The sequence below is a fragment of the Myxococcus sp. AB036A genome (assembly GCF_006547355.1).
Taxonomy (GTDB): domain Bacteria; phylum Myxococcota; class Myxococcia; order Myxococcales; family Myxococcaceae; genus Myxococcus; species Myxococcus virescens.
Genome location: NZ_VHLC01000013.1, coordinates 57,672 through 115,342, shown reverse-complemented (window position 1 = coordinate 115,342; position 57,671 = coordinate 57,672). Strand labels below are relative to the sequence as shown.

Sequence of the window (57,671 nt, the reverse complement as noted above, 5' to 3'; positions counted from 1 at the left end):
TCGGGTGCTGAACTGCATGCGGCGGCCGCCCATGGGGGGCATGACCGGCGGCGGAGCCTCGAGCCCGAACTGCCACCACGTGGGCTCGTACGGCTTCATCTTCAGGCGCTTGTCGTTCTGGAGCTGGGCGAGGCTGCCCTTGAGCTTCTCGTCCTTGGGGTTCTGCTCGACGCCCCGGGCGAGCACGCGCAGCGCGCCGTCCTTGTCCTTGTTCTGCATCAGGCACCAGGCATAGGCCGCCCAGACAATGGACTCCTTCTTGCCGCTCTTCGTAGCGGACTCGAACGCCTTCTTCATGGCGTCGAAGTCCTTGCGCTGGAAGTACAGGGCGCCTTCCATGGCCTTGGCCATGTAGTTGCGGCCGCTGCCCTTGGCGAAGGCGGCCTTGGCGCCCTCATGGTCCTTCACCATGTACTTCAGCATGCCAATCTGGGAGTGCAGCTCCGGACCGACCAGGAACTGCCACTTGTCGTAGACGAGCCCCTGTTCCAGCGTCTTCACCGCCCGGTCCACCCGCGCCTGGGCGTCCTTCTGGCTGGTGGGCTGGGACTGGAGGTCCTTCTGGACCACCGTCATCAGCGACTGGACGCGGCTGGCCACCCGGCGAGCGAGCACGATGTAGGTGCCGACGAGGGCCAGGATTCCGGGGACGAGCCCCGCCCAGATGGAGAAGCCGGCCACCTTCACCAGGAGCGCGACGGCAATTCCCACACCGAGGGAGATGAGAAGGTTGTACATGGGGGGCCCCTCTTAGCGATGTGCGTGGAGCACCGCAATCTTCGGATGCACTTGGTTTCAAGTCGCGGTATACGTCTGCTCGTCGCGACAGCAGGGGGCCCTCTGTCGAAATTGGTAGACGAGGCGGACTCAAAATCCGCTGCGGCTGACCCCGCGTCCCGGTTCGAGTCCGGGGAGGGCCATCATCCGAAGGGCAGGACCGGCGAGGTGGTCTTCCGCTGGAAGCGCCCGGTCCTGATAAAGGACAGGCTCCAGCAGGTAGGGGCGGCGGAGGTCCCCCGTTAATGAGGGTGTTGCTGGTCGAGGATGACGCGAGCCTGCGGGAAGGCATGGGCGAGCTCATCTCGGAGCTCGCGCAGGTCCACGCGGTCAGCACCGGGGAGGAAGCGGTCGCGGCCATCGAGGCCGAGCGCTTCGTCCTGGTCATCAGTGATCTGCGCATCTCCGGAGGCGAGCTGGGCGGCCGGACGGTCGTCGAGGCCGCCCGGAAGCGTCATCAGGCGGTGGCCATTGTCAGCGCCGCGACGCCGGACGAGGTGATCCAGGCCGTCCAGCCCCAGGTGGCGGACGCCATGCTCCTCAAGCCGTTTCAGATTGACGACATCTATGCCCTGGTGGAGCGCTTCATCGCGCTGCGTCAGGACGTGGAGCAACTGGCCACCCAGGGGCAGCGGCCTGCCGCAAGCGCCTGGTCGCCTTGGGGCGCCCACGTTCAGATCTCGCGGGAAGACGCGCTCAGGGCAATGTGGGTGTCCGTGACGGCCGGCGGCGACTTCGGCTGGACGTTCCACCCGACGCCCTCGGGCGTGGGGGTTCAGGTGGTCGAAGGTGTCCTCGAAGTGGATGACGTGTCGTACTCGGCGCCCGGGTATTTCTTCCTGGGGGCCGGGCAGGCGCCTCGGATGCGCAGCTCGGAAGGCTGCCTGGTTGTGGCTGTGGGACTGAAAGGGCAGGGCTGAGGCACGTGGATTCCGTCTGGCCGGCAACGCCCGTAGACCCGGACCGCCTGGGTCGTCCTTCCCGTCGTGGTGCGACGGCGGCACTCGAAGCGCACATCGCGGTGCTTCGCGGCGAACCTTTGAAGGCCGCGCTCGCCAACGCCTTGCGAGAGGCCAATGGCCTGGGCGGCCAGGAGCGGCGCTTCGCCGCCATGGCCGTGCGCGAGCTGTCCCGGCACCAGCGCTTGCTGGACCTGGCGGCCCGGTTGCTGGGCCACACCATGGGCAAAGTGGGGCTGACGGAGGACCAGGCGCTGGTGCGCTACGCCCTCTGGCGCCGCATCTTCTGTGGAGAGGGCTGGGCCCGCATCGGTCCCGAGGTCCGGCTGCCGGGGCCCGTGCGTCCGCGCACCATCAAGGACGACCTGCTCCAGCGCGTGGTGGAACAGCCGCTGCCGGAGGCGCCGCTCCCGGAGTCCCAGATGGAGCGGCTGGCCATTCGCTACTCGTTCCCCAACTGGTTGGTGCAGCGCCTGGCCCAGGTGTACCCGGAGGATGTGCTGGAAGGGCTGCTGGCGTCGCTCGATGAGGAGCCGTCGCTGCACTTCCGCGCGCGGCCCCCGGGGACCCGGGACGCGGTGTTGGCGGCGCTGAAGGAAGAGGGCGTCAACGCCGAACCCGTGGCGGCGGCGCCGGATGCCGTGCGGGTGACGGACTCCAGCCACCGCGTCTTCGAGACTCGGATGATGAAGTCCGGCCGGCTTCAGGTGCAGGACGTGGGCAGCCAGCTCATCTCCGAGCTGTGCCGTCCCCGGGAGGGTTCGCTGGAGGGCTTCACCGTGGCGGACGTGTGCGCCGGCGCGGGCGGCAAGACGCTGGCGTTGGCGGATTTCGTCGGGCCCCGGGGCAAGGTGCTGGCCGGGGACCGTTCGCGGCGTCGGCTGGCCGAGGCGCGTGAGCGCGTGCGCCACTTCTCGCTCCGGCAGGTCGCCTTTCCGCATCCGCTTCCGCTGTCCGACGCGGACGTCCTTCTGATCGATGCGCCGTGCAGCGGCACGGGCTCCCTGGCGCGCGAGCCGGATCAGAAGTGGAAGCTCACTGCTCAGGAAATCGCCAAGTACCAGGCCACGCAGTCTGAGTTGCTGGATGAGGTGTCACGCCAGGCGAAGCCGGGTGCACTCATCGTCTATGCGACTTGCTCGGTGATGCCAGAGGAGGACGAGGCGGTGGTGGAGGCCTTCCTCGCGAAGCATCCGGACTTCACGCTGGAGCCGGTCGAGGACGTACTCGGCGCGGAACGGGCGGCGCTCGCCGCGCAGGGGCCCTATCTGAAGGCGTTGCCTCCCAAGGTTCCCGGGGGAGGATTCTTCGCGGCCCGGCTGCGGAGGACAGGGGCGGGGCCGGGTTGACAGGCTCCGAGAACGCACGCTACGCAATCGTTGATTTCTCAAGGAGTGTGACTGACTTGGCGGCCGACTCGAAGCAGTCCGAGGTGGTGAAGCAGATCAACGAGGCCTTCCAGGCGGCGCAGGACCGGTTGGCCCAGCTTCGCGAGGCCGTGGAGCGCAACACGGACCTGGCCCGGGCGAACGCTCGCACCACCGTGTTGAAGGATCAGAAGGAGAAGGCGCTCAAGGAGCTGGGCGAAGCCGTCTGGCGTCAGGTCCAGAAGGGTCGGCTGGACCTTCCGGCGGGTTTCGGCGTCGCGCTCAAGGCGGTGGAAGCAGCGGAGCAGGCGGTCGAAGCCCACGCGCGTGAACTCACCGACCTCCTCCGGGAAGGGGAGGAAGTGGCGCAGCGGTTGAACGAACAAAAAAACGCACCGCGGCCTCAAAGAGTTCTGGTGCCTGGAGCGAAGAAACGGTAGAAGGCACCCACTTCGCCGGTCGGGCCGCTCCCCAAAGCGGCTCAGCAGCAAAAGACGGGGCTATAGCTCAGCTGGGAGAGCGCTTGAATGGCATTCAAGAGGTCATCGGTTCGATCCCGATTAGCTCCACTCTGAAGTGAAAGGCCCGCCAGGGAAACCTGGTGGGCCTTTTGTTTTGAAGCGGTAGGTTGCACCCACAGCATAAGACGGGGCTATAGCTCAGCTGGGAGAGCGCTTGAATGGCATTCAAGAGGTCATCGGTTCGATCCCGATTAGCTCCACTCTGAAATGAAAAGGCCCGCCAGGGAAACTTGGCGGGCCTTGTTGTTTTCCGCCGAGCGGACTACGCCTTGCCGGCGAAGATGGCCATCACGTCCTTGAGGAGCTTGATGGACTCGCCGTGCGGACGCTGGAAGGCGTTGCGGCCCATGATGGAGCCGAAGCCGCCGCCGGCGTTGATCTGCTTGATCTCCTCCAGCAGGGCGTCGGTGCCCTTGGCCTCGCCGCCGGAGAAGATGACGATGCGCTTGCCGTTGAAGGCGGAGCGGACGACCTCGCGGACGCGGTCCGCCAGCGTCTTGGTGGGGATGCCGGCCTTCTCGAAGGCCTTCTTCGCCTCGGCCTGCTCGATGTGGTCCTGCGGCGGCTTCACCTTGATGACGTGGGCGCCGAGCTGCGCGCTGATCTGCGCCGCGTACGCCACCACGTCGATGCCCGTCTCACCCTCCTTGGACAGGTTGCCGCGGGGGTAGGCCCAGAGAACGGTGGGCAGGCCGTAGGACTTGGCCTCGGCGATGATGTCGCGGAGGTCCTCGTACTGCTCGTTGCGCGCCCCGGAGCCCGGGTAGATGGTGTAGCCGACGGCGGTGCAGCCCAGGCGGACGGCGTCCTTCACGGAGCTCGTCACCGCGGACATGGGGTTGGCCACCTTGGCCAGGGTGTCGGAGTTGTTGACCTTGAGGATGAGGGGAATCTCACCCGCGTACCTGCCGGCCACCGCCTCCAGGAAGCCCAGCGGCGCTGCGTAGGCGTTGCAGCCCGACTCGATGGCCAGGTTGATGTGGTAGTCCGGGTCATAGCCGGCCGGGTTCGGACCGAAGGAGCGGGCCGGGCCGTGCTCGAAGCCCTGATCCACCGGGAGGATGACGAGCTTGCCCGTGCCGGCCAGCGTGCCGGAGTTCAGCAGCCGGGCCAGGTTGGTCAGCGTGCCGGGGTTGTCAGACGGGTACCACGACAGGATCTGCTTGACGCGATCGGTATGGGGCATGTGTGGGGATCCTCTGTCTCGGGAACAGGCGCAATCTGCTGCATGCGCCACGTCCTACCAACTCCTTTTCGTGCGCGAGTGTCACGGGTTCCACGACAGTGCACATCCCCGGTGCCTTTCGGCGCGGCCGTCCACAATCTCCGGCCGGTGCCGTGGGACGAACAACACCGGTGACGGCCCGCTGCCGAACGGCCATGCTGCGCCGCCGTGAGGTTCTCGGCTATGGGGAGCTACACAAGGCGGGTTGATGCGCAGACACCTGGATCATGGCGTGACAGTGGCGCTGATGCTCGCGGCGGGCGTTGCCGGAGCGCAGCTCACCCCCGGCTCGGTCGGGACGGGGAGCAGCCCTTCAACCGGCACCGGAAGCACGCCGGCCCCCTCCACGCCCGGCGCTACGCCAGCGCCAGAGGCGCCGGACGTGGGGACGCCGAGCTCTGACGCGCCGACGACGGTGCCTGGCACTGGAGCGCCAGGAGGGACGCGGCCCACGCCGCGCGTGGGGACCGGGGGGCGGGACCTGCCGCCGAGTCCGCCGGGCATCGCGCCCAGCTCGATTGAGGAGACGCCGGGTTCCTCCCAGCGGAGGCAGGCCATTTCACCCGCGCCAGCCCTGGAGCCCTCCTCCGAGGCGGAGCAGGTGAAGGAGGGCGTGACGGGCGCGCCGGACTCGGAGGAGACACCCGCGCGGCGGGCTCCGCTGACGCTGGCGCAGCTGGTGGCGCGGGCTCGCGAGGCGGACTCCCGGGTGGAGGAGGCGACGGCGGAGCTGCGCAAGTTCCAGGCGCTCTATCAACAGGCGCGGTGGGCCTGGTTCCCCAAGTTCGAAATCACCGTGGGCGCGGGAGGCCCCACGCCCGAGGCCCGCAACGACGGCCTGGGTGGACCGCCCACCACGGAGGCCACCTATAAGGGAGACCTGAACTTCGGCCGCGTCGGCGTGACGATGTTCTCCACCGGCAACGCGGTGCTGCCGCTCTACACCTTCGGCAAGCTGACGGCGCTGGAGAAGGCGGGCGCGCAAGGGCCCGTGGTGGGGGCCGCGCTCCGCGAGCGCACGCGCAACGAGGTCGGCTTCCAGGCCGCGCAGGCGTACTTCGGCTACCAGCTGGCGCGGAACGGGCTTCAGCAGATTGAAGAGGTCTCGAAGCGGTTGGAGGACGCTGGCCAGCGCATCGAACGGCTGCTCAAGGAGGACTCGGCCCAGGTGTCCGCGGTGGACTCGTACAAGGTCCGCTTCTTCCGGCAGATTGTCGAAGCGCGCAGGGCGGAGGCCCTGCAGGGGCGCCAGTTCGCGCTCGCCGCCATCGGCCTGCTGGCGAACGTGGGGCCCGAAGACGCCGTGACGGTGGTGGAAGAAGACCTGGAGCTCGAAGAGGACGTGCCGGTGCCCAGCCTGGAGCAGGCCCTGGTGCGCGCGGAGCAGTCCCGTCCGGAATTGACGGCCGTCGCCGCCGGCATCGCCGCTCGCGAGCAGGAGGTCTTCATCCGCGAGCGCAGCTACTACCCGGACCTGGGTCTGGCTGGCTTCTATGATGTGCGCTTCACTACCAGCACCACGCGGCAGCGCACGCCCTTCGCGTTTGATCCGTACAACGACCGCACCGGGGGCGTGGGCCTGGTGATGCGGGGGACGTTCGACATTCCCATCAAGGACGCGCAGCTCGAGCAGGCCCGCGCGGAGCTGGACAAGCTGCGCGCGCAGGAGAAGCAGATTCGCGCGGGCATCCGCCTGGAGGTCTCCAAGGTGCACGGCGAGCTGGTGGCCGCCTGGAGTCGCGCCCGGGCCTTTGGCGAGGCGGAGCGGAGCGCCCGCCGGTGGGTAACGGCCGCCTTCACCGCGTTCGACCTGGGGACCGGTGACACACGTGACCTGGTGGACGCTTTCACGGCCTATGCCCAGGCTTCAGGTGACAAAGGCAAGAGCTGGCACGACGTTCGGGTAGGTATGGCCGCGCTCGCGCGGGTAACCGGGGCGCCGCTGGCTCCGGGTGAATAACCATGCGCTCACCACAGTCTTCCCTGTCGTCCTTTCATCACTCGGAGCCCATTGAATGATTGCGTCCCTGCTTGCCGCCACCCTGCTTGCCGCCGCGCCCGGCCCACTGACGGTCGTCCAATCCGGGAATGCGGACGTGCAGAAGGCCGCCAACGCGCCCGGTGCCACCGCGCAGTCGCTGGCCAGCGTCGTGGAGAAGTTCGTCGACTTCGAGGAGCTGGCGAAGCGTGCGCTGGGTGACAAGACCTGGGCCGGCCTCCAGCCCGCCCAGCGCAAGGAGTTCACCGAGACGATGACGGGCCTGCTGCGCGCGTCCTATGCCCAGAAGGCCCTGGGGCAGGCGCAAGCCCAGGTGAAGTACGGCGAGGAGGGCATCGACGGGAACGAGGCCTCCGTGGGCACCACGGTGACGGTGAAGAAGGACGCCATCCCCGTCGAGTACCGCCTGTACCGCACGTCGGCGACCGGCGCGTGGCGCATCTACGACGTCATCACCGACGAAGTGTCCCTGGTGGACACGTACAAGGGGCAGTTCCGCAAGCTGCTCGCCGACAAGGGCTTCGACGGCCTGCTGTCCACGCTGAAGAGCAAGCGGACGCAGTTGGAGAAGGAGAACGCGGCGTCGGCGCAGAAGAGCGCGGGGCAGACCGCGGTCCCCTGACGCCCAGCGCAGTCCACGTCACGTGTCCAGGCCGAGGTGCCCTGCAGGGTGCCTCGGCCTTCGTCTTTTCAGCGCCCGCCCGCCTCGCGGTATGCCGCCAGGGTGCCGGCCAGGCCCTGGGCCAGGGGGATGGTGGGCAGGAAGCCCAGCTCCCGATTCGCGCGCTCGGTGGAGCATGTCCACGCGGGGCACCGCATCTCCCGCACCTTGTCCCGGTTGAGGATGGGCACCGTGCCGCGCAGGCGGGCCACGGCTTCCGAGCCCAGCCCCACCACGTAGCTGACCGTCTGAGGCACGGGCAGCACGGCGGGCCGGCCCTTGCCGAGCGCCCCGGCCATGGCCGTGCAGACGTCCTCCCAGGAGTGCTCCACGCCGTCGGACACGGCGTACACGCCGCGCGCCGGGTCTTCCTTCGACACCGTGGGGCCGCGATCCGCGGCCGCGAGCAGGGCGGTGCAGAGGTCATCCACGTGGATGAGCGAGTAGCGCTTGGGCCCGAAGCCGCTCTTCAGCGCCAGCCCCAGCTTCGCCATGGGCAGCAGCGACGGGAGGAACTCCACGTCACCGGGCCCGTAGACGATGGGCGGCCGGACGATGACGGACGGAACCCGGTCCGCGAACGCCCGTACCGCCTCTTCGCCGCCCAGCTTGCTGCGGCCGTAGATGGACACGGGCGCGGGCGGGTCCTCCTCGCGGCGCGGGCGCTCCGGCGTGGACGGGCCGGCCGCGGCCAGCGACGAGCAGTACACCAGCCGGGGAGGGTGGGGCAGGGCGGCCATGGCCTCCACCAGGCGGCGGGTCCCCTTCGCGTTGCCCTCGATGTAGCCCTCGGGCTCGCGGGACTTGGTGACACCCGCCAGGTGCAGCACGCAGTCCACGTCGCGCACGGCTTCGGCCAGTCCCGCGCCCGTTGTCAGGTCCGCCACCACGAAGCGGGCGCCCAGCCCCTCCAGGGGCCCACGGCGCGAGCTGGCGCGCACCATGAGGGTCAGCGTGTCGCCACGCTCGACGATGCGGCGCGCGAGCCGCTGGCCAATGAACCCGGTGCCGCCAGTGAGCAGGAATCGCAAGGAAGACTCCTCGGAGTCGGGCTGTGGTCAGAGCGCGCGCGTGTAGACGCGGTACGTCTTGGAGCGCTGGGCGCCCATGGATTCAATGGCGCGGTTGACCAGGTGGTTGTCCTCGAGCGTCCAGGAGATCTCCCCGCCCACGTAGCCCAGCCGCTTCGCCGTGCGCAGGGTGTCCAGGTACAGGATGGCGTCCAGGCCGCGGCGCCGGTAGCCCTCCTTGATGCCGAGGATGATGAGGCGCAGCCGGTTGATGCGGCGCGAGGCCAGCGCCAGCTTCACCAGGCCGATGGGCAGGCCGAACGAGGTGAGCCGCCCGTTGGCCGCGCGGATGGCCTGGTTGGCATCCGGCACCGTCAGGGAGAAGGCCACCGGCTCGCCCTGGACCTCCGCCATGAGCGCGAGCTCCGGCCGGACGACCGTCTTCAGCTCCTTGGCCAGGTGGTCGAACTCCGCGTCGGTGAAGGGCACGAAGCCCCAGTTCTTCTCCCACGCCGAGTTGTAGATGTCGCGGATGCGCTTCACCTCGGCGTCCAGGTCCTTCATGTTGACCGGACGCACGACGACGCCGTCGCGCACGCGAATCTTCTCCGCGATGCGCACCACCTTCTCCGGCGGCTGCGCGGACGATGACAGCTCGTAGGCGTACAGGTCCTTGGCCTTCGTCAGGCCGCAGGCCTCCAGCAGCGCCGCGTAGTAGGGCGGGTTGTGCGGCATCATCACCGCGGGCGGCGTATCGAAGCCGTCGATGAGCAGGCCCCAGTCCTGGTTGGAGGACAGGTTGGCCGGCCCCAGCATGGCGTCCATGCCCCGCAGGCGCAGCCAGGTCGCGGCGGACTCCAGCAGGGTCCGGGCGACGCCCGCGTCATTCACGCACTCGAAGAGACCGAAGAAGCCTTCCTTCGTGCCGTGAATCTCCATGTGCCGCGGATTGCGGATGGCGGCGATGCGGCCCACGACGTCCGGGCCGCGCCGGGCGAGGAACAGCTCCAGCTCGCCGTACTCGAAGAAGGGGTTCTTCTTCGGGTCCAGGAAGTCCCGGCGCTCCATCTCCAGCGGAGGAACCCAGTGCGGGTCGCTCCTGTACAGGGCGTAGGGGAGGCGGATGAACTGCATCCGCTCCGCCTCGCCGCGGACAGGGGTCACCTGCACGTCCGAGGGCATGGACGAAGGCGCGGGGGTTGGCTCGGCGTGGAGGGCCATGGGCGGTTCAGTTCCGGTCGGAGTGGGCGCCGTTGCGCATGAAGAAGTGAGCGCCCTTCTCCAGCAACAAGCCCGGCAGCTCGCCGCGCTTCTCCCACAGCTTCATCGGCGCATTGCCCAGTTTCCGCAGGTCCTCCGGCTGGAGGTTGGCCGCGCGCCACGTGAGCTGCTCCACCGCGTCGAACAGGCGTCCAGCCACCTCGCGCGACGACATGCGCGACAGCTGGTCCAGGGTGATGCCGCCCTTGTCCGCCAGCAGGCCGTTCGAGCCCGCGGCCCACTTCTCGCTCGCGCGGTTGGACAGGATGCGAGTGCCCGGGCGGGCAATCTGCACCGGCTCGTAGACGGAGGGGCGCGTCTCCGGAATCACGCCCAGCTTCCGGCCAATGGTCTCGAAGGTGTCGAGCACGCGGTCCAGTTGCGCGTCCGTGTGCGTGGCCATGTACGAGGTGCGGATGAGCGCGTGGCCCGGCTCCACCGCTGGCGGAATCACCGGGTTGGCGAAGACGCCGGCCTCATGCAGCGCGCGCCAGAATCGGAAGCACTTCACCTGGTCGCCGATGTGCACCGGCACCACCGGCGTCACCGACACGCCCGTGTCGAAGCCCATGGCGCGGAAGCCGTTGTGCATCTTCTCCGCGATGTCCAGCAGGCGGGCGCGGCGCTCCGGCTCCGCTTCGATGATCTCCAGCGCCTTGAGCGCCGCGGCGATGGAGCCCGGCGTCATGGACGCGGAGAAGATGACCGAGCGCGCCTTGTGGCGGATGTAGTTGATGACCTCGAAGGGACCGGCCAGCACGCCGCCCAGCGACGCGAAGCTCTTGGAGAAGGTCCCCATGACGAGGTCCGTCTCCGTCTCCAGGTCGAAGTACTCGGAGGTGCCCCGGCCCAGCGTGCCCAGCACGCCCATGGCGTGCGCGTCATCCGTCATCACCCGCGCGTTGAAGTGCTTCGCCAGCTCCACGATGCGGGGCAGGTTGCAGATGTCGCCCTCCATGGAGAAGACGCCGTCGGTGACGATGATCTTGCCCGCGTCCGGATCCGCCTGGGACAGCAGTTGCTCCAGGTGGTCCATGTCGTTGTGGCGGAACTTGCGCTCGGTGGCGAAGGACAGGCGGATGCCGTCCACCAGCGACGCGTGGTTCTGCCGGTCGCTGAAGACGATGTCGTGCCGGCCCAGGATGGACGCCAGCGCCAGGTTCGTCTGGAAGCCCGTGGAGATGACGATGGCGGACTCGCGGTTGAGGAACTTCGCCAACCGCGCTTCCAGTTCCTCGTGCAGCGCCAGTGTGCCGTTGAGCAGTCGCGAGCCGGAGCTGGTGGTGCCGAACTTTTCCGTCGCCTTGATGGCCGCTTCCTTCACGCGCGGATCGGCGGACAGGCCCAGGTAATTGTTGGACCCGACCATGATGACGCGCTTGCCTTCGATTTCCACCTCGGTGGCGCCGTGCGACGCTTCGATGGCACGGAAGTACGGATAGAGACCCGTAGCCTTCGCGATACGGTAGTCCTTCCAGTTACGGCACTTGTCGAAGACGTCGCTCATGGGTGATCGGTCTTTCTCTCAGGCTGCGTCGGGAGGCATGGACCGGCCCGGGAGCCTGGGGCTCTCCAGTCGCGACTCCCCCGATTGAAGGAACGTTCCACTTCGGGGATTTCTGCGTCCGGCGGCCTCCCACGGGGGACGCGGGGCCGTGAATAAAGAGGGAGCGCGGCAGTGTCAAGGCAAGCGCCGCGCCATCCATCCCACTGTCGCCACCCGTATCCGGGCTCGCCTTGACAGCACTGAGACTTTGATGGCACCCCGCCGTCTGACACACGGTGTTCTCCAGTCGATATTGGAGCGCAAGGTGTGCATCGCGCTGCACACCTGCCGTGGGCGTGACGCGCCTGGAAGCCCTCCGCTTCACCCGCTGTTCAAGGACGCCGCTGACTGGCCGGGAATTTGCTCGGTCGCCGGTCCCCGAGGAGTCGACGTTGGCCAGGTCACAACGGTGGTTCGAAGGCTTCATCCAGGCCGCGGTTTCGCGCCCCTGGCAGGTGTTGCTGGTGTTCTCACTGCTCGCGCTGGGCGGTATGGCGCTGGCGTCGCGCTTGGAATTCCGCGGGTCGTTCGTGGAGTTGCTCCCGCAGGGATCCCAAGAAGTGCGGGATCTGACACGCGTGTCAGAGAAGGCAGGCGGGGACGGCTACCTGGTCCTCGTGGCAAAGGGAGACACGCCGGAGCGCCTGGAGGCATACGCGGCCGAATTGCAGACGCAATTGGAAGCGATGCCCGAGGTCCGCTACGTCGAGCACCGCTATGACGTGGACTTCTTCCGCCGAAATGCGCTGCTGTTATTGCCCATCGAGCAACTCGCCGCGCTGCGCCAGGACCTGACGGCGCGTGTGCGTTACGAGCGGCAACGCGCCAACCCGTTCTTCTTCGATTTGGGGGGCACCCCGGAGCCGCCGGACTTCGAGGCCATCGCGAAGAAGTACGCGCCGGACGCGCCCATGCGCGCGACGTTGGCCAGCGCGGACGGCACCGAAGTCTATTTGATGATCAAGCCGTCCGGGACGGCCGGGGACTTGGCGTTCGCGCGGCGCTTCGTGGACCAGGCCATGGGCACCGGACGCACGCTCGCGGCGCAGCGCTATCCGGGCGTGACGTTGCAGGCCACGGGCAACTTCCAGGGGCGCATCGAAGAGGACGAAGTGATGCGCGGCGACCTGTCGCGCGCCGGCACGCTGTCGGCGCTCATCGCGGTGGGCCTCATCCTGCTCGCCACGCGGCGTGTCGCGGCGCTGGCCGTGGTCGGCATCCCCGTCATGGTGGGCGTGGTGTTGACGTTCGCGGCGGCGCAGCTCGCCATTGGCCACCTCAACATCGTGACGGGGTTCCTCGTCGCCATCTTGATTGGCCTGGGCATCGAGTACGGCGTCCACCTGTGCATGCGGTACTGGGAGGAGCGGCGCGCGCGTCCGGCCCGCGAGGCCATTGTCACGGCGGTGCGCGGCACCTTCAGCGGCGCGGTGACGTCCGCGGTGACGAACGCCGCGGCGTTCTTCGTGCTGCTGCTGGCCCAGTTCCAGGCCTTCAACCAGTTCGGCCTGCTGGCGGGCCTGGGCGTGCTGCTGGCCGTGCTGGCGACGTATGCGATGGCGCCCTCGCTGCTGGCCATCGCGGAGCGGCTGCGTCCGGCCCGCGTGGACGTGGCGGCCGAAGCCAGCGCGTCCCAGGTGTCCCAGCCGGAGCGCGCGTGGCGGCGCTGGCCCACGGGCGCCATCGCCGCGCTGGCGCTCGCGGTGGTGGGCTTCGCCGCATTCTCCGTCTCCGTGGCGCCCCAGCTGGGCTTCGAGACGGACATGCGCAAGCTCAAGGGCGAGTCTCCGGCATCGCGCCTGGATGACCGCGTCACCGAGCAACTGGGCCAGCCCCTCAACCCGGCCATCTTCCTGGTGGATGACGTGGCGCAGGCGGCGCAGGTGGAGGCCGTCATCGCGGAGGTGAAGCAGCGCAACGGCGCGGACTCCGCCATCCTCGACTCCGCGTCCCTCAATGACTTGCTTCCGTCCGATATCGAGCGCCGGGAGGCGGAGCTGGCCGCTTTGCGCGAGGCCTTCCAAGGTCTGGAGGACCTGCCCGCGGAGCTTCGCGAGGACGCGCGGCTCCAGGAGTTCCAGCGGATGCTGGAGGCGAAGCCCTACGGTCTGGAGGCGTTGCCGGTGGAGGTGCGCCGGCGCTTCGAGGCCACGGACGGGAAGGGCACCTTCCTGCTCCTGTTCCCCTCCGTCTCCAACTCCGACACCGAGGAGCTGCGGCGCTGGGCCACGCAGATCGACCATGTGGTAGAGGGCGTGAAGGCGCGTGGCATCGACCTGGCCGTGCTGGACAGCAACCGCATCGCCGCGCGCATCTTCGCGCTGGTGAGCGCGGACGGGCCGCTCATCCTGTGGTCCGCCGCCGCGGTGGTGTTCGTCGTCATCCTGGTGAGCCTGCGCAGCTTCAAGCGCGCGTTGCTCGTTACCGGACCGCTGTTCCTGGGCATGACGTGCCTGGCGGGGGGCATGTACCTCTTCGACGTCCAGCTCAACTTCATCAACGCGGTGGTCCTGCCGAACCTGCTGGCCATCGCCGTGGACAATTCGGTGCATCTCTTCCACCGGTACGAGGAAGAGGGGCCCGGCTCGCTCGGCAAGGTGGTGCGCCACACAGGGCTGGCGGCCGTGGTGGCCACGCTGTCCAATGCGGCCGGGTATGGCGCGCTACTGGTCGCCAACCACCAGGGCCTGCGGAGTATCGGTCAGATTGCGCTGCTGGGGGTCATGTGCACCTTCTTGGGGACCACGGTCTTCTTCCCCGCGCTGCTCGCCTTGTTGGAGCGGTGGAAGGGGCGCGAGAATGTGGTGGCGGGGAAGGGAGCGGTCGTTCAGAGCCTCGAACTCGGCGATTCTGGTGCGCAAGCCGCGCCGCCGGGGGAGCGTAAGTCGGCGTGAGTTCCTGGGTTTCCCAAAGCGTTCGCGGTGAGGCGGTGCGCGTCCAGCTCACCACCGTGGACCTCATCATCGTCGTGTCCTGCGCGTTGGCCTCGCTACTCCTGCTGGGGCCGGGCCGGTGGGCGCCGGATGCGCTGCGCTGCGCGGGTTTGTTCGCGGTGGTGGGCGTGGGGCCGCTCGTCCTCCGGACGCTGGCCGCGTCGTTCCCGGGGCACCGGTGGATCCATGTCTTCGCAGATTGGTGGCTGCTGCCCACGGCGGTGATGACGCACGGCTGGCTGGCTCCCGTGGTGGACACGGTGAACCCCTTCCTCAAGGACGCGCAGTTGGTGGCGGCCGACCAGCGGCTCTTCGGCGTGCAGGCGGCGGTGGTGCTGTCGCGCGTCGTCCCGGCCTGGCTCAACGACATCCTGATGGTCTGCTACTACGGCCACTTCGTCTGGGCGCTGGTGATGGGACTGGTGCTCTACCGGCGCCCGGGCGGCGCGGAGTACGACGAGTACCTCACCGCGTTGGGGCTGCTCTTCTTCCTCAACTACGCGGCCTATGCGCTGGTGCCCGCGGTGGGGCCTCGCTACTTCCTGGTCGACGCGTTCGATGGGCCACTCCAGGGCACGCTGACGCCGCTGCTGGATTCACTCATGCGCAAGCCGCTGTTCGCGCGTGACTGCTTTCCGTCGGGACACACCGGCGCCACGCTGCTGGTGCTGTATTACGCGTGGCGGTTCTCCCGCCGCGTCTTCTGGGTGATGTTGCTGCCGGGCCTGGGGCTCATCGCGGCCACGCTGGTGGGCCGTTTCCACTACGCCACCGACCTGCTCTGCGCGGTGCCCATGGTCATGGTGGTGACGGGGCTGGCGCTGGGCGTCTCCCGGGCGGCCCGACAGCGCGAAGTGGCGAAGGACGCGCGTTCCGTGCCGGTGGACGCTATCGTCAGGCCCTGAGCGCCCGGACGTTGGCGGCGCGAGGAGCCGACGTCCATGTCCAGGCCCGTAGCCGCGCAGCGAGTCACCCGGTTCGCCACTACTGTCTTCTCCGAGTTCAGCGCCCTGGCCGCCCGCCACGGCGCGGTGAACCTGGGGCAGGGGTTCCCTGACTTCGACGGCCCGGCGGCCATCAAGGAAGCGGCGCAGCGCGCCATCCGCGACGGGGGCAACCAGTACGCCATGGGCGCGGGCACTCGGGAGTTGCGCGTGGCCATCGCCGAGCACTCGGCGCGCTTCTACGGCCAGACGGTGGACCCGGACACCATGGTGACGGTGACGAGCGGCGCCACCGAGGCCATCCTCGACACGCTGCTGGGGTTGGTGGACCCGGGCGACGAGGTGGTGGCCTTCGAGCCCTTCTACGACTCCTACGACGCCAACATCACCTTCGTGGGGGCCACCGCGCGCTTCGTGCCGCTGCGCCCGCCGGACGCGGACCACGCGCAGTGGTGGTTCGACCGGGACGAGGTCCGCGCCGCCTTCAGCCCGCGCACCCGGTTGCTCATCCTCAACACGCCGCATAACCCGACGGGAAAGGTGTTCACCCGCGATGAGCTGACGTTCCTGGGCGAGCTGTGCGCCGAGTTCGACGTGAAGGTCCTCTCCGACGAGGTGTACGAGCACCTTGTCTTCGAGCCCGCGCGCCACCTGCGTCCGGCCACGCTGCCCGGGCTGGCCGAGCGCACGGTGACGGTGAGCAGCGGCGGGAAGACGTTCAGCCTCACCGGCTGGAAGGTGGGCTGGGTCATCGCGCCGCCGCCGCTGCGGGACGCGGTGCAGCGGGCCCACCAGTTCGTGACCTTCGCCACCGCCGCGCCGCTACAGGCCGCCATGGCGGAGGCGCTGCGGTTGCCGGACGCGTACTTCACGGAGCTGACGGCGTCCTACGCGGCGAAGCGGGAGCGGCTGCTCACCGGGCTGCGCGAGGCCGGACTGACGGCGTTCGCCCCGGAGGGCAGCTACTTCATCCTCGCGGACATCTCGCGCCAGGGCTTCGCCGATGACGTGGCCTTCTGCCGCCACCTGGTGTCCGAGGTGGGCGTGGCGGCCATTCCGCCCAGCGTCTTCTATGGCCCGGCGCACCGGCACCTGGGGCAGGGGCTGGCCCGCTTCGCCTTCTGCAAGACGGACGCGGTGCTGGACGAAGCCGTGCGCCGCCTGCGCGCGGGCCTGTCGTCGCGATGAGCTTCTTCGGAGAGCTCTACCTTCGCAGCACGCTGCCGTTCCTGTCGGAGGCCGTCACCACGCGTGAGGTGGACTACCTGGCCCGAGCCTTCGCGGACGTGGCGGGGCCGGCGCCGGTGGTGGACCTGGGATGCGGCCACGGCCGCCACGCGGCGCGGCTGAACGCGGTGGGGCCTCTGGCGGGGCGCGTCATCGGGCTGGAGTTGGACGCACTGTCGTTGGCCATGCGGCGCCCGGGCTTCCCGGCGATCCAAGGGGACCTGCGGGCCCTGCCGTTTCGCGAGGCGTCCCTGGCGGGGGCCTACGCGTGGTACTCGACGCTGGCTGCCTTCACGGATGGCGAGCACATGCACATCCTCCGCGAGGTCGCGCGCGTGCTGCGGCCAGGAGGACGGTGGGTGTTCCAGACGGTGCCGTTCGAGCGACTGGCGGCGTCCCCCCGGGCGGCCTTCCGCGAGACGCTGCCGGATGGAAGCGTCCTGGAGGAGGAGAGCTGCTTCGACGCCTCGACGGGGCGGGACGAGGGACGTCGGACGCTGACCTCCCCGGAGGGTCGATGCCTGCGCGCATCCTATTCCCTTCGTTACTATCCCCTTGCGGATTGGGTGCGGCTGTTGGAAAGCACGGGATTTTCCGTCGTCTGGGTGCACGGTGGCCTGGCGGGTGGGCCGCTGGACGCGCAGTCAACCGACCTGATCGTGGGAGCGGAGCGGCGCCATGGCTGAGATGCAGGAACACTCCAGGGCGAGGTTGGGCTGGCTGGGCCAGTTGCCCAAGCAGGTCGACGTCTACGAAGTCGGTCCCCGGGACGGCTTGCAGAACGAGCTGCGCACGCTGCCCACGCGGGACAAGGCGCGCCTCATCAACGCATTGGTGGCCGCGGGGGAGAAGCGCATCGAAGTGACGTCGTTCGTGTCACCCAAGTGGATTCCCCAGCTCGCGGACGCCGAGGAGCTGCTGCGACTGGTGGGCCGTCGCGACGGCGTCGTGTTCTCCGCGCTGGTGCCCAACCTCAAGGGCCTGGAGCGCGCGAAGGACGCGGGCCTGGAGGAGGCCGCCGTCTTCATCTCCGCCTCCGAGGCGCACTCGAAGAAGAACATCAACAAGAGCATCGCCGAGGCCGTGGTGGGCGCGCGCGAGGTGACGTCCTCCGCGCTCCAGGCGGGCATGCGCGTGCGCGGCTACCTGTCCACCGTGTGGGGCTGCCCCTACGAGGGCGACGTTCCGGTGGAGCGCGTGGTGGACATCTGCCGGCAGCTCGTGGACGCGGGCATCTACCAGCTCAGCCTGGGAGACACGATTGGCATCGGCACGCCGCGCCAGACGGAGGTCCTGCTGGAGGCGCTGCTGAAGCACATCCCCGTGGAGAAGCTGGCGCTGCACCTGCACGACACGCGCGGTACCGCGCTGGCGAACGCGTTGGTGGGCCTGTCCGCGGGCGTGACGACCTTCGACGCCAGCATTGGCGGCCTGGGCGGGTGCCCCTACGCCCCGGGAGCGGCGGGGAACCTGGCCACCGAGGACGCCGTCTTCATGCTCCACGGCATGGGCGTGGACACCGGCATCAACCTGGACCGGCTGGTGGAGGCCGGGGAGATTGCCCAGGAGCTGATCGGCCGGAAGCTGGCGGGCAAGTACCTCCAGGCCGCGCTGGGTGAGCGTGAGAAGAAGGCCGCTCGCCGCGCCCAGACGTGAGCGGGCCATACCCAGCCCCGAGGTCACGAAGTACCCGGCAATCCTAAAATCCGGGCATCATTGAAAAATTCTGTTGGGACTTACGTTTCGAGGTGGTGAGCGGGTAGGGTCAGGGTCGTTTTGACCCCACCTGCTGCCTCAACGGGAAGTGCCGGATGAACGTCTCGCTCGATGCCGACGTCCTCGCGAGACGTTCGCAATCCCTGTTCGACGCCCACCAGGTGGCGCTGAGCCGCCGCACGGACCGGATGTTCGCCGTGCTGATGGGGCTCCAGTGGGTCGGCGGGCTGGTGGTGGCCCTGGCGCTGTCCCCCCGCACGTGGAGTGGGACGTCCAGTCAGGTCCATCCACACGTCTGGGCGGCGGCCGGCCTGGGCGCCCTCCTGGCGAGCCTGCCGGTGGCCATGGCGTGGGCGTTGCCGGGGCGGGCGGCCACGCGGTTCGTCATCGCCACGGCGCAGGCGTTGGTGTCCGGGCTGCTCATCCATCTGACGGACGGGCGCATCGAGACGCACTTCCACATCTTCGGGTCCCTGGCGCTGCTGGCCATGTACCGGGACGCGCGGGTGCTGTTCCTTTACTCGGCGCTGGTGGCGGTGGACCACCTGCTTCGCGGCCTGTACTGGCCCCTGTCCATCTTCGGCGTGGAGTCCGCCAGTGCCTGGCGCGCGTGGGAGCACATCGGCTGGGTGGTGTTCGAGAACGTGTTCCTCCTGATTGGCGGGCGAGGCACGGTGAAGGATGCCCGGGCGCTGGCGGCGCGACAGGCCTGGTTGGAGTTGTCTCAAGGAGCGGTTCGCACGCGCGTGGTGGAGCCGCTGGTGGACTCGGCGCGGGCGCTGACGGAGGCGACCCATTCGCTCGTGTCGAGCACGGATGACCAGCGCGCGATGCTGTCGCGCCAGTCCGCGGCGCTCTCGGATACGCAGATGGCGACGAACGAGATGCAGCGGGCGTCTTCCACGGCCTCTCGTCAGGCGGATGCCATTCTCGCCTCCACGCTCCAGGCGGGGGACGTGGGGGCTGACGCCGAGGCCATGCTGGGCCAGAGCATGGAGGGACTGGAGGCCATCCGCACACAGGTGATGGAGATGGCCGGGCTCCTGCGTGGATTGGACGGCCAGGCGCGGCAGCTCTCGAGCGTCACCCTGGCGGTGAAGGACCTGGCGGACCAGTCCCACATGGTGGCGGTGAACGCGGCCATCGAGGCGGCGCGCGCGGGGGCGCACGGCAAGGGCTTCGCGGTGGTGGCCACGGAGATGCGGCGGCTCGCGCAGCAGTCCGTCCGGGCGGCGGGGCAGGTGAGCGGCATCCTGGACGCCGTACACCAGTCGCTCCAGCACGTCGTGGAGCTCTCCCTGAAGGGGGCGGATCGGATGGCGCGGGACATCGAGGTGGTGCGCGCGTCGGGAGAGCGCCTGCGGGGCCTGTCCACCGTGCTGCGCACCAGCACGGAGGGCGTGCAGCAGATTTCAGTGGCGGTGGCGAGCCAGGCCGCGGGCGTGGCGCGAATCTCCAGCGCGGTGGATGAGCTGTCCGCGATGATGAAGCAGACGCTGGGGCGTGTCGAACAGACGACCACCGCCGCCCAGACGCTTCGCGGGGTGACGGGCCGTGTCCACGGTGTCATCGACACCTATCAGGGCACCAGGACGGATGAGGCGCCGCCAGCGAACGATGCGGGCCGGGTGATTGCGTTCAGACGGGACGCCTAAGCGGGCGTCCGCCGCGTGTGAGGTTGCCGGCCGGGGCGCGCGGTGTCGCCGCGCCCCGGGGCCCGCCCCTTCGCCTCAGCGTCCGCCGAGCATGGACTCCAGCCGGTCCTGAAGTCCGAGGTGGGCGGCTGCGCTCACCAGCATCCGCCGCTCCTTGCGGTCGATGCGGCCGTCCACCAGCGCCATCTCCACGATGTTGCGCAGGAACACCTCCGCTTCGGGGCTGCCCTTCTCCACGAGGCGGTCGAAGAGCTGTGGACCCATGCTCAGCGCCAGCTCCACGTTGTCCCACACCACGCCCCAGCGCTCCGAGCACAGCTTCAGCAGCTTGCGCTCCGCGGACGTCACCTCGCCGTCGGCGGCGGCGATGGCGGCCATCATGTAGAGCAGGCGCTGCCGCTCCTGGACGTCCATCACCGCGTCCTCGGGCCGCGGCGTGTGGCCATGGTCACCCATGCGCTGTTGCGGCGCGGCCTGGCGCGGAGGGAGGGCCCGGAACCGCGCGTCCTCGTCCGCGTTCCACGCCTCGAACGTGCGCGCCGCCGCGAGCACCCAATCCCGCTCACCGGTGGCCAGCGGCGTGCCGCAGTAGTCGCAGTCCGTGGCGGCGCTGTTCGTCAGCGGCGCGTTGCATTGCGGGCACCGGTTCGTGGACATGCCGTTGGCGGTGTTCGTCTGCGCGCCGTGCTTGCGCGTCAGCGTGAAGATGTAGCGCTGGGGCACGGTGGGCAGGGAGCGGGGCCGCTCGCTGGCGGGCCCCACGCCCATGCGCGCGCTCCAGCGAATCTCCACGTGCGCCACGTCCTGGCCCTGCGGGTCCACCTGGAACGCGCGCACGTCTGCGGAGCCCACGGCGCACTCCAGGAACACGCGGCGGGCCCCCTGGCGGCGCAGGCCCTCCAGCTCCGTCTCCAGCCGCTGCACGGTGTCCGTCCGGGCCACCTTGGCCAGCGGCTTCGTGTCGCCGCGGCTCTGCGCGTCAATCCACTTCCAGAACAGCAGCGACGCGCGGTCCTCCAGCATCTCCAGGTTGAGCGCCGGGTCCGACTCGCGTGCCTGCATCAGCCCGTCCACCGTCTTGTGGTATGGCGCGTGTTCGATGCCCTGCGTGATTTCGGACAGCGTCCAGTCGTAGTTACCCGAGTTCACCACCGCGCCGCAGAACTCGCAGCTGTTGGCCGCGCCACCGTTGAACGGCGCGCCGCAGTTGGGGCACTTGCCCTGGAACAGGTCCGCGCCGATGCGCGTCTGCGCCCCCGGCTTGCGCACGAAGGTCCAGACCTCCGTGAAGGCCTCGCTGGGGACCTTGCGCGCGGCCTCGGTGGCCTGCGCGTCGCTGAAGGACACGGGCACGTCGGTGTCGCGCATCCGCGCGTGCACACGGACGTGGATGCTGTCGAACCACTGGCTCTGGTCCAGACCGATGAGCTGGAGGTCCAGCACCTCGAAGTCGGTGATGGCGTCCCGCACGCCCTGCGCGCGCATGAGCTCCAGTTGCACGCCGAAGCGCTGGAAGGTGGCGTCCGACAGGAAGGGCCGCACCGGCGTCATGTCCCGGAGGAACCACGCCTGCTGCAGCTCCATGAACAGCCACTTCGTCTTGTCGAGCATCGGCTCCAGCTCGAAGGCAGGGTCCTTCAGCTTCAGGGCGTTCACCCAGCCTTGCACGTCACGCTGGGACACCTGGGTGCGCTGATACGCCTCGCGCTGCTCCAGGGCCTTCCTCGTGGTGGCGTCCGGGTGCAGGTTGCGGCGGTACAGCCAGTACACGATGCCGCCAATGCAGAGCAGCGGCAGCATGACCTTGGGGTAACGGAAGACCAGGCTGAAGAGCTGGTAGACGACCCAGAACGCGACGCCGTCCCCATCGCCGCCGCCGCGGCCACCGCCGTTGCCGGACGAGGGGCGGGAGTAGTGCTCGCCGCCACCTCCGCGCCCCAAGGCTTCGAGCGGAAGCAGGAGCGCCACGTAGGCGATGGCGGGCAGCCAGGGGGCCCACCGGGAGAGTCGGTGCGAGATGGAGCGCAGAGGCGTGGCCATGTCCCCCATGCTAACCGTTTCCGTCTTGCCAGACCCGGCTTATGGCCGCACTCTGCCGCGGCCCAGAGCAGCCCGCCTGCCAGGCCGGGAAAAGGGGAGCGAACATGTCGGAATTCAAGGTCGACGCACGTGGTCCCATCGAAATCTGGACCATCGACGGCGAGAGCCGCCGCAATGCCATCAGCCGCGCCATGTTGAAGGAGCTGGGCGAGCTGGTGACCCGCGTGTCTTCCAGCCGTGACGTGCGCGCCGTCGTCATCACCGGCGCGGGCGACAAGGCCTTCTGCGCCGGCGCCGACCTGAAGGAGCGCGCCACCATGGCCGAGGACGAGGTCCGCGCCTTCCTGGACGGGCTGCGCCGCACCTTCCGCGCGATCGAGAAGAGCGACTGCGTCTTCATCGCCGCCATCAACGGCGCGGCCCTGGGCGGTGGCACGGAGCTGGCGCTCGCGTGTGACTTGCGCGTGGCCGCTCCGGCCGCGGAGCTGGGGCTCACCGAGGTGAAGCTGGGCATCATCCCCGGCGGCGGAGGCACGCAGCGCCTGGCGCGCCTGGTGGGCCCGGGCCGCGCGAAGGACCTCATCCTCACCGCTCGCCGCATCAACGCCGCCGAGGCCTTCAGCGTGGGCCTGGCGAATCGATTGGCGCCGGAGGGCCACCTGCTGGCCGTGGCGTACGGGCTGGCGGAGTCGGTGGTGGAGAACGCGCCCATCGCCGTGGCCACGGCCAAGCACGCCATTGACGAGGGCACGGGCCTGGAGCTGGACGATGCGCTGGCGCTGGAGCTGCGCAAGTACGAGGAGATTCTCAAGACGGAGGACCGCCTGGAGGGCCTGCGCGCCTTCGCGGAGAAGCGCGCGCCCGTCTACAAGGGCCGCTAGCCCGCACGGACGAAATCGGGGACGGAAGGCCCGGTACCCACCGGTGCCCCGTCCCCGAAGTGCGTCACGTCACATGGCGCGAAGGCCGCGCGCGCCGGTCAGGCGTTCGCGGTGCGCTCCTGGCCCAGGTTGACGTTCTGTTTGTTCATGTAGGCGGTGGCCTTGTCCTTGACGGTGGTCCGCAGCTCGGTGCCCGTCTTCGGGGCCAGCAGCAGGGCCGCCACGCCACCCGCGGCCACGCCGAGGAGGAAGATGCCCAGGCCGCCCAGGCCGGTGCGCGCCGGCTTGTAGGTGGTCAATCCGACATGCCGCAGCACGTCATCCGGCTCGAAGTCATCCCAGCGGTTCCGCGCCACGCGCGGCAGGTCATTGATGAGCTTATGGGCCAGCCACTTGCGGTACAGCTCGCTCCGGGCGATTCCCTTGGCCATCCACTTGCCTTTCTTCGCTGCGAACATGCGTCCCTCCTGGGCCCAATGGTTGCCGGGTGCGCATCCATCGCGAGCACGCCCCCGTTGAGCACCAAGGTAGGCAGGGGAGCCTGGAGCGGCATCCCCTGCGGGGACCGTTCTGCGCGGTGCGTCGTCTGCCTGTCACGCCGCGCCGGTTCCCCAGCGAGAAGGCAGCCAGCCGTAGCCCTTTCTGCTATGTGCCACGGGCCATGTCCCAAGACTCGAGACTGCTGGAGAAGATCGCCCAGGTGGAGAAGGGTGGCGCGCAGAAGTACCACGCCAAGAACGCGGAGGCGGGCAAGCTCTTCGCCCGCGAGCGCATCCGTCTGCTGGTGGATGAAGGCTCCTTCGTGGAGGACGCGAAGCTCGCCAACAACCTGGACCCGGACCTGCCCTCGGATGGTGTCGTCATCGGCGTGGGCAAGGTGGCCGGGCGCACCGTGGCCATCATGGCCAACGACTCCACGGTGAAGGCCGGGAGCTGGGGCGCCCGCACGGTGGAGAAGATCCTCCGCATCCAGGAGACGGCCCGCGACCTGCGCTGCCCGCTGTTCTACCTGGTGGACTCCGCCGGTGCCCGCATCACCGACCAGGTGGAGATGTTCCCCGGGCGCCGCGGCGCCGGCCGCATCTTCTACAACGAGGTGCACATGTCCGGCTTCGTGCCGCAGGTGTGCCTGCTCTTCGGTCCGTCCGCCGCCGGTGGCGCGTACATCCCCGCGTTCTGCGACCTGGTCATCATGGTGGAAGGCAATGCCTCCATGTACCTGGGCAGCCCGCGCATGGCGGAGATGGTCATCGGCGAGAAGGTCACCCTGGAGGAGATGGGGGGCGCGAAGATGCACTGCTCCATCTCCGGCGTCGGCGACGTGCTGGTGAAGACGGAGCAGGAGGCCATCGAGGCGGCCAAGAAGTATATCGGCTACTTCCCGGAGAACTTCTCCCAGGCGCCGCCGCGCGCCGAGCCCAAGGCCCCCAAGGCCGGCGGCAAGAAGGTGGAGGAGATCGTCCCCGTCGACCAGAACAAGCCCTTCAACATGCATGAGCTCATCAACGAGCTCATCGACGAGGGGAGCTGGTTCGAGGTGAAGAAGCTCTTCGCCCAGGAGCTCGTCACGGGCCTGGCCCGCATCGACGGCCGCCCGGTGGGCATCGTCGCCAACCAGCCCAAGTACAAGGGCGGCGTGCTGTTCGTGGACAGCGCGGACAAGGCGGCCCGCTTCATCTGGCTGTGTGATGCCTTCAACATCCCGTTGCTCTATCTGGCGGACGTGCCGGGCTTCATGATTGGCACCAAGGTGGAGCGCGCGGGCATCATCCGCGCCGGCGCGAAGATGATCTCCGCCGTGTCCGAGGCCAGCGTGCCGCGCATCTGTGTGGTGGTCCGCAAGGCCTACGGCGCCGGCCTCTACGCCATGAGCGGCCCCGGCTTCGCCCCGGACGCCACCATCGCGCTGCCCGGAGCGATGATCGCCGTCATGGGCCCGGAGGCGGCGGTGAACGCCGTCTACTACAACAAGATCCAGGAGCTGCCGGAGGCCGACCGGCCAGCCTACGTCCAGAAGCTGCGCGACGAGTACAAGCAGGACGTGGACATCTACAAGCTGGCCAGCGAGCTGGTCATCGACGACATCGTCCCGGGTGACCGGCTGCGTCAAGAACTCACCCAGCGCTACGGCGTCTACTCCCAGCGGCATCAGCCCCGTGCGGAAAAGAAACACGGTGTCTATCCGGTTTGAGTAGGTAGCGTTACCCCACCTCCAAGGCCCGGGCTGCGCTTGGGCCGTCTGCTATAGATCCTGCTGACACCATGGATTTTGACCTTCCAGAAAGCCATCGAGCCCTCCAGTCCTCCATCCGTGACTTCTGCGAACGGCGGGTGAAGCCGTATGCCCGTGAGTGGGACAAGGACGAGACGTTCCCCATGGAAGTCGTCCGGGAGCTGGGGCAGCTCGGGGTGATGGGCATGCTCGTCGCCGAGGAGTTCGGCGGAGCGGCCATGGACTCGCTCGCCGTCGCGGTGGCGGTGGAGGAGATCGCCCGCTACGACGGCTCGCTGGCGCTGACGGTGGCCAGCCACAACGGCCTGGGCACCAGCCACCTGCGCGTCTTCGGTTCGGACGCGCAGCGCCAGAAGTACCTGCCGAAGCTGGCCACGGGTGAGTACCTGGGCGCGTGGGGCCTGACGGAGCCGGGGTCCGGCTCGGACGCGTCGAGCATGAAGACCACGGCCGTGCGCAAGGGCGACGGCTGGGTGCTCAACGGCGCCAAGATGTTCATCACCCAGGGCACGGTGGGTGACGTGTTCGTGGTGCTGGCCGTCACCTCGCCGCAGAAGCGGCAGAAGGGCATCACCGCCTTCCTGCTGGAGAAGGGCCTGCCGGGCTTCAGCCAGCGCGCCATCCACGGGAAGCTGGGCATGCGCTCGTCGGACACGGCCGAGCTCGTCCTAGAGAACGTGGAGGTGCCGGACTCGGCGCGCGTGGGTGAGCTGGACCACGGCTTCATCGACACGATGAAGATCCTGGACCGCGGCCGAATCACCATCGGCGCGCTGGCGGTGGGCCTGGGCCGGGGCGCCCTGGAGGAGTCCATTGGCTACTCGCGCGAGCGCACCGCGTTCGGCCAGCCCATCAGCGAGTTCCAGGGGCTGCGCTGGATGATGGCGGACATGAAGACGGAGCTGGACGCCGCCCGGCTCCTGGTCCACCGCGCCGCCAAGCTGGCTGACGAAGGCAAGCCGTACTCGCGCGAGGCCTCCATGGGGAAGCTGTTCGCCTCCGAGGCCGCCATGCGGGCTTGCAACAAGGCCGTGCAGATCCACGGTGGGTACGGTTACACCCGCGAGTTCCCGGTCGAGCGCTACCTGCGCGACGCCAAGCTGTGTGAGATCGGCGAGGGAACCAGCGAGATCCAGCGTACAATCATCGCCCGGGAAACCTTCAAAGGGGCTTGATGGACACCGCGCGGCTGGAAGGTCTCGGGCTGCAGTTGCGGGAGGACGCGGCCGGCACCGAGGCGGTGCTGGACCTTGAGTCGTCCCCGCTGGTCAATCCCGTCACCCGGGCCTTCATCCCCGAGGTGACCTTCCAGGTGATGGGGGACCGTCTCATCCCCATCGCGCCGCCCGCCGTGGTGGGGCTGGCCCCCATCCTGGTGGGCGCGCTCAGCGACGTCGCCGACATCGAGGCGCTGCTCGCGGACGCATTCAACGAGCACATCTTCCACGTCCAGCGCCGCTCCGCGGAGCTCCAGGTGCTGGGGCTGACGCCGCGCGTGGAGCCGGAGACGCTGGAGCTGTCCACGGAGGTGGTGGACGGTGAGCTGGCCGTCACGCTGGTGTCGGACCGGCTGGGCAACTTCCGCGTGGCCCGCGTGGCCCGGGGGAAGGAAGACCTGGCCACCGGCGGCGGCCACACGCTGGAGCTGTCGGAGTTCCGCGAGCGGGCGGCGCTGACGGGCTACCTGGTCGCGCTCTTTGGCGAGCCGGCGGCCCGTCCCCAGGCCGCGCCGGTGGGCGCCGGGCTGGTGCGCTTCTCCGACATCGTGGAGAAGTTCGGCGCGGAGGCGCTCTTGCCTCCCCGCAGCAGCCTGGAGCTGCTGGCGCAGTTGCAGGTGGAGGGCCGCCCGTACCGCTTCGCCGCCGCCAGGGTGGCGGGCCGCACCTTCCGGGGGCTGCTGGCGGGTCCGCAGGGCAAGGAGTGGGCGGGGCGGTTCGAGCTGGATGAGTTCCCAGGCATCGTGCGGATGGTGGCGGACCTGTTGAAGGTCCCTCCCGCGGCCGTGAGGCTGGTGGGCCCGGACGCACCTCAGGAGTGATGCGTTTGAGTGGTGCGGACAAGATGAGCCCGTCCGAGCGGGTGCAGTTGTTGGAGTCGCGGTTGGGGTTGAGCTTCTCCCGGATGGAGACGGCGCTGGAGGCCCTGACGCACAAGACGTACGTCAACGAGACCCGGGACAAGGAGCTGAAGGACAACCAGCGCCTGGAGTTCCTGGGCGACTCGGTGGTCAACCTGGCCGTCAGCCACCGGTTGATGGCGCGCTGCCCGGGGCTGCCCGAAGGCGACCTGACGAAGATGCGCGCCCGCGTCGTCAACGAGGACGGCCTGGCCCGCGTGGCCCGGACCATCCCGCTGGGCGACCTGCTGTTGCTGGGGCGGGGCGAGCTCATGTCCGGCGGCCGGGAGAAGAACTCCGTCCTGGCGGACGCGCTGGAGGCCGTCTTCGGCGCGGTGTTCCTCACCAGCGGCCTGGACGCCGCGGTGGCGCTGGTGGACCGGTATTTCGCGGACCTGCTGGACGAGGTCTCCAGCGGCCAGGGGCGGCTCGACTACAAGACGCTGCTCCAGGAGCTGGCCCACGAGCGGCTCAAGCTCCAGCCCCGCTACCGCGTCGTCTCGGAGTCCGGTCCGGAACACTCCAAGGTGTTCGAGGTGGAGCTGATGCTGGGGGAGACGGCCTTCGCCCGGGCCACCGGCCGGAGCAAGAAGGAGGCGGAGCAGTCCGCCGCGCAAGCGACGCTGGAGAAGCTGCGGGAAGACGCCGCGTGTCCCACCTCCCCCCCGCCCGGAACGCCGCGACACGACACCCCGGCGTGAAACCCCTTGGATGGGGCAGGGGGCGGCGCGTAAGGTGCCGCGCCGACATGCCCCCCGCCTCCCTCCGAAAGACGCTCGCGCTGGTGACCTGCCTGCTGGCGGGCTCCGTCCTCGCCGCTGACTCCGGCAAGTGGACCCGGAAGGCCGCGGCCGGCAAGGACCTCTACGCCACGCTCCAGACGAGCGAGGGAACCATCGTCGTCCGGCTCTTCGCCAAGGACGCGCCCAAGACGGTGGCCAACTTCGTGGGCCTGGCCGCCGGTGAGAAGGAATGGCGGGACCCGAAGACGGGGAAGATGTCGAAGAAGCCGCTGTATGACGGCACGGTGTTCCACCGCGTGATTCCGGGCTTCATGATTCAGGGCGGGGACCCCACGGGCACCGGCTTCGGCGACCCGGGCTACCGCTTCGCGGACGAGTTCCAGAGCGGCCGCACGTTCGACAAGGTGGGCCTGCTGGCCATGGCCAACGCGGGGCCCAACACCAACGGCAGCCAGTTCTTCATCACCACCTCCACGCCCGGACACCTCGCCGGCAGGCACACCATCTTCGGTGAGGTGCTCCGCGGCTATGACGTGGTGGAGAAGATCAGCAACCTGCCTCGGGACAACCGGGACCGCCCGCGCACCGCGGTGGTGCTCACCCGCGTGGTGCTGGGCGACAAGGCTCCCGCGGGCGTGACGGCCCCCGCGGCGAGCAAGGAAGCGGCGCCCCAGAAGGACGCGGGCGCGAAGTCGGTTTCACCAAGGCCGTGACACATGACCGGGTTCGTCCTCGGACGGACCCCCACACGGGAGGGTAGCATGGGAATGTTGGACGAGGCCCGCGCGGGCAATGACCTTTACGCCACCTTCGACACCACGCAGGGGCAGATCGTGGTGAAGCTGTTCGCGAAGGACGCGCCGAAGACGGTGAGCAGCTTCGTGGGCCTGGCGACGGGCGAGCTGCCCTTCCAGGACCCGAAGACGGGTGAGAAGACGCAGCGTCCGTACTACGACGGCATCATCTTCCACCGCGTGATTCCGGGCTTCATGATTCAGGGCGGTGACCCCACGGGCACCGGCCGCGGCGGCCCGGGCTTCAACGTGGACGACGAGTACCAGAGCGGCCGGACCTTCGACAAAGTGGGTCTGCTGGCCACGGCGAACATCGGCCGCCCCAACACCAACGGCAGCCAGTTCTTCATCACCACGTCCAAGCCGACCTACCTCAACAACAAGCACACCATCTTCGGTGAGGTGCTCAGCGGCTACGACGTGGTGGAGAAGATCGCCGGCGTGCCGCGCGACGGGGATGACCGCCCCCGCCAGCCCGTGGTCATCAACAAGCTGACCATTTCGACGACCCAGCCGTAGCCTGTCCGCTCGCCGCCCGTCCTGGCATGACCGGGCGGGCGGTGGGGTGTGATAGGCGCTGTCCAGACGTTTCCTTTTCGGGCCTCCGCGGTACGCGGCGTCCCAGATCACCTCCGAAGCAATGGCCCCCCCCAAGACACACCGCAGCGGCTTCGCCGCCCTCATCGGGCGCCCCAACGTGGGCAAGAGCACGCTGCTCAATGCACTGACGGGCGAAAAAATCGCCATCGTCTCCCCCAAGCCCCAGACGACGCGCAACCGCATCCTCGGCGTCGTCACCCGTCCGGAAGGGCAGGTGGCGTTCATCGACACGCCGGGCATCCACCAGGCCAAGGGCGAGCTGAACCGCTACATGGTCGAGGTGGCGCTCCAGGCGGCGGAGGAGGTGGACCTGGTCCTCTTCCTCATCGAGCCGCCAGCGAGCGAGAAGCCCGAGGTGAGCCCGGGCAACCGCGCCATCCTCGACCGGCTGCAGAAGATCGGCAAGCCGACCTTCCTGGTCATCAACAAAATCGACAGTGTCCCCAAGGCGCAGCTCCTGCCGCTCATCGACCTGTACCGTCAGGAGTTCCCCTTCGCGGAGGTGGTCCCCATCTCCGCTCGGGAGAAGGACGGCGTGGAGCGGCTGTTCCACACCGTCCTGGGACACCTGCCGGAAGGCGAGAACGTCTTCGACGAGGACATGCTCACCGACCAGCAGGAGCGCGCGCTGGTGGCCGAGTACATCCGCGAGCAGGTGCTGCGGCACTGCCGCCAGGAGATTCCGTACTCCACGGCCGTGGTGGTGGACATCTTCGACGAATCCGAGCGTGAGCCCCGGCCGGGCACGCCGCCGAACCAACTGGGCGGGCTCATCCGCATCGCCGCGTCCATCTTCGTGGAGCGCGACAGCCAGAAGGCCATCATCATCGGCAAGCAGGGGCAGATGCTGAAGACCATTGGCACCGACGCGCGCAAGTCCGTGCAGCGGTTGCTGGGCGCGCATGTGTACCTGGATCTGCGCGTCCGCGTGGAACCGCGTTGGAGCGAGCGCCCCGAAGGCCTCAAGAAGCTGGGATACGACTGAAATGAAGCCCCTGGTCGCAATTGTCGGACGCCCCAACGTGGGCAAGAGCACGCTGTTCAATCGGCTCGTGGGCCGGCGCATCGCGCTGGTCCAGGACGAGCCCGGCGTGACGCGGGATCGCCACTACGCGGACGCGGAGTGGGAAGGCCGCCAGTTCACCTTCATCGACACCGGCGGCTTCGTGCCAGGTGACGAGGACCAACTCCTCCAGCAGGTGCGGGAGCAGGCGCAGCTGGCCGTGGACGAGTGTGACGTCATCGTCTTCGTCACCGACGCCCGGGCGGGCCTCACCGCCGCGGACGAGGCCGTGGCCAACTACCTGCGCAAGAGCGGCAAGCCGGTGGTGCTGGCCGCCAACAAGCTGGACAACACGTCCGGGCAGATGCAGGCGCTGGCCGGTGAGTTCTACCGCCTGGGCCTGGGCGACGTGCAGGCCCTGTCCGCCGAGCACGGCCTGGGCATGCAGGAGCTGTTCGACTCGGTCGTCGCCAGGCTGCCGCCCAAGGAAGAGGGCGAGGACGCGGAGGCGCCGCCCGACGACGGCATCATCCGCCTGGCCATCATCGGGCGGCCCAACGTGGGCAAGAGCACCCTGGTCAACGCCATCCTGAAGGAGAAGCGGGTCGTGGCCAGTGAAGTGGCGGGGACCACGCGGGACCCGGTGGACTCCGAGCTCACGTACAAGGACCGCAAGCTGCTGCTCACCGACACGGCGGGCATCCGGCGCAAGAAGTCCATTGCCCAGCGCGTGGAGCAGTTCTCCGTCGTGGCCGCGCTCAAGGTGATGGAGCGCAGCGACGTGGCAGTGCTGCTGATGGACGCCACGGAGCCGGCGGTGGACCAGGACGCCAAGCTGGCGGGTCTGGCCGAGGAGCGGGGCCGCGCCCTGGTCATCGTGGTGAACAAGTGGGACCTGGTGGGCGCGGACCAGCGCCGGCAGGAGACCTACCGCGAGTCCCTCAAGCACTCGCTCAAGTTCGTGGGCTACGCGCCCATCCTCTTCACCTCCGCGCTGACGGGCTCCAAGGTGGAGAAGGTCGTGGACGTGGCGACGGAGCTCGCCGACCAGTTCCGCTTCCGGGCGCCCACCCCGCAGCTCAACCGGCTGCTGGACCACATGGTGGACAACCACCCGGCGCCCATCGTCCGGGGCAAGCCGCTGCGCATGTACTACATCGCCCAGGTGGCCGCGGCGCCGCCGACCTTCACCATCACCGTGAACCATCCGGACGGCGTTCCGGACATGTACAAGCGGTACATCACCAACCAGCTGCGCAAGACGTTCGACCTGCGCGTGCCCATCCGGCTCATCTTCAAGGGCCGGCCCGGGCAGGCCAAGCGCGAGGCCCGCAAGCGGCCTCAACGCCAGGGGAAGCGCTGAGGCGTCAGTGCGTTGACACTCGCGGCGCGCGCTCCATACAGTGCGCCGCTCTTTAAAAGAGGTTTCCAGACGTGGCCGGAACCACCAAGACCGAGAAGATTCGCCAGAAAGAGCTCAGCCAGCCGGACTCCTTCCAGAAGGTGGGCACCGAGGCGAGCGACTGGCTTGCGCAGCGCCAGAAGATCATCGGACTCGCCGCGGGCGTGCTCATCCTGGGCGGCGTGGGCGTGGCCATCGCCAGCGAAGTGTCCAAGCGCGGCGAGGAGAAGGCCTCCCAGGCGCTGGGGCAGGCGCTGACCGTGCTCGACCGGCCCGTGGAGGGCGTGGAGCCCGCGCAGCCCGGTGACACGGAGCCCCCCTTCAAGTCGGTGAAGGAGCGCGACGAGGCCGTGGTGAAGTCGCTGGGCGAGTTCCGCCAGCAGCACGGCGGCACCCCGGCCGCGGTGACGGCCGCCCTGGCCGAGGGCAAGGCGCAGTTCCGGTTGGGCAACTACGCCGCGGCGCAGACGGCCTTCGGCGAGTACCTCAAGGGCGCGGCCCAGAATGATCCGCTCCGCGCGGAGGCCTTCGAGGGCCAGGGCTACGCGCTCGAGGCGGACGGCAAGTACGAGGACGCCATCAAGGCCTTCGAGCAGATGGGCGCCGCGGGTGGCCCGTTCCTGGTGGGCATGGGCGACTACCACAAGGCCCGGATGCTCATCCTCCTGGGCAAGAAGGAAGAGGCGGCCCAGGTGCTGTCGAAGCTGACCACGGCGCAGCCGAACACGGCGGCGGCGCGTCAGGCCGGTGAGCGCCTGGCGGTGCTGGCGTCCGAAGGTGTGAAGGTTCCTGCCCCGGAGGCTCCGGCGGCTGCACCCGTTCCGGACGCGGGGTAGAAACACTCGCCATGACGATGCGGCTCGTGAGCTGGAAGCGTTGGCTGGGTGGCGCTGTGGCGGCAGGGCTTCTGGGCGGCTGCAGTGGCGTGCAGTACTACGGCAATCCGGAGCTGCCCCGGCCGCCGTCGAATACGCCGCTGGAGTACTTCTCCGTCAACTGGTGGGCGGCGCTCGCGCCCCCGCAGACGCTGGAGTACGGGCCGCGTGAGACGGCGACGCCTGCCTATGACGCCGTCAGCCGGACGACCGTCGCGCTCACGCGGGACGGGTTCGCCCGCGGCGTGGGTCCCGACGGCCAGGTGAAGTGGAAGTACAAGGCGGGCAGCCGCTTCAACGCCGGGGCCCGGGTGGTGGACGGCGTGGCCTATGTTCCGGGCGGGGACGGCGTGCTGTACGCGCTGGACGCGGCCTCGGGCGAGGAGAAGTGGAAGTACGTCGCGGGCGAGGCCCTGGCCACGGTGCCCGTGGTCGCGAATGGCCTGGTGCTCGTGGCCTCGGAGAGTGACACGCTCTTCGCGGTGAAGATCGCGGATGGCCAGTGGGCCTGGCAGTACCGCCGGGATCCGCCCACCGGCTTCACCGTCCGCGGCGCTTCGCGGCCCCTGGTGCGCGAAGGCGTGGCCTACGTCGGCTTCTCCGACGGCTTCGTGGTGGCACTCAGTGTCGACGACGGCGGCGTCACCTGGGAGCGCTCGCTGTCCGGCGCCGGTTCCGAGTTCCTGGACGTGGACAGCAGCCCGGTGATGGACGCCAACGGGCAGCTCTACGTCGCGTCGTACAAGAGCGGCATCTTCGCGCTCGAGTCCGAGTCGGGTGACCTGGTGTGGAACAGCGCCGTGGCCGGCATGACGTCGCTGCTGGTCAGCGGCCAGGTGCTCTTCGCCGCAGGTGACGGCCGCGTGGATGCCTACCTGGCGGAGACAGGACGGCTCCTCTGGTCGCATCCCCTGGGGGAACGGGCAGCCTTCGCTCCGGTGTTCGCCCAGGGAATGCTGCTCGTGCCCACGTCCAGTTCGCTGCTGTTCCTGGAGCCCAAGACGGGGCGCTCGCGCGTGTCGTGGAACCCCGGGAGTGGCATCACCGCGCCGCCTTTCGTGGCGGGCCGGCAGTTGTTCGTGCTGTCGAACAACGGCTACCTGTACTCCCTGAACATGAACGGGATTGACGGGTGATGACTCCGGCTCGCAGGACGGTCCGCGTGGTGGCGGCGCTGATTCCGCGGCCGGAGGATGGACGCCAGTTCCTGGTGCAGCAGCGGCTCCCCGGTGGAAGCCGCGCCTTGCTGTGGGAGTTCCCCGGCGGCAAGGTGGAGGCCGGGGAGACGGACGAGGCCGCGCTGGCCCGTGAGTGCCGCGAGGAACTGGACGTGGAGCTCGCCGTGGGCCGGCGGCTCTGGGAGGGCCAGCATTCCTATCCGGACCTGACGGTGGAGTTGGTGTTGTTCCTGGCCCGGATTGTCTCGGGCGAGCCCCGGCCCCTGGGCGCCCACGCGCTGGCGTTCCACACGCCGGCGCAGATGCAGTCACTGCCGTTCTGCGAGGCGGACATCCCGCTCCTGGACGACCTGGTGGCGGGAAGGTTGGGCGCGCTCGATTGATGCTGCAGCGGACGTTCCAGCACATCCCCAGTGTCGGTCCCTGGCGGGAGAAGGACCTGTGGTCCCGCGGCATCCGCACCTGGGATGACTTTCCGGAAGCCGGCCAGGGGGTGGCGCTCAACCGGAAGTCCGACGACGTGGCCCGGGCGCGCATCGCCGAGGCGAAGGACGCGCTGGCCCGCCGGGACTTGCGCAAGCTCGCGGAGCTGCTGCCGAGCCGGGAGCACTGGCGGCTGTACCCGGAGTTCCAGGACGACGCCGTCTATTTCGATATCGAGACGGACGGCCGGGAGGCCCAGGCGCCCACGGTGGTGAGCCTGTTCGATTCGAAGGGCCTTCACGTCTTCATCCAGGGCCGGAACATGGACGCGCTGCCGGAGGCCATGGCGGCCCGGCGGCTGTGGGTGACGTTCAACGGCTCGTGCTTCGACGTGCCCGTCTTGCGTGACTACTTCGGCCCCGCGCGATTTCCGGTGCCGGATGCGCACATCGACTTGCGGTTCGTGACGCGGCGCCTGGGAATGGGCGGCGGCCTGAAGGAAATCGAAGGGAAGATTGGCGCCGAGCGTCCGCCGCACATGAAGGGCGTGAATGGCTACGACGCGGTGCTGCTGTGGCGCGCGTACCAGCGCCGCGGCGATGTGGAGGCCCTCCGGTTCCTCGTCGAGTACAACCTGTACGACGCCTTCCAGCTCCGGACGCTGATGGACGTGGCGTACAACCGCGGCACCGACGACTTGAACCAGGATGTTCCCCGGCTGCCAGTCTTCGAGCGTGGCGACGTGCTTTACGACGTGAGCCGCATCATCCTGGAGTTGGGGCCGACCGAACGCGATCTGCAGACCCTTGCTCGCGTCCGGGCCATGGAGCAGGGCGGCTGAGCGGGCAGGGTGACTGTGCCCGGTTCACCGTCCTGGCAGCAGCCGTGCGTTCGCGAGTACCGGACGGTGAACACCTGCGCGTGTGAAGTGTAGCGGTCTGGTGGAATGACCTGGGAAGGCGTTTGTAGGTTGAAGGGTCCACCTACGGAGGAATGAATGAACGACCCGACGAATCCGACGCCGGCCGAGGTTCCCGAATCCGCTCAGAGCTCCAAGAGCAAGACGCTGGCTGTCGTCCTGGGCCTGGTGGGCCTGGCGTTGGTGGCGTCGTATTTCGGTCTGCGGCGTCAGGAGTCACTGCCCGCGGAGGTGCCCGCGATTCCGTTGGAGCCCGCTCCCGAGACGGCCGCGGCGCCCCCGACGATGCCGGAAACGTCGCTGCCGGAACGGGACGCCGAGGTCCGCAGCCTGGCGAGCCAGCTTTCGCCTGACCCCGAGCTCGCGCGGTGGATGGGCGAAAAAGACCTGGTTCGTCGCTTCACGGCCGCGGTGAACAACATCGCGGAGGGTTCGAGCCCGCGCACGGTGCTCGGGTTCCTGGCGCCCACGGGGGCTTTCCAGGTGACCCAGGTGGACGGCACCACGGTCATCGATCCGGCCAGCTACGCACGCTACGACACCGTGGGCCGCGTGATTGGCTCCATTGACACGCAGTCCGCGGCCAGCGTGTACCGTGAGCTGAAGCCGCTGATCGACCAGGCCCACGCGGAGATTGCGCCGCCGGGACAGACATTCAGCAGCGCCTTGAGCGCGGCCATCCAACATCTGCTCAAGGTGCCCGTGCAGGAAGGTCCGGTGGAAGTCGTTCCCGAAGGCGCGCTGTATGCCTATGCGGCGCCGGAGTTCGAGAACCTGAGCCCCGCGCAGAAGCATCTGCTGCGCATGGGGCCCCAGAACATGCAGATCATCCAGGCCAAGCTGCGGGAGCTGAAGAGCTCGCTGGGGCTTCCGCCGGTCGCGGACCGCTGATTCAAAGCCAGTCCCGGGCCGCTCAGCCTCAACGGCGCTTTTTCTTGCCGGCGGGCTTGGGCGGAGGGGCTGGCTTTTCCTTTTCTCCAGCGATTTGAAGGGTTTGGCGGAACTCGTCGACGTCACGGCCCAGGCCGTCGGTGAACGCGGTGCCGGTCTGGGCATCCACGACCAGGGTGTACTTGAAGCCGGACTTGAGCGGCTTCGGCAGCTGGATTCGGTAGACGAGGCCGGTTTCGGATTCCTCGACGTCGTCGTCGGACACCATGGCCCGGTCGGCTTCGTCGAACAGGCGGACCCGGTAGTTCTTGAGCGGGCTGGACGTCCGGAGCTCCAGGAGCGACGTGGGCTCAATGATGGTCGCGTCATCTGGCGCCGGGGCGATCTCCGTGAGGCTCGCGGCGGCGATTCCAGCGTCCTCGGCCACGCCCGCGTCGTTGGCAGGTGCCACGGCGGGGGCGCTGGGCGGCGCCTGGTAGCTGAGTGAGAACCGGGTCGGCGGCGGCGTCGCGGGGACCTGGGGTACCTCGGCGACCCCTGAGTCCGGGGTGGCGGCCGGCTTGTCCGGGCAGCCCGAGAGGACGAGAGCGCCACAGCAGGTGGCGGCGACGAGTCCGAATCGAAGAAGACGCATGTGGCGGCCACGGTATGCGCCGGGATGGACGCCGGAAAGCACCGAGTGCCGGGCAGCCAGCCGGGCCGTGGGTTGGCGGCAATGGGGTTGCGGATAACCGTCCAGGACGTGACCTCTCCCTCTGAAAGAAGGTCCGATAACATGCGTTATGTAAACTAAGCGGGCGCGAAACCTGGGGTCGATTCAGGCCGTTCCCCGCCCTGGGTTTCTGGGCCGTCCGGGCCGGTTTCGGGTCCGTCGATTGCAGTCGAATCCGGCAGGATCTCCACTCCCGACGCCCCGCCATGACCTTCTTCGATTCGCTCGCCGCGGATGTTCGCTTCGCGCTCCGCACCTTCCGCCGCTCACCCGGCTTCGTCGCCGCCACCGTGCTGTGCCTGGCGCTGGGCATTGGCGCCAACGCCGTCATCTTCAGCGTGGTTCACGGGGTCCTCCTCCGGCCGCTGCCGTACGCGGAACCCGAGCGGCTGGTCAGCCTCGTCGAGCTGCGCCCCCAGGGCTATGGCGGTCCGGTCTCCTGGCCCACGTTCTGGGCCTGGCGCCAACACAGCCCGGCCTTCGAGCACATGGCGGCATTCACAGGCGGCGGCGTCACCCTCCAGGCCCAGGATGCGCCTGAGCGCCTCCAGGCGCTTCGCGGAACGGCTGACTTCTTCACGGTTCATGGCGTGCCGCCCTTGCTGGGCCGGACTTTCGCGCTCGACGAGGACCTGCCCGGCCAGGCCCCGGTCGCGGTCCTCAGTGAGCGCCTCTGGCGCGCCCGTTTTGGCGCCGACCCAGCCGTCCTCGGCCGTTCCGTGAGCCTGGATGGCCTGTCCCACACCGTCATTGGCGTGATGCCCGCGTCTTTCGATGCAGCCACCGACGTGTGGCTGCCCCTGGTGGCTCCGCCAGACGCCGCCGCTCGGACCCGCTCCACGGTGCTGACCCTCCGGGCCCGGCTGGCGCCGGGCTTTTCGCTGGCCTCCGCCGAGGCCCAGTTGAAGCAAGTCGCCGCGAACTCCGCGGCGGCCCAGGCGGAATCCCACCGGGACCGGAGCGCCCGGGTCATTCCGCTCGATGAAAGCCAGACGCAGTCCTGGCGGGCGCCGCTCCAGGTCCTGCTGGGGGCCGTCGCCCTGGTGCTCCTCATCGCGTGTACGAACGTCGCGAATCTGCTGCTGGCCCGCGCCGGCACCCGGCGGCGCGAGCTGGCCGTTCGTCTGGCCCTGGGCGCTGGCCGGGCCCGGGTCGTCCAGCAGCTCCTGGTCGAAAGCCTCCTGCTGGCGTTTCTGGGCGGCGCGCTGGCCGCATTGCTGGCGCGTTGGGGCCTGGACGCGCTGCTGGCCCTGGCGCCGGAGAGCCTGCCCCGGCGCCAGGACATCGCGTTGGACGGCGCGGCCTTCCTGTTCCTCCTCGGAATCACCAGCGTCAGCGGCCTGGCCTTCGGGCTGCTTCCGGCCCTCCAGGTCTCCCGGCTGGACGTCCGTGGTGGGCTCGCCGCCGCGGGCGATGGCAGCACGGTGCCGGGCTTCGGCCGTCGCCTGGGGGCCTCGCTGGTGGTTGTGGAGATCGCCCTATCGCTGGTGCTGCTCGTCGGCGCGGGCCTGCTCGGACGCGGCTTCCTGCACCTGCTGGGGACTTCCACCGGACTTGCCCCCGGCCAGGTACTCACGCTGCACCTGTCCATCCCAGACGACCGGTTCTTCAAGGACGGCGCCCTGGACGCGGAGCTGCCGGGACGGCTCTTGGAGCCGGTGTTGGAGGCGGTTCGCGCGCTCCCGGGCGTCACCGCGGCGGGCATGACGTCCGTGCTCCCCATCCAACGGGCCTGGAACAACGCTCGGTATCAGGTCGAAGGAGCTCCTCTGCCGGAGCCCGGCGACGAACCTCGCGCCGAGCGCCGCGCCACCAGTCCGGGCTACTTCGCCGCCATGGGCATCCCGTTGCGCCAGGGGCGCGATTTCACGTCCCTGGACGCCGCGCCGGACCAGCCCGGCGTGGTCATCGTCAACGAAGCCCTGGCCCGCCGGCACTTTCCGGCAGGCGGTGCCCTGGGCCAGCGGCTGCGCATCGGGGCGACGCCGTACACCATCGTCGGCGTCGTGGGCGATGTCCGCCAGGCGGGACTGGATCGCGAACCGCTCGCCGAGTTCCACGTCCCTCATGGCAGGCCCTGGGGCGATGACGGGCTCGTCCTGGTCACACGCACCTCGGTGCAGCCGGAGACGCTGCTGCCGGCCATCCGGGAGGCCATCGGCCGCGTGGACGGCACCGTGCCCGTCTACCGGGCGCTCACCCTGGAGCAGGTCATCTCGCAATCCCTGGCCATGCGCAGGCTCGTCCTGGGGCTGCTCGGCGGTTTTGCTGTCCTTGCCGTCCTGCTCGCCGCCTACGGCCTCTACGGGGTCATCTCGCTCCGGGTCGTCCAGCGCACGCGGGAGCTGGGCGTCCGGATGGCGCTCGGTGCCCGGCCCGCGGACGTGCTTCGGCTCGTCCTGAGCCAGGGCGCGGGCATGACGGCCTTGGGCCTCGGGGTGGGAATTGGAGCGGCGTGGGTCCTGTCCCAGGTGCTCGCAAGCCAGCTTCACGGCGTCAGCGCGCGGGATCCGTGGACGTTCGGGGCCGTGGCGGCACTGCTGGCAGCCGTGGCGTTGCTCGCCTGCTGGATTCCGGCCCGGCGGGCGATACGAATGGACCCGCTTCAGGCGCTCCGGAAGGACTGACGTCGGGACTTCCGCGTCCCAGGCGCGGGATGCGGAATCCCAGTCATGGCACGCAGCCGGATGACACGTCGCGTTGACGGGAAATCCAGACGCGAATGCGACTTTTTCCTCCGCGTCACGTTGTTCCTCAATGGGCCTGGTTCAAGGTCGGTTTCTCCTCGGAATCCAACCTCTGGCGGCGGGAATCAGGAGCCTGCTCGCATGTTGGGTTCCCCGGGAAATCTTCCCTGTTTTTTACTGGCTTGACCCAGCCAGGAGCTTCCCGCAGAACCGCGACACCCATGGCCCTGGAAAGGACCGTTTCATGAAGCGTTTGTTCGTGATTGCCACCCTCCTCGGCGCGGCTCCCGCGATGGCCGACGAGGGCATGTGGACCTACAACAACTTTCCCTCCGCGAAGGTGAAGGAGAAGTACGGCTTCGAGCCTTCCCAGCAGTGGCTGGACAACGTGCGCCTGTCCTCGGCGCGTCTGGCGGGTGGATGCTCGGCCAGCTTCGTGTCCGCCAACGGCCTGGTGATGACGAATCACCACTGCGCGCGCGGCTGTATCGACCAGCTCTCCACGGCGAAGAAGGACTACATCGCCAACGGTTTCTACGCGAAGACGCAGGGCGAGGAGACCCAGTGTCCGGCGATGGAGATCAACCAGTTGGTCAAGATCACCGACGTCACGGAGACGCTGAACAAGGCCACCCAGGGCCTGACCGGCAAGAAGTACGCGGACACGCTGAAGGCGAAGATGTCCGAGCTGGAGCAGGCCTGCTCCGCCGGCAACGCCAAGGCGCGCTGTGACGTGGTCACCCTGTACCAGGGCGGCCAGTACAACCTCTACGAGTACAAGCGCTTCCAGGACGTCCGCCTGGTGATGGCGCCCGAGCACGCCATCGCGTTCTTCGGCGGCGACCCGGACAACTTCGAGTTCCCCCGCTACGACCTCGACGTGACGTTCCTGCGCGTCTACGAGGACGGCAAGCCGGCGACGACGAACAACTTCTTCAAGTGGTCCGACAAGGGCGCTCAGGAAGGCGAGCTGACCTTCATCTCCGGCCACCCGGGCCGCACCTCGCGTGGCCTCACCATCGCGGAGCTGGAGTTCCAGCGTGACGTGGTGCTGCCCAAGACGCTGATGACGCTCTCCGAGATGCGCGGCATGCTAACGGAGTTCGGCCGCCGTGGCGCCGAGCAGCGCCGCATCTCCACCAACCTGCTGTTCGGCGTGGAGAACTCGGTGAAGGCGCTCAAGGGCCGTCACGAGGCCCTGCTGGACAAGACGTTCTTCGCGCAGAAGGTCGCCGCGGAGCAGGAGCTGCGCAAGAAGGTCGAAGCCAACCCGGAGATGAAGAAGAAGTACGCCGCGGCGTGGGATGAGATCGCCAAGGCCCAGGCGCAGCTGCGCAACATCCGTCAGGACCTGACGTTCATGGAGAACGGCGGCGGCCTGTCCTCCACGCTCTTCCAGGTGGCCCGCACGCTGGTGCGCGGCGCCGAGGAGCTCCCGAAGGCGAACGGCGAGCGCCTGCGTGAGTTCAACCAGGCCAACGTCCCGGCGCTGGAGGCCCAGCTGTTCAGCCCGGCGCCTGTCTACCCGGAGCTGGAGATTGCCCGCCTGACGTTCAGCCTCACCAAGATGCGCGAGGAGCTGGGCTCCGACCACCCCTTCGTGAAGAAGGTGCTGGGCAAGGAGTCCCCGGAGAAGCTGGCCGCCCGGCTGGTGAAGGGCACCAAGCTGCGTGACGTGAAGGTCCGCCAGTCGCTCTACAAGGGCGGCAAGGCGGCCATCGCGGCCTCCAAGGACCCGATGATCCAGCTGGCCGTCGCGCTGGACCCGGACATGCGCGCCATCCGCAAGTCGTACGAGGAGAACGTGGAGTCCGTCATCCGCAAGAACAGCGAGCTGGTGGCCAAGTCCAAGTTCGAAATCTACGGCACCAACCAGTACCCGGACGCGACGTTCAGCCTGCGCCTGTCCTACGGCGCGGTGAAGGGCTACTCGGAGAACGGCAAGCAGGTCAGCCCCATCACCCAGATGGCGGGCACCTTCGAGCACGCTACGGGTGAGGAGCCCTTCGCGCTGCCGAAGTCCTGGCTGAAGAACGAGAAGGCGCTGGACGGCACCACGCCGATGAACTTCGTCTCCACCAACGACATCATCGGTGGCAACTCCGGCTCGCCGGTCATCAACAAGGACGCGGAGATCGTCGGCATCGTGTTCGACGGCAACATCCAGTCCCTGGGCGGCGAGTACGGCTTCGACGAGAGCGTCAACCGCTCGGTCAGCGTCCACAGCCAGGCCATCATCGAGTCGCTGACGAAGATCTACGGCGCCACGCGGCTGCTCGAGGAGCTGCGTCCCGGCAGCACCAAGGTCCCGCCCGTGAAGGCCAGCCCGGCGAAGTAACGCCTTCGGGCGAAGATGGGGCCCCGGCGCGGTCGGCCAGGGCCCCTGAAGCACGAAGAGGCTGCCCGGCACATGTCCCGGGCAGCCTCTTTCGCGTCAGGGCGTCAAACGCCCTACCGCCCTACTCCCATTCGATGGTCGCGGGGGGCTTGGACGAGATGTCGTAGGCGACGCGGTTGATGCCGCGCACCTCGTTGGTGATGCGCGTGGAGATGCGCTCCAGCACGGGGAACGGCAGCCGGGCCCAGTCCGCCGTCATGCCGTCCACGCTGGTGACGGCGCGCAGCACGCAGGTGGACTCGTAGGTGCGCTCGTCGCCCATAACGCCCACGCTCTGCACCGGCAGCAGCACCGCGAAGGCCTGCCACACTTCCTTGTAGAGGCCGGCGCTGCGAATCTCCTCCTGGACGATGGCATCCGCGCGCCGCACCAGCTCCAGGCGCTGCTCGGTGACTTCACCCAGGACGCGGATGGCCAGACCCGGGCCGGGGAACGGCTGGCGGGACACCATCTCATCCGGCAGCCCCAGCTCGCGGCCCAGGGCGCGGACCTCGTCCTTGAAGAGCTCGCGCAGCGGCTCCACCAGCTTGAGCTTCATCGTCTCCGGCAGGCCGCCCACGTTGTGGTGGCTCTTGATGGTGACGGAGGGGCCCTTGTACGACACGGACTCGATGACGTCCGGGTACAGCGTGCCCTGGGCCAGGAACTCCGCGTCCTGCACGTCGCGCGCGGCCTCCTCGAACACGGCGATGAACTCGCGGCCGATGATCTTCCGCTTCTTCTCCGGGTCCGTCACCCCGGCCAGCTTGTCCAGGAAGCGCTGGCGGGCATCCACCGTCTTCAGCGGAACGTGGAAGCGGTCCACGAAGAGCGCCTCCACCTGGGCGCGCTCGTTCTGCCGCAGCACCCCGTTGTCCACGAAGATGCACTGGAGCCGGGGGCCAATGGCCCGGTGCAGCAGCAGCGCGGCCACGGAGCTGTCCACGCCGCCCGACAGCGCGCAGATGACCCGGCCGTGCTCACCCACCTGGCGGCGGATGGTGCCCACGGCCTCGTCGATGAAGCCCTTCATCGTCCACGAGCCGCTGACCTTGCACTCGTTGAAGACGAAGGCGCGCAGCATGGCCTTGCCCTGCGGCGTGTGGACCACCTCCGGGTGGAACTGGACGCCGAACCAGGGCTTCGTCGTGTGGGCGGTGGCGGCGAAGGGCGAATTGCCGCTGCGGCCAATGGCCTCGAAGCCGGGGGGCAGCGTCTCCACCCGGTCGCCGTGGCTCATCCAGACCTGGACCTTGTCCCCAGGGGTGAACTCGGCGAAGGGGCCACGGCGGGCCAGCACCTCCACCTCCGCGTTGCCGAACTCGCGGTGGGCGCTCCGGTCAATCTTGCCGCCCAGCAGCTTGGCGGTGAGCTGGAGGCCGTAGCAGATGCCCAGCACGGGGACGCCGGCTTCGAAGACGAACGGGTCGCACCGGGGGGAGTCCGGGGCCTCCACGGACGCCGGACCGCCAGAGAGGATGATGCCGCGGGGAGCGTACTTGCGGATGTCCTCCGCCGGGAGGTCCGGGCGGTGGATTTCGCAGTAGACGCCCAGCTCGCGGACGCGCCGGGCGATGAGCTGGGTGTACTGGCTCCCGAAATCGAGGATCAGGATTTTTTCGGCGTGCAGGTCCACCTGGGGGTCTCCAAGAGGGGCGTCGTTGACGGCTGGGGGCCCTTATCGCTACAAACTTCCGGAATACAACGCCCAAGTACCTTCAATTGTTCGAGGCCTGGATGCTCCGCCGCCTGTCCGCCCCTACCGCTGCTGCGACCCTACTCCTGCTGTCCGCCTCCGGATGCGTGAAGGAGATCTCCTCGGATGAGCGGCTGGACCGCGAAACCCAGAATCTCTCTGCGAAGGAGATGCCGGGTGCGGCCGAGCTGGAGAAGCTCACCTGTGAGGACTCCACCGAGGCGCTCATCAAGGCACGCAATGTGAACCGGCCGGAGACAGACCGGCTGGTGGACTACATCGAGCTGTACTCCTCCCTCCGCAAGCGGACCGCCACGTTCGAGGATGCGATGAACCGCAACCCGGACCTGAGCTACCGCGAGGGCACCCAGCACCTGGTCAACGCCAAGGACAACTGCATCCAGCAGACGGCCGACGTCCGGGTGGAGTTCGAGACCTACATGCGGGAGCTGGTGGGCGTGCCCACCGTCCAGGAAATCAAGGGCGGCAACACCGTCACCATCGCCCGGCTCGACTTCAACACCCTGCGTCAGGCCATCGAGACGCTGGAGCCGGACGACAAGGACACGCTGCTCAACCAGGTGAACGCCGCGGAGAAGCGCGTGGCCCCGTCGACCCCCGCGGCCGATGAGTCCGCCCCCGCGTCGGGTGGTGGCCGCAGGCGCGGCCGGTAAGGACGCTCCGGCCGTTGCTGGCTGGACACCCAGGGCCCCGCCGAGAGGCGCGGGCCCTTTTTCATGGCCTCGGGACGCGGCGCGGGAGGACGGGCCGCCGCGCCCCTGGCGCCCTCCGGACTACCCGACGCGGTAGTTCGGTGCTTCCTCGGTGATGATGACGTCGTGCACGTGGCTCTCCTTGAGCCCGGCCGAGGTGATGCGGACGAAGGTGGCCTGGGTGCGCAGCTCGTCGATGGTGCGGCAGCCCACGTAGCCCATGCCGCTGCGGATGCCGCCCAGCATCTGGTGGACGTTCATCGCCAGGGTGCCCTTGTACGGCACGCGGCCCTCGATGCCCTCGGGCACCAGCTTCACGGCCTCCACGTCCGCCTGGAAGTAGCGGTCCTTGGCGCCCTGCTTCATGGCGCCCAGGCTGCCCATGCCCCGGTAGCTCTTGTAGCTGCGGCCCTGGTACAGGATGACGTCACCCGGGGACTCCTCGGTGCCCGCGAAGAGCGAGCCGACCATCACCGTGTTGGCGCCCGCGGCCAGTGCCTTGACGATGTCGCCCGAGTACTTGATGCCGCCGTCGGAGATGATGGGCACGTCGTGTTTCTGGGCCTCGCGGACGCAGTCATCCACGGCGGTCACCTGGGGCACGCCCACGCCGGCCACCACGCGGGTGGTGCAGATGGAGCCGGGGCCGATGCCCACCTTCACCGCGTCCACGCCGGCCTGGATGAGCGCGCGGGTGGCCTCGGCGGTGGCGACGTTGCCGGCGATGAGCTCGAAGCCCTGGAAGTTCTTCCGGGTGTCGCGCACGCCATCCAGCACCGCGGTGGAGTGACCGTGCGCGGTGTCCACGACGATGACGTCCACGCCGGCCTTGATGAGCGCCTCCACGCGGGCCTCGCGGTCCGCGGACACACCCACGGCGGCGGCGCACAGCAGGCGGCCCATGCCGTCCTTGGCCGCGTTGGGGTGCGTGCGGCGCTTCTCGATGTCCTTGATGGTGATGAGGCCCTTGAGCTCGAAGGCGTCGTTGACGACGAGGAGCTTCTCGATGCGGTGCTCGTGCAGCAGCTTCTGCGCGTCTTCCTGCGTGATGCCTTCGCGGCCGGTGACGAGCTTGCGCGTCATCATCGACTCCACCTTCTGGGTGAAGTTGGTCTCGAAGCGCACGTCGCGGCTGGTGACGATTCCCACCAGCCGCTGGCCCTTCACCACCGGGATGCCGGACACGCCGTGAAGGCGCATCAGCTCCAGCGCGCGGCCCAGAGGGGCCTCCGGTTCGATGGTGACGGGGTCCACCACCATGCCGCTTTCGAACTTCTTGACCTTGAGGACCTCGAGCGCCTGCTGCTCGGGGGTCATGTTCTTGTGGATGACACCAATGCCGCCCTCCTGGGCCATGGCGATGGCGGTCCGGGACTCCGTGACGGTGTCCATGGCCGCCGACAGGAGGGGGATGTTGAGACGGAGATTGCGAGTGAGCCGGGTCGTCAGGTCGACGTCCTTGGGGACGACCGAGCTCTCGCCCGGGACCAGCAGGACGTCGTCGAAAGTGAGGGCGAGCCGGATATCGGGGTTGAGCATGAGCGGCGCTCCCGTGGGCAGGTGCCCGCGGGGCACCACAGCCCGCGGGTGCGGTTCCATACGAGGTACGCTGCCCCGGCGCAACGGAGAAGGGCGCTGATTTTGACGCCCGTTCCCTCGGAGTTCGGGCGATAATCGCAACCCAGTATCCCCTCGCGGCTCAGGAACCGGGCATTGACGGAATCGAATCAGGCGGCGGTCGGGCTCGTCGTGAAGCTGCCCTTCGCGACGCCCGAGGAGTTCCTGGCGAAGTACGGGCCGAATGTGACCCGGGGAGGCATCTACCTGCGCGCACGCGCGGTGAAGCCACCGGGGACGGCCGTCACCCTGGATCTCAAGCTGGCGGGCGGGGAACGCATCATCCACGCGGCGGCTGTCGTTCACTACGTCACAGGTCAGGGCGGCCAGGGCGTCGTCGGCATGGGCCTGCGCTTCCTGAACGCGGATGCGCCCACCCGCCGGTTCCTGGATTCGCTGGTCGTCACCCTGCCCCACGCCCAATCGGATGTTCCCCCGGTTCCTCCCAATGTAGGGCCGCCGGACTACACCGTCACACCCACGGAGCAGGCGCCCGTCGCCCTCGCCTCCGAGCTCTACGCGCCGGCCCCCGTGCCAGGCAGTGGTTCAGCCGAGGCCGCCGCCGCTCCGCCGCGGATGATCTCCAACGCGGCGTTGAACCTCAGCTCGGAGGACCCGAAGCGCGCCGGTGTCGTCATCGGCATCGACCTGGGGACGACGAACTCGTGCGCGGCCTACGTCCGCAACGGCAAGCCGGGCGTGCTGCCCAGCCGCGAGGGCCACAACACGGTGCCCTCCATCATCGCCGTCAACACGCGCGGCAAGCTGGTGGTGGGCCACCCCGCCAAGGGGCAGATGCTCACCAATCCGCGCCAGACGGTGTACGGCGCCAAGCGGCTGATGGGCCGACCCTTCGCGTCCCCGGTGGTGGAGCAGCTCAAGGACCGCTTCCACTATGAGATCGCCGCCAGTGAGAATGGCGACGCGGGCGTGAAGCTGGGCGAGCACGTCTACACGCTCCAACAGATCTCCGCGCTCATCCTCCGGGAGGTCCGGGAGGTGGCGCAGAACCAGCTGGGCCACCCGGTGTCCCGCGCGGTCGTCACCGTCCCCGCCTACTACAACGACAACCAGCGCCAGGCGGTGCGCGAGGCCGGGAAGCTGGCGGGCCTGTACATCGAGCGCATCCTCAACGAGCCCACCTCGGCGGCGCTGGCCTATGGCTACGGCCGCAAGCTGAACCAGCGCGTGCTCGTCTATGACCTGGGCGGTGGCACCTTCGACGCGTCGGTGCTGGAGCTGAACGACAACGTCTACGAGGTCATCTCCACCGGCGGCGACACGTTCCTGGGCGGCATCGACTTCGACTCCTCTCTCGTCACGTACCTCCTGGACGAGTTCCAGAAGACCACGGGCCGAGCGTTCCAAGGGGACCGGGTGGCCCTGCAGCGCATCAACGACGCGGCCGAGCGCGCCAAGTGCGCGCTGTCGGAGCGCTCGGAGGTGCGGGTGCACGTCGCGTTCGTGACGATGATCGACAACAAGCCGTGCGACCTGGACGTCATGCTCTCGCGGCAGAAGCTGGTGGAGCTGACGGAGGGGTTGGTGGATCGCACCCTCCAGGTCTGCGAGGAGGTCCTCCGCGCGAAGAAGGTGACGCCGCAGGACATCGACGAGGTCATCCTCGTCGGTGGGCAGAGCCGCTTCCCGCTGGTGCACGAGAAGATCACGAAGTTCTTCGGCAAGCCGCCCAGCAAGGGCGTGCACCCGGACGAGGCCGTGGCGCTGGGCGCGGCGCTGCTGGCGCACAGCCTGGGGCAGTTGGAAGGCGTGGTGCTCATCGACGTGCTGCCCATGGCCATTGGCGTGGGCCTGCCCGGTGGCCGCTTCAAGGCGGTGATGGAGCGCAACACGTCGCTGCCGTCCACCAAGAGCTACACCCTGGCCACGCACCGCGACGGCCAGACGGAGCTGGAGCTCACGGTGTTCCAGGGCGACTCCGACAAGGCCGCTGACAACGAGTACCTGGGCACGCTGAAGCTGGAGGGCCTGCCGAAGCTCCCGCGTGGGGCCGTGCAGGTGAACGTCACCTTCGAGGTCAGCAATGAGTCGCTGCTGAAGGTCACTGCGCGCGAGGCCTCGTCGGGCCGCGAAGTGACGAGCACCTTCACCACGCGCGACACCCCGGAGGCCGTGAAGGCGCGGCTGGCACAGCTCGAGTCGGAGGCGCCGCCGGCGTCGGGTCCGGCAGCCGCGGCACGGAGCGCGGGCCACGCGGGGGCCACGGCCACGGGGCCATCCGCTCCGGTGAAGGTGCCCATGGCCACGGCCGCCGCCGCGTCGGCCGCACGGCCCGTGCTCGTTCGGCCCGCGTCTTCGCCGCCCGTGCCCTCGATTCCCACTGTCAGTGCGGCTGTTGCACCCAAGCAGAAGGGCTTCATGGAGTGGCTCAGGGGGTTGTTCGGAAGAGCCTGAAAACGCGCTCTGCGTGCCCTGCTCACACTCCGTGTCATGTGTGGTTCCGGGAATTTTCCGGTGAACCTGGCCAGCCCCTAGAAGGTCGGATTTGCCTGCTATGTAGCGCCTCGCTTCCTTCCGGACAGACGAGCGCGCTCCCATGCACGAGACTCCGCGAACCCTCCTCGAAGTCCTGACCCAACGCGCCTTCAGCGAGACGGCGCACCGGAAACAGTACGCCTTTCTCGGCGATTCAGACGGTGAGGAAGCCTCGCTGAGCGCGAGGGAGCTTCACGCGCAGGCGGCGCGCATCGGCGCGCTGTTGCAGGCACAGGGCGCGCAGGGCCAGCGTGTGTTGCTGTTGTACCCGCCGGGGCTGGACTACGTGGCGGGCTTCTTCGGCTGCCTCTACGCGGGGGCGGTGGCGGTGCCCGCCTATCCGCCGGACCCGGTGCGGCTGGAGCGCACCCTGCCCCGCCTTCGCGCCATCATCCAGGACGCCGAGGCCACGGTGGTGCTCACCACGTCCGGCATCCTCTCGCTCGCGGACTTCGTCTTCGAACAGGCGCCGGACTTCCGGGCGCTGAAGTGGCTGGCGACGGATGAGCTGCCCGCGGGCGGTGAGTCGTCGTGGATTGAGCCCCAGGTGAGCCCGGAGACGCTGGCGTTCCTCCAGTACACGTCTGGCTCCACGGGCACGCCCAAGGGCGTGATGCTCAGCCACGCGAACCTGATTCACAACCTGGGGCTGATTGCCGGCGCCTTCCAGACGGGGCCGCAAAGCTCGGGCGTCATTTGGCTGCCGCCGTACCACGACATGGGCCTCATCGGAGGCATCCTCCAGCCGCTGTTCGCGGGCTTCCCCGTGACGCTCATGTCGCCCATGTCCTTCCTCCAGCGGCCCATGCGTTGGCTGGAGGCCGTGTCCCGGCATGGCGGCACCATCAGCGGTGGACCCAACTTCGCGTTCGAGCTGTGCGCGCGGCGGGCCACGCCCGAGGACATCCAGGCGCTCGACCTGCGGGCCTGGGACTTGGCCTTCTGCGGCGCGGAGCCCATTCGCGCCGCCACGTTGGATCGCTTCGCAGAGGTGTTCGCGCCCAGCGGGTTCCGCCGCGAGGCCTTCTACCCCTGCTACGGCCTGGCCGAAGGCACGCTCATCGTCACGGGTGAGGAGAAGGGCCGCGTGCCGCGGGTGCACGTCCTGCAGGACGCCGCGCTGGGCCGCGGGCAGGCGGTCCGCGTCGAGCCCGGTTCCGAGGGTTCGAGGACCCATATCGGCTGCGGCTCCACGTTGGCCGAGCAGCGGCTGCTGATCGTGGACCCGGAGTCGCGCGTGCCACGTGCGCCGGGCCAGGTGGGCGAAATCTGGGTCTCCGGTGGAAGCGTCGCGCAGGGCTACTGGCGCAAGCCCGAGGACAGCGTGGACATCTTCCAGGCGGTCCCGGTGGGGGCGGAGGCCGGTCCGAAGTACCTGCGCACCGGCGACCTGGGGCTGCTGCTGGAGGACGGGCAGCTCATCGTCACCGGCCGACGCAAGGACCTCATCATCCTGCGGGGCCGGAACCTGTATCCGCAGGACGTGGAGAGCATCGTGGAGCGGGCCCACCGCAAGGTGCGTCCAGGCTGCATCGCGGCGTTCGCCATCGAGACTCCGGAGGGCGAGGCCCTGGCAGTGGTCGCGGAGGTGTCGCGCGACCTGGCGGAGGGCTCGGACCCGGCCGCGCTGGGCGCCGTGGCGGACGCGCTGCGGAAGGCCATTGTCGCGGAGCTTCAGGTCCAGCCGCACACGCTGGCGCTGCTGCCGCCGGGCTCGGTGATGAAGACGTCGAGCGGGAAGATCCAGCGCTTCGCCTGCCGTGCCGCCCTGGTGTCCGGCGAGCTGCCCATCGTGTGGCGCAGCGGGACGGGGGTCATCTCGGGGCCCGCGTCCCCGCCCGCGCCCGCTCCGGCCATCCAGCCCGCGCTCTCCCAGGATGCACTGGAGACGGCGCTGCGTGAGGAGCTGGTGGCGGTGCTCGGCGCCGAGGCCGTTGGACAGGACGCCAGCACGCCGCTGACGTTGCTGGGCCTGGACTCGCTGGGGGCCGCCGACCTCCAGGGCCGCGTGGAGAAGCGGCTGGGGGTGCGCGTCTCCATTGCCGCGCTGTTGCAGGACCTGAGTCTGCGGTCGCTGGCGGAGTCCGTGTCCGCGGAGGGCACGGGCCGCCGGTTGCCCCCGCTCCAGCGCCGTCCCGCTAGTGACGCGCCCACTCCCGCGTCCTTCACGCAGGAGCGGCTGTGGTACCTCCTCCAACTGGATCCATCCTGGACGTCGAACCAGATTCCGGTGGCGCTGACGCTGCGCGGGACGCTCGACGTGGCGGCGCTGGAACGGGCCCTGTCGGAGGTGCTGCGCCGGCACGAGGTGCTGCGCACCCGCTTCGCGTCCCGCGATGGCGCGCTGCTTCAGCGTGTGCAGGCGGCGGGCCCCGTCTCCCTGCCGTGCCTGGACTTCACGGGCGTGAGCGGTGACGCGCGGCAGGCGACGCTCGAAGCCCAGGCAGTGCTCGATGCGCAACGCCCCATGGACCTGGAGGCAGGCCCGCTGGTGCGGTGCTCCCTGCTGCGCTTCGGGCCGGAGGACCACGTCCTGCTGACCGTCCTGCACCACCTGGTGGTGGACGGCACGTCCGTTGCGCTGTTCATGCGCGAGCTGGCGGCCCTGTACGGCGCGTTCGTGGAGGGACGGTCGTCGCCATTGGCGGAGCCGGAGTTCCAGTACGGAGACTTCGCCGCGTGGCAGCGCGCGTACTTCACGCCGGATGCGCTCACCACGGAGCTGACGTGGTGGAAGGAGACGCTGGCCGGCGCGCCACAGTTGCTGGCCCTGCCCACCGACCGGTCCCGGCCGCAGCGGTTGTCCGTCCACGGTGCTCGTCGCCTGCGCCTGCTGCCCGCGTCTCTCATGGCCCGGCTGCATACGCTGGGGCGGCGCCAGGGCGCCACGCCGTTCATGAGCGTGATGTCCGCGCTGGCCACGGTGCTGCACCGCTGGAGCGGCCAGTCCGACTTCGTCGTGGGCACCGTCATCTCCGGCCGTGACGCGGCGGGCACTCGCGAGCTGATGGGCGACTGCACCAACTTCATCCCGTTGCGCGTCCGCCTGCCCGAAGCCGCGACGTCCGCGGACATGCTCTCCGAGGTGAAGTCGCGGATGCTGGGGGCGCTCGCGCATGGGTACGTGCCGTTCGAGCAGATTCTCGCGGCCGTGCAACAGCCTGGGGCGGAGCGGCGCGAGCTGTACAACGTGGGGTTCATCCTTGACGACTACGAGCTGCCGCGCGCGTTGTCCGTTCGCGGCGGGCTGACGCTCGACGTGTCCCTGGTGGACAACCACACGGCTGAGCTGGACATGACCTTCGAGGCGACGCACCGCCCTGAAGGCCTGCTGATTGGCTGCAAGTACTCCGCGGACCTGTTCGATGCGGAGACGGCGGACCGGCTCCTGAGTCATCTGGAGCACGTGATTCGCGGAATGGTGGAGGCGCCGGATGCGCCGCTGACCACCCTGCCGTTGATGAGCGAAGCCGAGCGGCAGCACGCGCTCCACGGCTGGAATCCCCGCGTCGATGCGCCTCCGTCCGGCACGCTGACGGAGCTCATCGAAGCGCAAGTCGAGCGCACGCCGGACGCGGTGGCGGTGGCGTTCGAGTCGGAGCGGCTGACGTACCGGGAGCTGGACGCGAAGGCCAACCAGTTGGCGCACCACCTGCGTGGCTTGGGGGTGGCACCAGAGTCGCTGGTGGGCGTGTGCCTGGAGCGCTCGGTGGACATGGTGGTGGCGCTGCTGGGCGTGCTGAAGGCAGGCGCGGCCTACGTGCCGGTGGACCCGGCGTACCCGAAGGAGCGACTGGGGTGGATGCTGGAGGACACCGGTGCGTCGGTGCTGCTGACGCACGAGAAGTGGAAGTCGGTGCTTCCGCCCAGCGCCGCGCGAGTGGTGTGCCTGGACAGCGCAGCGGGAGAAGTGGCGAAGCAGCCAGTGACGAAGCCGTCGGTGCGAGTGGGCCCGGAGTCACTGGCATACGTCATCTTCACCTCAGGAAGCACGGGGCGTCCGAAGGGGGCGATGAATGCGCACGGGGGCGTCGTCAACCGGCTGAAGTGGATGCAGGAGGAGTACGGGCTTAACGGCACGGACGTGGTGCTGCAGAAGACGCCCTTCAGCTTCGACGTGTCGGTGTGGGAGTTCTTCTGGCCGCTGCTGGCGGGGGCGAAGCTGGTGGTGGCGCGGCCTGGTGGCCACCAGGAGCCGGCGTACCTGGTGAAGCTGATGAAGGCGGAGGGCGTGACGACGGTGCACTTCGTGCCGTCCATGCTGCGCGCCTTCGTGGAGGAGCCCGGGCTGGAGGGGCTGGGAAGCCTGCGGCGAGTGGTGTGCAGCGGCGAGGCGTTGAGCGCGGAGTTGGTGAAGAAGGCGTACGCGCGGCTGCCCGCGCCGGTTGGGGTGCACAACCTCTACGGGCCGACAGAGGCAGCGGTGGACGTCACGTACTGGCCCTGCCCTCGTGGCGAGGACTTCCACCGGGTGCCCATTGGCCGGCCCGTAGCCAATACGGTGCTGTACGTGCTGGACGTGCACGGGCAGCCGGCGCCGGTGGGCATTCCGGGCGAGCTGCACATTGGCGGCGTGCAGGTAGGACGCGGGTACTGGCAGCGGCCGCAGTTGACGGCGGAGCGCTTCATCCCCGACGCCTTCAGCGGCATTCCGGGCGCGCGCCTGTACCGCACCGGAGACGTGGCGCGGTGGTTGCCGGACGGCACGCTGGAGTACCTCGGCCGGGCCGACTTCCAGGTGAAGCTGCGCGGCTTCCGCATCGAGCTGGGTGAAGTCGAGGCCGCGCTTGCCGCGGACCGGGCCGTCCGCGACTCCGTGGTGCTGGCTCGTGAAGATTCGACGGGTGACCAGCGGCTGGTGGCCTACGTCGTCCTGGACGATGCGGCGGCGCAGGAGGTCGACGCGTCCTCTCAGTGGCAGGCCATCTATGACGAGGCCTACGCACGCGAGACGACGGAGAGCGAGGACCCGACCTTCAACATCGTCGGCTGGGAGGACAGCTACACCGGCGAGTCGCTTCCGCCCGCGCAGATGCGTGAGTGGGTGGACACCACCGTGGCGCAGATCCTCAGCTTCCAGCCCAAGCGGGTGCTGGAGCTGGGGTGCGGCACCGGCCTTCTCCTGTACCGGCTGGCGCCTCGCTGCGAGGCCTACTGGGGCGTCGATTTCGCCCGGCCCGCCCTGGACCGCATCGAGCGCCAGCGTGAGCGCATGGGCGGTGCTCTCGACTCCGTGCACCTGCTGCATCGGAGCGTGGATGACTTCTCGGGCCTGGAGCTGGGCTCGTTCGACACAGTCGTCATCAACTCAGTCGTCCAGTACTTCTCCAGCCCTGAGTTCCTGCTCGACGTGCTTCGCGGAGCCGTGCGCGTCCTGAAGCCAGGGGGCCGGGTGTTCCTGGGCGACGTGCGGAGCCTGGAGCTGCTCGAAGCCTTCCGTGCCTCGGTGCGCCTGCATCGGACCGCGGGCCCCGTGGCCACGTCCCAGTTCGCCTACCGCGTCCAGCGCGACATCCTGGCGGAGAAGGAACTGGTCCTCTCCCCTGCCTTCTTCACCGCCCTGCCAGAGCGCATCCCGGGCATCCAGCGCGTGGAGGTGCTGCCGAAGCACGGGCGCTACGACAACGAGCTCAGCCGCTTCCGCTACGAGGTCATCCTCCACGTCGGCGATGCCGCCAAGACTCCCGCCCTGAGCACGAAGCCGGACTGGGTGGATGGTGCCGGATTCACCCTGGACGGACTGCGCGAACAACTGAGCGCACGGCCCGGACTGCTGGCCGTGCGGGGGCTCCCCAACGCGCGAGTCCTGGAGTCCACTCGGCTCGTTGAACTGCTGTCCGCCACGCCTCCGCCCACGGTGGCGGGTCTTCGCGAGGCCCTGCATGACTGGCCGGGGCCCCGCGGCGTGGAGCCGGAGGACCTGTACGTACTCGGCTCGGAGCTCGGCTACGAGGTCCGGGTGAGCTGGGCCTCCGCGCACCGGGATGGTGCGCTGGACGTGGTGTTCGCGCGCCCCGATGAGGTGGGCACGCTCGACCTGTCCCCCGAACCCAAGCAGGTCACCTCCTGGGATGGCCTTGCCAGCGATCCGCTGCGCGGGGCTCGGAGTGCACAGGCGGTGAGCCGTCTCCGCGACGCGCTGGCGGACAAGCTGCCGCCGCACATGGTGCCCTCGGCCTTCGTGGTGCTGCCCGCCCTGCCCTTGTCTCCGAATGGCAAGGTCGACCGCAAGGCACTGCCCGCGCCGGAGGCCGAGCGCCTGGGCGCCGCGGACGCCTTCATCGCGCCCCGGACGCCCACCGAGGAGAAGGTGGCGCGCATCTTCGGTGAGATTCTGGGCCAGTCCCGAGTCGGCGCGAACGATGACTTCTTCGCGCTGGGGGGCCACTCCCTGCTGGCCACGCAGGTGGTCGTGCGCGTGCGCGCGCAGCTCAACACGGAGATCTCGCTGCGGACCCTGTTCGACGCGCCAACCGTGGCCCGTTTGGCGGAGCGCATCGAATCGCAGGTCCAACGGGCCGACGCACCGGGTGTCCCGGCACTGGTCCCGTTGGAGCGCGGTCCGTCCGCTGACGAAGGACTGGCGGCGTCCTTCGCGCAGCAACGGCTCTGGTTCCTGGAGCAGCTGCACCCCGGGCAGGCTGCCTACAACCTCCCTGCGGCCCTGCGGCTGACGGGACCGTTGGATGTGGAGGCCCTGCGGCGCACCTTCCTGGCAGTGGTCCGTCGTCACGAAGCGGTGCGCACCACCTTCGTCACGCGCGAGGGCCAGCCCGCCCAGCGCATCCACCCGGTGCCGGCTGCATGGCCGCTGCCCGAGGAGGATCTGCGCGGCCTGGAGCCCGAGGCCCGCGACGCGGCCGTGCAGGCCCGGATGGCCGAAGAGGCCCACCACGCCTTCGACTTGGAGAAGGGGCCGTTGCTGCGCACGGTGCTGCTGCGCACCGGCGCGGACGAGCATGTGCTGCTGCTGTGCATGCACCACATCATCTCGGATGGCTGGTCCATTGGCGTGCTGGTGCGGGAAGTGGCCGCGCTCTACGGGGCGCTGTCTCAGGGGCGAGAGGCCGCGCTGCCCGCGTTGTCGGTGCAGTACGCGGACTACGCCGCGTGGCAGCGGCGCGTGCTGGAAGGCCCGGCGCTGGCGCCGCAACTGGACTGGTGGCGCTCACGCCTCGAAGGCGCTCCCTCGCTGGAGTTGCCCACCGACCACGCGCGTCCCCCGGTCCGTAGCGGTCGGGGCGCTTCGTACTTCTTCACGCTGTCCTCGGAGCAAGTCGCGGGCCTGGAGCGCGTGGCGTCGGCCCATAACGCCACGTTGTACATGGTGCTGATGGCGGGCTGGCAGGCGCTGCTCGCGCGTTACTCCGGGCAGACGGATTTCTGCGTGGGCACGTCGGTGGCTCATCGCACACGGCCCGAGCTCGAAGGGCTCATCGGCTTCTTCGTGAACACCCTGGCGCTGCGCGCGAACGTGGACGGCGATCCACGTTTCGATGAGCTGGTGGCGCGAGTCCGCGAGGAGTCCCTGGCGGCCTTCGCGAACCAGGACGTTCCCTTCGACCGGCTGGTGGAGGTGCTGGGCGGCCAGCGCGACCTGTCGCGCACTCCGTTGTTCCAGGCTGCCTTCGTCCTCCAGAACGCCCCCATGCAGCCACCGACGCTGCCGGGCATTGTCGTCGACGTGCTGCACACGGGCACGGACACGGCCCGGTTCGATGTGACCGCCTTGCTGGTCGAGCGTGGCGGGCGGCTGGAGGGCGAGCTCGAGTACAGCCTCGACCTGTTCACTCCGGAGACCGCGCGCCGCATGGTGGAGCACTTCCAGCGGCTGCTCCGCGGCGTCGTGGAGGACGCTTCACGCCGCATCAGCGCAGTGCCGCTGTGGAGCGAGGCCGAGCGCCACGAAGTGCTCGTGGCCTGGAACGACACGGCTGCGCCCTACCCCGCTGACACCACCGTTCATCAGCGCTTCACGGAGCAGGCGCTGAGGACTCCGCAGGCCATCGCTGTCGAGCATGAGGGCCGCACGCTCACGTATGCGGAGCTGGATGCGCGCTCCAACCAACTCGCGCACCACCTGCACTCGCTGGGCATTGGCGCCGAATCGCGCGTGGGCGTCTTCCTGCACCGGGGCCTGGACTTGCTGGTGGGCCTGCTGGGCATCCTCAAGGCGGGCGGCGCCTATGTGCCGCTGGACGCTTCGTACCCCGCGCAGCGGCTGGCCTTCATGGCCGAGGACTCCGGTGTAGCCGCCATCCTCACCGAGTCCGCGTTGGAGGATGAGCTGCCCGCCGGTTCGCAGCTCATCGTGGTTCTGGATGAGGAATGGGCGCGGATTGAGCGCCAGCCTTCGACGCCCGTGACGGGCGGGCTCGCGAGTCCCGACCAGCTCGCGTACATCACCTACACCTCCGGCTCGACGGGAATGCCCAAGGGCGTGGCCATTCCGCACCGGGGCGTGGTGCGCCTGCTCATCGGCTCTCGCTTCGTGGATTTGGGGCCGTCGGAGGTGGTGCTGCAACTGGCGCCGCTGGCCTTCGACGCGTCCACCCTGGAGATTTGGGGTGCGCTGCTGCACGGGGCGCGCCTGGTGCTCTACCCGCAGCGCACGCCGGACCTGGCGGAGCTGGGACAGGCATTGGTGCGGCACCAGGTGTCGGTGCTCTGGCTGACGGCGGCCCTCTTCGAGCAGATGCAGCAGCACCAGCCGGAGGCTTTGGGCACGGTGCGTCAGTTGCTCGCTGGTGGCGACGTGCTCCCAGCGCCTCGCGTCCGGGAGCGGCTGGCGCAGGGCGTCGGGCTGGTGAACGGCTACGGCCCCACCGAGAGCACCACCTTCACTGCGTGCCACCGGATGGCGCCGGGTGAAGCAGTGGGTGACTCCGTCTCCATTGGACGGCCCATCGCGAACACCCAGGTGTACGTGTTGGATTCGGCGATGCAGGCGGTGCCTGTGGGTGTCCCGGGTGAGGTGCTCATAGGTGGCGACGGACTGGCCCGGGGCTACCTGGGCCAGCCCGCGCTGACGGCCGAGCGTTTCGTGCCCAATCTCTTCGGGCCTCCGGGGACTCGGTTGTACCGCACGGGAGACCGTGCGCGTTGGCGGGCGGACGGCACGCTCCAGTTCCTGGGCCGCGTGGACTTCCAGGTGAAGCTGCGGGGCTTCCGCATCGAGCTGGGTGAAGTCGAGGCCGCGCTGCGCAATCACTCCGCGGTGGAGACGGCGATTGCCGTGGTGCGCGAGGACATCCCGGGGGACCGGCGGCTGGTGGCCTACGTGACGCCGGAGAACGTGGACACCGCGGCCCTCCGGGAACATCTGCGCCAGCGGCTCCCCGAGTACATGGTGCCCAACGCCGTGGTGGCGCTGAGCACGCTGCCCCTGTCTCCGAACGGCAAGGTGGACCGCAAGGCCCTCCCGGCTCCGGACCTCGTCGGTCTGGGGGCTGAGGACTTCGTGGCGCCCCGAACG

General features: G+C 69.0%; 40 protein-coding genes and 3 tRNA genes (2 of these 43 cut by a window edge). 33 read left to right on the top strand and 10 right to left on the bottom strand.

The annotated features are described in order from the left end of the window. Positions 1 to 738, bottom strand: the 5' portion of a protein-coding gene (locus FL344_RS08135; protein ID WP_141618096.1) for a M48 family metallopeptidase. 6 nt of this gene lie to the left of the window's left edge; only the first 738 of its 744 coding nucleotides appear in the window; the start codon lies at positions 736 to 738; its stop codon lies off the left edge, out of view. A 96-nt stretch (positions 739 to 834) separates the two neighbouring features. On the opposite strand from FL344_RS08135, the gene FL344_RS08130 reads away from it, so the two are divergent. The 6 genes from FL344_RS08130 to FL344_RS08105 all read left to right on the top strand — a co-directional run bounded on the left by FL344_RS08130 (position 835) and on the right by FL344_RS08105 (position 3,824). Continuing rightward, positions 835 to 920, top strand: a tRNA-Leu gene (locus FL344_RS08130). Positions 921 to 1,022: 102 nt separating this feature from the next. Continuing rightward, a complete protein-coding gene (locus tag FL344_RS08125) occupies positions 1,023 to 1,697 on the top strand; it encodes a response regulator (protein ID WP_141618095.1) in 675 nt (224 codons plus the stop codon). Between the two features lie 101 nt (positions 1,698 to 1,798). Then, entirely contained in the window at positions 1,799 to 3,085 is a 1,287-nt protein-coding gene (locus FL344_RS08120) for an RsmB/NOP family class I SAM-dependent RNA methyltransferase (RefSeq protein ID WP_140870948.1), read from the top strand. A 56-nt stretch (positions 3,086 to 3,141) separates the two neighbouring features. After that, a complete protein-coding gene (locus FL344_RS08115; RefSeq protein ID WP_026114128.1) occupies positions 3,142 to 3,543 on the top strand; it encodes a hypothetical protein in 402 nt (133 codons plus the stop codon). 56 nt (positions 3,544 to 3,599) lie between these two features. Then, a tRNA-Ala gene (locus FL344_RS08110) sits at positions 3,600 to 3,672 on the top strand. 79 nt (positions 3,673 to 3,751) lie between these two features. Then, a tRNA-Ala gene (locus FL344_RS08105) sits at positions 3,752 to 3,824 on the top strand. Between the two features lie 62 nt (positions 3,825 to 3,886). Here the strand turns inward: FL344_RS08105 and FL344_RS08100 are convergent. Continuing rightward, positions 3,887 to 4,810, bottom strand: coding sequence for a class I fructose-bisphosphate aldolase (locus FL344_RS08100; RefSeq protein WP_026114127.1), 924 nt, complete (start codon positions 4,808 to 4,810; stop codon positions 3,887 to 3,889). Positions 4,811 to 5,057: 247 nt separating this feature from the next. On the opposite strand from FL344_RS08100, the gene FL344_RS08095 reads away from it, so the two are divergent. Next, a complete protein-coding gene (locus tag FL344_RS08095; protein ID WP_194863033.1) occupies positions 5,058 to 6,809 on the top strand; it encodes a TolC family protein in 1,752 nt (583 codons plus the stop codon). Between the two features lie 55 nt (positions 6,810 to 6,864). After that, positions 6,865 to 7,470 (top strand): phospholipid-binding protein MlaC, encoded by a 606-nt coding sequence (locus FL344_RS08090; RefSeq protein WP_141589724.1) that lies wholly within the window; start codon positions 6,865 to 6,867, stop codon positions 7,468 to 7,470. A 68-nt stretch (positions 7,471 to 7,538) separates the two neighbouring features. Here FL344_RS08090 and FL344_RS08085 read toward each other — a convergent pair whose 3' ends face one another. From FL344_RS08085 to FL344_RS08075, 3 genes are read right to left on the bottom strand one after another with little or no spacing between them, the layout of a single operon-like run. Next, positions 7,539 to 8,540 (bottom strand): NAD(P)-dependent oxidoreductase, encoded by a 1,002-nt coding sequence (locus tag FL344_RS08085; protein ID WP_011553759.1) that lies wholly within the window; start codon positions 8,538 to 8,540, stop codon positions 7,539 to 7,541. Between the two features lie 27 nt (positions 8,541 to 8,567). Then, positions 8,568 to 9,740, bottom strand: coding sequence for an N-acetyltransferase (locus FL344_RS08080; RefSeq protein WP_141618093.1), 1,173 nt, complete (start codon positions 9,738 to 9,740; stop codon positions 8,568 to 8,570). A 7-nt stretch (positions 9,741 to 9,747) separates the two neighbouring features. After that, a complete protein-coding gene (locus FL344_RS08075; RefSeq protein ID WP_141618092.1) occupies positions 9,748 to 11,286 on the bottom strand; it encodes an aminotransferase class I/II-fold pyridoxal phosphate-dependent enzyme in 1,539 nt (512 codons plus the stop codon). Positions 11,287 to 11,717: 431 nt separating this feature from the next. Between FL344_RS08075 and FL344_RS08070 the strand changes: the two genes are divergently transcribed. The 6 genes from FL344_RS08070 to FL344_RS08045 all read left to right on the top strand — a co-directional run bounded on the left by FL344_RS08070 (position 11,718) and on the right by FL344_RS08045 (position 19,800). Further along, a complete protein-coding gene (locus tag FL344_RS08070; RefSeq protein WP_228564860.1) occupies positions 11,718 to 14,219 on the top strand; it encodes an RND family transporter in 2,502 nt (833 codons plus the stop codon). After that, positions 14,216 to 15,163: a phosphatase PAP2 family protein gene (locus FL344_RS08065; RefSeq protein ID WP_228557848.1), complete on the top strand. Its 948-nt coding sequence runs from the start codon at positions 14,216 to 14,218 to the stop codon at positions 15,161 to 15,163. The genes FL344_RS08070 and FL344_RS08065 overlap by 4 nt, the downstream gene beginning before the upstream one ends. A 36-nt stretch (positions 15,164 to 15,199) precedes the next feature. Next, positions 15,200 to 16,390: an aminotransferase class I/II-fold pyridoxal phosphate-dependent enzyme gene (locus FL344_RS08060; protein ID WP_141589729.1), complete on the top strand. Its 1,191-nt coding sequence runs from the start codon at positions 15,200 to 15,202 to the stop codon at positions 16,388 to 16,390. Then, positions 16,387 to 17,115: a class I SAM-dependent methyltransferase gene (locus FL344_RS08055; RefSeq protein ID WP_090492592.1), complete on the top strand. Its 729-nt coding sequence runs from the start codon at positions 16,387 to 16,389 to the stop codon at positions 17,113 to 17,115. Before FL344_RS08060 ends, FL344_RS08055 begins: the two co-directional genes overlap by 4 nt. Further along, positions 17,108 to 18,085: a hydroxymethylglutaryl-CoA lyase gene (locus tag FL344_RS08050; RefSeq protein ID WP_090492594.1), complete on the top strand. Its 978-nt coding sequence runs from the start codon at positions 17,108 to 17,110 to the stop codon at positions 18,083 to 18,085. Before FL344_RS08055 ends, FL344_RS08050 begins: the two co-directional genes overlap by 8 nt. Before the next feature lie 155 nt (positions 18,086 to 18,240). Beyond that, entirely contained in the window at positions 18,241 to 19,800 is a 1,560-nt protein-coding gene (locus FL344_RS08045; RefSeq protein WP_141618090.1) for a methyl-accepting chemotaxis protein, read from the top strand. A 75-nt stretch (positions 19,801 to 19,875) separates the two neighbouring features. Here FL344_RS08045 and FL344_RS08040 read toward each other — a convergent pair whose 3' ends face one another. Further along, on the bottom strand, positions 19,876 to 21,840 hold the full coding sequence (locus FL344_RS08040) for a TIM44-like domain-containing protein (protein WP_141618089.1): 1,965 nt from the start codon (positions 21,838 to 21,840) through the stop codon (positions 19,876 to 19,878). Between the two features lie 104 nt (positions 21,841 to 21,944). On the opposite strand from FL344_RS08040, the gene FL344_RS08035 reads away from it, so the two are divergent. Beyond that, positions 21,945 to 22,721, top strand: a complete 777-nt coding sequence (locus tag FL344_RS08035; protein ID WP_141618088.1) for an enoyl-CoA hydratase-related protein — start codon at positions 21,945 to 21,947, stop codon at positions 22,719 to 22,721. A 98-nt stretch (positions 22,722 to 22,819) separates the two neighbouring features. Here the strand turns inward: FL344_RS08035 and FL344_RS08030 are convergent, their stop codons facing one another. Beyond that, positions 22,820 to 23,179 (bottom strand): YtxH domain-containing protein, encoded by a 360-nt coding sequence (locus FL344_RS08030; protein WP_141589733.1) that lies wholly within the window; start codon positions 23,177 to 23,179, stop codon positions 22,820 to 22,822. A 203-nt stretch (positions 23,180 to 23,382) separates the two neighbouring features. On the opposite strand from FL344_RS08030, the gene FL344_RS08025 reads away from it, so the two are divergent. The 13 genes from FL344_RS08025 (at position 23,383) to FL344_RS07965 (ending at position 35,898) form a co-directional block, all read left to right on the top strand. Further along, positions 23,383 to 24,912, top strand: coding sequence for an acyl-CoA carboxylase subunit beta (locus FL344_RS08025; protein WP_141589734.1), 1,530 nt, complete (start codon positions 23,383 to 23,385; stop codon positions 24,910 to 24,912). Positions 24,913 to 24,983: 71 nt separating this feature from the next. Then, positions 24,984 to 26,129 carry an acyl-CoA dehydrogenase family protein gene (locus FL344_RS08020; RefSeq protein WP_140862874.1) on the top strand — a complete coding sequence of 382 codons (1,146 nt, stop codon included), beginning with the start codon at positions 24,984 to 24,986 and terminating at the stop codon, positions 26,127 to 26,129. Next, positions 26,129 to 26,992 carry a hypothetical protein gene (locus FL344_RS08015; RefSeq protein ID WP_171452231.1) on the top strand — a complete coding sequence of 288 codons (864 nt, stop codon included), beginning with the start codon at positions 26,129 to 26,131 and terminating at the stop codon, positions 26,990 to 26,992. Before FL344_RS08020 ends, FL344_RS08015 begins: the two co-directional genes overlap by 1 nt. Then, positions 26,989 to 27,771: a ribonuclease III gene (gene rnc, locus FL344_RS08010; RefSeq protein ID WP_141589735.1), complete on the top strand. Its 783-nt coding sequence runs from the start codon at positions 26,989 to 26,991 to the stop codon at positions 27,769 to 27,771. The genes FL344_RS08015 and rnc overlap by 4 nt, the downstream gene beginning before the upstream one ends. Positions 27,772 to 27,818: 47 nt before the next feature. Continuing rightward, a complete protein-coding gene (locus tag FL344_RS08005; protein ID WP_141589736.1) occupies positions 27,819 to 28,526 on the top strand; it encodes a peptidylprolyl isomerase in 708 nt (235 codons plus the stop codon). Between the two features lie 3 nt (positions 28,527 to 28,529). Next, a complete protein-coding gene (locus FL344_RS08000; RefSeq protein WP_141589737.1) occupies positions 28,530 to 29,126 on the top strand; it encodes a peptidylprolyl isomerase in 597 nt (198 codons plus the stop codon). 121 nt (positions 29,127 to 29,247) lie between these two features. Beyond that, positions 29,248 to 30,192, top strand: coding sequence for a GTPase Era (gene era, locus FL344_RS07995; protein ID WP_090492610.1), 945 nt, complete (start codon positions 29,248 to 29,250; stop codon positions 30,190 to 30,192). A gap of 1 nt (position 30,193) precedes the next feature. Continuing rightward, complete coding sequence (gene der / locus FL344_RS07990; protein ID WP_141618087.1) at positions 30,194 to 31,573, top strand: ribosome biogenesis GTPase Der; 1,380 nt, start codon at positions 30,194 to 30,196, stop codon at positions 31,571 to 31,573. Between the two features lie 71 nt (positions 31,574 to 31,644). Continuing rightward, positions 31,645 to 32,448, top strand: a complete 804-nt coding sequence (locus tag FL344_RS07985; RefSeq protein ID WP_090492612.1) for a tetratricopeptide repeat protein — start codon at positions 31,645 to 31,647, stop codon at positions 32,446 to 32,448. Between the two features lie 11 nt (positions 32,449 to 32,459). Next, positions 32,460 to 33,623: a PQQ-binding-like beta-propeller repeat protein gene (locus tag FL344_RS07980; RefSeq protein WP_141618086.1), complete on the top strand. Its 1,164-nt coding sequence runs from the start codon at positions 32,460 to 32,462 to the stop codon at positions 33,621 to 33,623. Further along, positions 33,623 to 34,048: a (deoxy)nucleoside triphosphate pyrophosphohydrolase gene (locus tag FL344_RS07975; protein WP_141589739.1), complete on the top strand. Its 426-nt coding sequence runs from the start codon at positions 33,623 to 33,625 to the stop codon at positions 34,046 to 34,048. The genes FL344_RS07980 and FL344_RS07975 overlap by 1 nt, the downstream gene beginning before the upstream one ends. Beyond that, the gene (locus FL344_RS07970; protein ID WP_141618085.1) at positions 34,048 to 34,929 is read left to right on the top strand and encodes a ribonuclease H-like domain-containing protein; all 882 of its coding nucleotides are present in this window, start codon (positions 34,048 to 34,050) and stop codon (positions 34,927 to 34,929) included. The genes FL344_RS07975 and FL344_RS07970 overlap by 1 nt, the downstream gene beginning before the upstream one ends. A 156-nt stretch (positions 34,930 to 35,085) precedes the next feature. Further along, positions 35,086 to 35,898 carry a DUF3014 domain-containing protein gene (locus FL344_RS07965; protein WP_141618084.1) on the top strand — a complete coding sequence of 271 codons (813 nt, stop codon included), beginning with the start codon at positions 35,086 to 35,088 and terminating at the stop codon, positions 35,896 to 35,898. Between the two features lie 28 nt (positions 35,899 to 35,926). On the opposite strand, the gene FL344_RS07960 is transcribed toward FL344_RS07965, so the two are convergent. Next, the gene (locus FL344_RS07960; protein WP_228564859.1) at positions 35,927 to 36,532 is read right to left on the bottom strand and encodes a hypothetical protein; all 606 of its coding nucleotides are present in this window, start codon (positions 36,530 to 36,532) and stop codon (positions 35,927 to 35,929) included. A gap of 284 nt (positions 36,533 to 36,816) precedes the next feature. On the opposite strand from FL344_RS07960, the gene FL344_RS07955 reads away from it, so the two are divergent. Together FL344_RS07955 and FL344_RS07950 are read left to right on the top strand one after the other, a co-directional pair. Continuing rightward, positions 36,817 to 39,237 (top strand): ABC transporter permease, encoded by a 2,421-nt coding sequence (locus FL344_RS07955; RefSeq protein WP_141618082.1) that lies wholly within the window; start codon positions 36,817 to 36,819, stop codon positions 39,235 to 39,237. Positions 39,238 to 39,541: 304 nt separating this feature from the next. Beyond that, entirely contained in the window at positions 39,542 to 41,635 is a 2,094-nt protein-coding gene (locus FL344_RS07950) for a S46 family peptidase (RefSeq protein WP_141618081.1), read from the top strand. A 121-nt stretch (positions 41,636 to 41,756) separates the two neighbouring features. Here the strand turns inward: FL344_RS07950 and guaA are convergent, their stop codons facing one another. Further along, positions 41,757 to 43,310, bottom strand: a complete 1,554-nt coding sequence (guaA, locus tag FL344_RS07945; protein WP_141589744.1) for a glutamine-hydrolyzing GMP synthase — start codon at positions 43,308 to 43,310, stop codon at positions 41,757 to 41,759. 86 nt (positions 43,311 to 43,396) lie between these two features. Between guaA and FL344_RS07940 the strand changes: the two genes are divergently transcribed. After that, positions 43,397 to 44,044 carry a hypothetical protein gene (locus FL344_RS07940; RefSeq protein ID WP_141618080.1) on the top strand — a complete coding sequence of 216 codons (648 nt, stop codon included), beginning with the start codon at positions 43,397 to 43,399 and terminating at the stop codon, positions 44,042 to 44,044. Between the two features lie 120 nt (positions 44,045 to 44,164). On the opposite strand, the gene guaB is transcribed toward FL344_RS07940, so the two are convergent. Further along, a complete protein-coding gene (gene guaB / locus FL344_RS07935; RefSeq protein ID WP_141618079.1) occupies positions 44,165 to 45,622 on the bottom strand; it encodes an IMP dehydrogenase in 1,458 nt (485 codons plus the stop codon). 174 nt (positions 45,623 to 45,796) lie between these two features. On the opposite strand from guaB, the gene FL344_RS07930 reads away from it, so the two are divergent. Next, a complete protein-coding gene (locus FL344_RS07930) occupies positions 45,797 to 48,115 on the top strand; it encodes a TIGR02266 family protein (protein WP_141618078.1) in 2,319 nt (772 codons plus the stop codon). 142 nt (positions 48,116 to 48,257) lie between these two features. After that, positions 48,258 to 57,671, top strand: partial view of a non-ribosomal peptide synthase/polyketide synthase gene (locus FL344_RS07925; RefSeq protein WP_141618077.1) — the 5' end (the start) only. Its footprint extends 36,771 nt past the window's final position; the window shows 9,414 of its 46,185 coding nt (coding positions 1-9,414); it begins with the start codon at positions 48,258 to 48,260; its stop codon lies beyond the right edge, outside the window.

What these genes read in the sequence shown, in the direction of transcription:
- FL344_RS08125 (WP_141618095.1), top strand. Translation starts at nt 1,023, where the DNA reads ATGAGGGTGTTGCTGGTCGAGGATGACGCGAGCCTGCGGGAAGGCATG.
- FL344_RS08100 (WP_026114127.1), bottom strand. Translation starts at nt 4,810, where the DNA reads ATGCCCCATACCGATCGCGTCAAGCAGATCCTGTCGTGGTACCCGTCT.
- FL344_RS08095 (WP_194863033.1), top strand. Translation starts at nt 5,058, where the DNA reads ATGCGCAGACACCTGGATCATGGCGTGACAGTGGCGCTGATGCTCGCG.
- FL344_RS08090 (WP_141589724.1), top strand. Translation starts at nt 6,865, where the DNA reads ATGATTGCGTCCCTGCTTGCCGCCACCCTGCTTGCCGCCGCGCCCGGC.
- FL344_RS08080 (WP_141618093.1), bottom strand. Translation starts at nt 9,740, where the DNA reads ATGGCCCTCCACGCCGAGCCAACCCCCGCGCCTTCGTCCATGCCCTCG.
- FL344_RS08075 (WP_141618092.1), bottom strand. Translation starts at nt 11,286, where the DNA reads ATGAGCGACGTCTTCGACAAGTGCCGTAACTGGAAGGACTACCGTATC.
- FL344_RS08060 (WP_141589729.1), top strand. Translation starts at nt 15,200, where the DNA reads ATGTCCAGGCCCGTAGCCGCGCAGCGAGTCACCCGGTTCGCCACTACT.
- FL344_RS08055 (WP_090492592.1), top strand. Translation starts at nt 16,387, where the DNA reads ATGAGCTTCTTCGGAGAGCTCTACCTTCGCAGCACGCTGCCGTTCCTG.
- FL344_RS08050 (WP_090492594.1), top strand. Translation starts at nt 17,108, where the DNA reads ATGGCTGAGATGCAGGAACACTCCAGGGCGAGGTTGGGCTGGCTGGGC.
- FL344_RS08045 (WP_141618090.1), top strand. Translation starts at nt 18,241, where the DNA reads ATGAACGTCTCGCTCGATGCCGACGTCCTCGCGAGACGTTCGCAATCC.
- FL344_RS08040 (WP_141618089.1), bottom strand. Translation starts at nt 21,840, where the DNA reads ATGGCCACGCCTCTGCGCTCCATCTCGCACCGACTCTCCCGGTGGGCC.
- FL344_RS08035 (WP_141618088.1), top strand. Translation starts at nt 21,945, where the DNA reads ATGTCGGAATTCAAGGTCGACGCACGTGGTCCCATCGAAATCTGGACC.
- FL344_RS08030 (WP_141589733.1), bottom strand. Translation starts at nt 23,179, where the DNA reads ATGTTCGCAGCGAAGAAAGGCAAGTGGATGGCCAAGGGAATCGCCCGG.
- FL344_RS08025 (WP_141589734.1), top strand. Translation starts at nt 23,383, where the DNA reads ATGTCCCAAGACTCGAGACTGCTGGAGAAGATCGCCCAGGTGGAGAAG.
- FL344_RS08020 (WP_140862874.1), top strand. Translation starts at nt 24,984, where the DNA reads ATGGATTTTGACCTTCCAGAAAGCCATCGAGCCCTCCAGTCCTCCATC.
- FL344_RS08015 (WP_171452231.1), top strand. Translation starts at nt 26,129, where the DNA reads ATGGACACCGCGCGGCTGGAAGGTCTCGGGCTGCAGTTGCGGGAGGAC.
- FL344_RS08005 (WP_141589736.1), top strand. Translation starts at nt 27,819, where the DNA reads ATGCCCCCCGCCTCCCTCCGAAAGACGCTCGCGCTGGTGACCTGCCTG.
- FL344_RS08000 (WP_141589737.1), top strand. Translation starts at nt 28,530, where the DNA reads ATGACCGGGTTCGTCCTCGGACGGACCCCCACACGGGAGGGTAGCATG.
- era (WP_090492610.1), top strand. Translation starts at nt 29,248, where the DNA reads ATGGCCCCCCCCAAGACACACCGCAGCGGCTTCGCCGCCCTCATCGGG.
- der (WP_141618087.1), top strand. Translation starts at nt 30,194, where the DNA reads ATGAAGCCCCTGGTCGCAATTGTCGGACGCCCCAACGTGGGCAAGAGC.
- FL344_RS07980 (WP_141618086.1), top strand. Translation starts at nt 32,460, where the DNA reads ATGACGATGCGGCTCGTGAGCTGGAAGCGTTGGCTGGGTGGCGCTGTG.
- FL344_RS07975 (WP_141589739.1), top strand. Translation starts at nt 33,623, where the DNA reads ATGACTCCGGCTCGCAGGACGGTCCGCGTGGTGGCGGCGCTGATTCCG.
- FL344_RS07970 (WP_141618085.1), top strand. Translation starts at nt 34,048, where the DNA reads ATGCTGCAGCGGACGTTCCAGCACATCCCCAGTGTCGGTCCCTGGCGG.
- FL344_RS07965 (WP_141618084.1), top strand. Translation starts at nt 35,086, where the DNA reads ATGAACGACCCGACGAATCCGACGCCGGCCGAGGTTCCCGAATCCGCT.
- FL344_RS07960 (WP_228564859.1), bottom strand. Translation starts at nt 36,532, where the DNA reads ATGCGTCTTCTTCGATTCGGACTCGTCGCCGCCACCTGCTGTGGCGCT.
- FL344_RS07955 (WP_141618082.1), top strand. Translation starts at nt 36,817, where the DNA reads ATGACCTTCTTCGATTCGCTCGCCGCGGATGTTCGCTTCGCGCTCCGC.
- FL344_RS07950 (WP_141618081.1), top strand. Translation starts at nt 39,542, where the DNA reads ATGAAGCGTTTGTTCGTGATTGCCACCCTCCTCGGCGCGGCTCCCGCG.
- guaB (WP_141618079.1), bottom strand. Translation starts at nt 45,622, where the DNA reads ATGCTCAACCCCGATATCCGGCTCGCCCTCACTTTCGACGACGTCCTG.